The sequence below is a fragment of the Mobiluncus mulieris ATCC 35243 genome (assembly GCF_000160615.1).
Taxonomy (GTDB): domain Bacteria; phylum Actinomycetota; class Actinomycetes; order Actinomycetales; family Actinomycetaceae; genus Mobiluncus; species Mobiluncus mulieris.
On record NZ_GG668518.1, the window covers coordinates 931,681 to 989,351 of the forward strand.

A 57,671-nucleotide genomic window follows, 5' to 3' on the forward strand; every position below is an offset into this window, starting at 1 on the left:
TCGGGGCTTCACTTCGGTGCTCAAATCGTAGCTCGAATAGTGGTAGGGCGTGTTGGCTGCGAATTCCCCGGCGCAGGTATCAACTTCCTTATACACCGGGTGCAACCCGAAAGCGTGGCGTACCTCACGCACGGTAGACTCGCTGATTTCCCGAATGCCAGCAATCTGGGCATCAGAAAAGCCGTGCTTCTTGGCGGCCTGTAGAATTTCGGGGCGCAAAGCCTCGGCGCTGCGTATTCTCTCGGCCATCTCGGCCAATAGATACAGCTGGTCGATAAACCATGGATCTATCTTGGTGGCTCGGTGGATTTCTTCGCGATTAGCTCCCCCGCGAATCGCCTGCATTGTCTCTGCCAGGCGATATTCAGTGGGAGTCTTGATGCGTTCCAAAAGTTCCCGGGTTTGTGCCGCGTTGGGGTCTGGAAGGGAAAAATCGAATGTGGTTCCTTTTTTATCAAGTGATCGCAAGGCTTTTTGCAGGGCTTCGGTAAAATTGCGACCAATTGCCATGGCCTCGCCCACAGATTTCATGGTGGTGGTTAAAGTGGGATCAGCGGCGGGGAATTTCTCGAAGGCGAAGCGCGGAGCCTTCACCACCACGTAATCCAAGGTGGGCTCAAAAGAAGCCGGGGTGGAACCGGTAATATCATTGGGAATTTCATCCAAAGTGTAGCCCACCGCCAGACGCGCCGCGATTTTTGCAATCGGGAAGCCTGTGGCTTTCGAGGCCAAGGCCGAAGAACGAGATACTCGGGGGTTCATCTCGATAACGATAACCCGCCCGGTTTCGGGGTGTACCGCGAACTGGATGTTACATCCTCCCGTGTCCACGCCGACTTCACGAATTACCGCGATGCCAATATCGCGCAGGTTTTGCAGCTCACGGTCAGTCAGGGTTAATGCAGGTGCCACCGTCACGGAATCACCGGTGTGTACCCCTACGGGGTCAATATTTTCTATCGAGCACACCACCACCACGTTGTCCGCCTGGTCGCGCATCAGCTCGAGTTCGTATTCCTTCCACCCAATAATTGCTTCTTCCAGCAAGACTTCGGTGTTGAGCGAATCGGACAAGCCCGCCCCGGCAATACGTTCTAAATCAACTGCATTATATGCAATCCCAGAGCCTAAACCACCCATAGTAAAAGATGGCCGTACCACCAGGGGGTATCCCAGCTGATTGGCCGCTTCAAAGCAATCATCTAATGAATGCGCAATCCAAGAGCGCGCGACTTCGGCACCACAGCGTTCCACCACCCGTTTGAATTCTTCACGGTCTTCTCCCGCGTTAATGGCCGCCGCATTCGCTCCAATCAGCTCTACTCCGTAGCGTTCTAGAATTCCAGCTTCGTGCAACTGAATCGCCGCGTTCAGCGCGGTTTGCCCCCCTAAGGTGGGCAGCAATGCGTCGGGACGTTCCGCCGCGATGATAGCTTCCAAAACTTCCGTGGTAATCGGCTCGATATAAGTTCGGTCGGCGACCTCCGGGTCAGTCATGATGGTGGCAGGATTAGAGTTCACCAAAACTACTTTGATACCCTCGGCACGCAGCACCCGACAAGCCTGGGTGCCAGAATAATCAAATTCGGCCGCCTGACCAATCACTATTGGCCCCGAGCCGATGACTAAAACTGTGTTGATATCTTGTCGTTTCCCCATTACTTGTTATCCCCCTGACACGCGGCACGGTGTGCCAACATCAAATTCAAAAAATCCGTGAATAAATGCCCCGCATCATGCGGCCCGGCAGCCGCTTCAGGGTGATATTGCACTGAAAAAGCCGGAATGTCCAGGCATCGCAGTCCTTCGACCACTGAATCGTTCAAAGCGAGGTGGGTGACCTCCGCCCGGCCGTATTGCCCTTCGTGATAGGGCGTGACTGACGCCCCGTCCAGGGGCATGTCCACCGCGAAACCGTGATTGTGAGCGGTTATCTCAACTTTTCCAGTCGCCCGGTCAAGCACCGGCTGGTTCACACCGCGATGCCCATAGGTCAGTTTATAGGTGCCGTATCCCAGCGCACGTCCCAGCAGTTGGTTGCCGAAGCAAATCCCGAAATAAGGTATTCCTGTGTCCAATACGGCTCGTAAAAGGTCGATTTCATGAGTTGCCACTCCGGGATCACCCGGTCCGTTCGAAAAGAACACCCCGTCTGGGTGTATCGATTGCAGGTCTTCAAGGCTAGAACTGGCGGGGAATATATGCACCTGCACCCCCAGACTCGCGAGAATCTCTGGGGTGCGGGATTTCACACCCAAGTCGACCGCTGCCAGCACAGCCACGGGTGGCTTATCGGCGTGTTCCCCGCTGGGTTCTAGTACATATTGGGTTTTGGTAGTGACTTCGTTGGTTAGCGCCGCTCCGGTCATGAGTGGCGAGTCTAAAACTATGCCTTGCAGAGTTGCGATGGCATGGGGCTCTAAGGTGACAGCCCCCACGGGCAAGGCGTTGCCAGAGAAAATCCCCCCGCGTAAAGATCCGCGTTCCCGCAAGTGCAAGGTAAGCGCGCGGGTGTCCAAATCACAGATTCCCACAATACCTTGCTCGGCCAGTTCGTCTTCCAGTTCACCTTCCGCCCGCCAATTGGAGGCTTGGCGGGCGGGGTCGCGTACTACGAAACCCGCCACCCAGATTCGCGAGGATTCTGGATCGGTAGTGTTCATGCCGGTATTGCCGATATGCGGAGCGGTCATTACCAGGATTTGCTTGTGATAGCTCGGGTCGGTCAGGGATTCTTGGTATCCGGTCATCCCGGTGGTAAAGACTACCTCTCCCAAAGTGCGTCCCACGGCGCCAAAGGCTTTACCGGTCAAGACGAAGCCATCTTCGAGTACTAGCACCGCCTCGGGGCGGTCGAGGCTCAAACTCCGTTTCGCCGGGGCTCCGCTTGTGACATCCTGCCCTAACATTTCTTTTTCAATCATCAGTTTTCCTCCCTGGTGCCCCTATTTTCACTATTGCAAGCAGTGTCGCCCTCGGGTCTTTGTTCTAAGGGCACAGCGACAGAGTCACGGATAGTAAGGCTCCCCCTCCACATGGTGTAACGCACCTGTCCGGGCAGTTCCATACCCAAGAAAGGTGTATTGGTGGCTGCGGAATGTTGCGTGTCCAAGGTGATGGTACGGCGTACTGTGGGGTCGTAAAGCGTCAGGTTCGCAGGTTTACCCTCTACGATGCCCTGTCCTTGGCTGGGCACACGGCCAATCACGGCCGGAGTGGTAGACATAATGCGCGCCACGTCCTGCCAGCTCATCCGATTCGTGTCCACCAGAACTTTTTGTACCACCGGCAGGGCGGTTTCCAGGCCAATCATTCCAAAGGCTCCGGCTTGCCACTCACAGTCCTTGGCTTCCAAGGGATGCGGAGCGTGGTCAGTTCCGATGCAGTCGATAGTGCCATCCACCAGGCCTTCCACCACAGCGGCGACATCCTCGCTGGTGCGCAGCGGTGGATTCACCTTATAGCGGGGGTCATAGCTGCGTGCCAATTCTTCAGTGAGCGCAATGTGGTGTGGGGTGGCTTCCGCTGTGACTTGAATCCCTCGAGTTTTCGCCCAACGCACTATATCCACTGACCCCGCCGTGGATAGGTGACACACATGGAGACGGGAACCCAGGTGCGCGGCCAGTTGAATGTCACGCAAAATAATGGCTTCTTCGGCTACATGCGGCCAACCCGTCAGTCCAATTTCGGCCGAGAGTGGAGATTCATTCATCTGGGATTCTTCGGTTAGGCGTGGATCTTGCGCGTGTTGGGCAACGACCCCGTCAAAAGTTTTGACGTATTCCAAGGCACGACGCATCAGCACTGGGTCGGATACGCACTTACCGTCGTCCGAGAATACGCTGACTCGCGCAGCCGAACGGTTCATTGCCCCCAAATCCGCCAGGTGTTCTCCAGCCAACCCCGCTGATACCGCGCCTACGGGGCGAACTTCGACCCAACCAGCTAAAGCACCTAGGTGTTGCACCTGTTCGACGATGCCAGCATTGTCTTGCACCGGGGTGGTGTTGGGCATGGCGTGGACACAGGTGTATCCCCCATAGGCAGCAGCAAGGGTTCCACTGGCTACGGTTTCCGCGTCTTCCCCTCCAGGTTGCCGCAAATGCGTATGCATATCAACCAGCCCAGGCAGAGCTTGCAGTCCAGCAGCATCAATAGTTTCGTATCCGGCATCGAGCGCAGCCGCAGCGCGGGTGCCAACCCCCACGAAACGGCGATTTTTCACGGCAATATCGGCGATTTTCCCGTCAGGTAAAGTTGCACCGGTAATTAAATACTGTTTCACAGCAGGCCTCCTTCCGGGGCAAGTAAAAGATATAAGACTGACATCCTGATATTCACACCGTTGCCAACCTGTTCCACCACGACGGATTGAGGAGAGTCAGCAGCTTCCGCACAGATTTCCATGCCCCGATTCATGGGGCCGGGGTGCATAATCACGGTTTTTTCGGGCAAACGCTCAAATCGGCTGCGATCTAGGCCATAGGCGCGGTGGTACTCGCCCACCGAGGGGAAGAATCCACCCCCGGCCGCACTCATTCTTTCGTTTTGTACCCGCAGCATCATCACTGCATCGGGTTCGGTATTCAGTGCCGTATCGAAGTCGTAAGTAAAATCGCAGTTCCAGTCCTCCACTCCTACGGGCATCAAGGTCGGTGGCCCTACCAAGGTCACCTGCGCCCCCAAAGTACCCATCAAATCCACATTTGACCTCGCTACCCGGGAGTGCAGAATATCACCGACAATCACAACCTTGGCACCCTTCAAATCTTTACCAGCCAGTTCCCCACCTCTGGCTCCCCAATAGTGGCGCCGCAAAGTCATGGCATCTAACAAAGCCTGCGTGGGGTGTTGGTGATTGCCGTCACCGGCATTGATAACCGGCACATCCGACCATCCAGCATGTGCCAGTCGGTAGGCTGCCCCCGAGAATCTATGTCGGATTACGATTCCGTCAACCCGCATGGCTTGCAAGGTTAGGGCGGTATCTTTCAGGGATTCCCCTTTGGAAACCGAGGAGCCCTTGGCCGAAAAGTTGATTACATCAGCCGAGAGCCGCTTAGCGGCAGTTTCAAAGGAAATCCGGGTACGAGTGGAGTCTTCAAAAAATAGGTTTACTACAGTTTTTCCGCGCAAGGTCGGCAGTTTTTTGACTTGTCTTGATTGGGTCATTGCCATGGCTTCGGCGGTGTCTAGAATTTTCAGGGCTTGCTCGTGGCTCAAATCAGCCGCGCTCAACAGGTGTTTCATCTTATTTCACCTCTCCTTGGATAACTACTGCGTCTTGGCCATCATTACCCACCAGCCGCACGGAAACCTGTTCCCGCCGTGAAGTTGGCAAATTTTTGCCCACATAATCGGCGCGAATCGGCAATTCACGGTGTCCCCGATCCACCAGCACCGCCAGTTGCACGGCGGCAGGCCGACCGTGGTCGTTCAAGGCATCTAAGGCCGCACGAATGGTTCGCCCGGAAAACAAAACATCATCGACTAGCACTACGATTTTTCCGTCTATCCCTCCAGGTGGTATCACGGTGGGCTGGGGTACTCGTGCGGGTTGTCGCGCTAAATCATCACGGTACAAGGTGATGTCCAGGGCTCCTACTGGCACGGTGATTCCCCCGACTTCCGCCAGCAGCTTTCCCAGTCTTTCGGCCAACTCCACACCTCGAGTGGGAATGCCCAATAAAACTAAATCGCCTGACCCCGAGTTCTTTTCGACTATCTCGAAAGCCAGACGTTTCAAGGAACGTGCGATATCTTCGCCGCGCAGCACAGTTTTCTCCATGATTTTCCTTTCCGCCTCTCTGGGCAAAATTAAAGGCCATGTGCGCCTCTATCCTACACACTTTGCTGGGGATTTTGTACCGTGGAGTTCGCTGCGAGTTGGCTTTTCTGGTTTTCGGTTTTGTTTTCACGAGGTGCCATCCGGTTTTCCCGCTTTTCTTCCCCGATATCCCCTGTTTTGGGTCATAATGTGGTTATGGATGAAAAACGCGAAATGCTGATGAAGCTGCTCTTCGGATCCGATGACGGCGACCCCGGACAGACCAGTGCCCCCACCGTAAGTCCGAGACAGCTACAACGCTGGCAGAAGGCCACGCAGAAAGCCCAAAGGATAAACGAAACCCTGGATAATTCCCAGAAATCCGCCAATATCTTGCGCGAAATGATGCACAAAGATTAACCTGTAAAGGCGGCTATTCCAGATTCTCTAAGTCGATTTGGGACAACACCCCGCCCTCCTGATGGGCATAATCCCGCACCGCTTTGGCAACCGCATCGAAATCAACCGGAGTTCCCGCCGGCTCCGGAATTTCTGCGTCTGCATCCGAATCAGTCTTGGGCGTATCCTGTGCAACCAAAGCCTCACGCATATCATTAATGGTTCCCAACAAACCGTTAATAAACTTCGGGGATTCATCGGTAGAACGCTCCGCCGCTAGCTGCATGGCGGCGGTAATCGCCACGGGTCCATCCACATCAGGGTTGAACAAAATCTCCCAAGTGGCCACCCGCATAATCGCCAAATCCACTTCGGGCATCCGGTGCAACGACCAGGCGCGGGAATACGTAGCTAAAGCCGCGTCGATGCGATCCAGATGCTCCGCGACGCCCTCCAGAATCTCACGCGCATAGGGCGGCATGGGGGTCTGGGCAGTGGTCTCGGTTTCCCGCAACTTGGCCAAAGAATAAATCCCCGCCGAATCATCTAAATCTTTCAAATGCGCCTCGTAGAGCACATCCACTGCTCGCGAACGTGCCCGAGTACGACTGGGAAGTTTGTGTCCCATCAGTCGGTCACGCGAGAAATGTAATCCCCAGAACGGGTATCTACTTTAACTTTGTCTCCAATATTCAAGAACAGAGGCACCTGGATTTCATAGCCAGTTTCTACCGTAGCGGGTTTGGTGCCCGCATTGGAACGGTCGCCTTGCAACCCGGGCTCAGTGTGAGTAATTTCTAGCACCACGGAAGCCGGCAACTCCACAAACAGTACCTTGTCTTCATGAAAAGCCAGAATCACTTTCTGGTTTTCGAGCAAGAAGTGCGCTGCATCACCCACGATATCGGGGGATACCGGCACCATCTCAAAGGTTTTTTCGTCCATGAACACATAGTCAGTGCCATCATTGTAGGAATACGTCATATCCCTACGATCCACCGTAGCGGTTTCAATTTTCAGGCCAGCATTGAATGTCCGATCCACAATCTTGCCCGACAGCACATTCTTAATCTTGGTGCGGACGAATGCCGGTCCTTTCCCAGGTTTTACGTGTTGAAATTCGATAACCTGCCAAAGTTGATTATCAATCTTCATAACCAGGCCGTTTTTTAAATCATTCGTCGTTGCCAATTTTCAGTCCTTCTTTACAAATTCTCTTGGGCGCACCCAGTCTACTAGAAAAACACGTTACCTTGGAAATCGACAAGCGCCGAGCCCCAATCCGACCGGGTTTATACCGGTTTGCCGCCAAATTCAGACTCAATTCTGTCAGCTACTTCCGCTAGAGTTCCGTTGCCGGACACTTCACTGTCGGCTAGTTTTCGCAAGCACCTCATGCGTTCGCGCGCTAACTGTCGGTAGGTGGCGCGCCACGGCAGGCCGGATTCATGAGGTGCCATTCCGGCAGTGGCCGCTTTCCACGAATCTTCCCAGGTCATAGACACGAAAATCAGTCGCCCTCCCTCAACCTGGAATTCTTCCACGCGATTGGCGACTGGGGTCTCTAAAATATTGGAAGGCAAAACCCAAATCCCTGGCTGGGTCAAATCAGCTTCCAGCAAATCGGCGGCCTCGTGAACCTCGATTACCGGCCAGCCGCTACGCTCGCCCAAGAGCCGCGCCAAATCAACCAAATGTGCTCCCGGCAATGACACTAAAGCAAGGCGCGAAGCCATCATCACTGTGTCGCAATCCCCGTCAAACAGGCGGCTTGCTCTAAAATCGAGGTGTCTTGCACTGAAACCACTGTAGGCTGACCGACACCTTGCAAAAGCACGAAACGTAGCACGCCTCCACGCACCTTTTTATCAGCCAACATCTTGGGCAATAACTCCTCGAACCTGTGGGCGCTATAGCTAACCGGCAGCCCTACAGCTTCTAAGCGACGCACAATTTGGCCGGGAAGTTCGGGGGGTGTTACCCGCATCAACACCCCTAAATGTGCTGCATACACCATACCGATTGCCACCGCCTCGCCGTGGGCAAAACGGTAATCTTGAGCCAGCTCGATAGCATGAGCCAAGGTATGGCCAAAATTCAAGTATTCACGTGCTCCTGCTTCGTATAAATCCGCAGAAACCACCTCGGCTTTCACTTTGATGGCACGGCGGATGACCTCGTGCAGCTGGGGACTTTTCACGTCAACCAAGGTTGTTCCAGCCGCGTCGGCCAGTCGCAAAATCTCGGAATCACGGATAAACCCGCATTTCAAGGCTTCTGCCAATCCCGCACGAACCTGGGTGGGCGGCAGGGTTGCCAATAGTCGAAAATCCACCGCCACCCCCACCGGCGGGTAAAATGCCCCCACCAGGTTTTTACCGGTGTTCCAGTCTATCCCGGTTTTACCCCCCACCGCCGCGTCCACCATGCCCAGCAGGGTTGTGGGCACCGGCAACACTTTCACGCCTCGCAACCAAGTGGCGGCCGCGAATCCACCCAAATCCGTGGTAGCACCGCCCCCGACGGGAATAATTGCGTCCCGGCGTTCTAGGCCAAACTCGGCCGCTTCCTGCCACACGGAGCTTAAAACTGCCAGTTGTTTACAGGCTTCACCATCCGGCAAAGTCATTATTCGGGTTTCCACGCCGGAATTTCGGCGTAAACCACTCCCCAGTTCTTCGGCTATTCCAACCACCGGAGGAGCTGCCAAAATCAAGATTTTGCCCACATCCTCGGGAAGCAAACTCATGACCCCAGCCGTCAAATCCGTACCTAACATCACCCGGTAGGGTCTGGAGCCTTCCACCGAAATCTCGCTGGCGGCGCGTTGCTCGGCGGCAACAATATCAGCCGCCATCTCGCTGCGCTTCTTTTCGGCGTCGATAACAACCGTTGCCAGCCGGTCATAAATCTCGCGGCGTTCCGCGTAAAGTTCTTGCAGGCGTTGTGCCGCGTCTCCCGCCAACAGAGGTCTCTCCGGTGTCCCCTGTCGTCCATGTTGTGGATGTCCGAGTTGATGGTGCCGTAAACGCCTGGACAAAAACTCCGGGCTGGCTTTTAGGTAATACACCGTATGTCCTTGCAGCAACGCGGCGGTAGGCGGATAGGTCACGGCTCCTCCGCCCAGAGAAATGATTTCTGCCGGTCCGGCAATAGCCTCGGACATGACCTGGTGTTCCAAGGCGCGAAACCCTGGCTCCCCCAGATTTTTGAAAATCCAAGGAATGGAATGCCCGAATTTCTCTTCTATCATTAAATCCGTATCCACCCAGCCCAGTTTCAAGGCTTGGGATAAAATCCCAGCGGTTTTTGTCTTTCCACTGGTTGGCAAGCCCATCAAAATAATTTTTCGCACCATCAAAAACTCGTCCTTTCCCGCAGCTTCCCCAGGTATGCTTCTAGGTTACGTTTCGCCTCTGCCACTGAATCTCCCCCGGTTTTTTCTAGTAAAGCCGAGGCTAAAACCACTGCGACCTCGGCTTGAGTGATGACGGCAGCGGGAACCACGGCGGTGGTGTCAGAACGCTGGTGCAGTCCCACTGCGGGTTGCCCAGTCGCTAAGTCCACGGTTGGCAAGGCTTGAGGCACGGTAGAAATTGGTTTTACGGGCGCGCGCACCACGATGGGACTGCCATTGGACATGCCGCCTTCGATTCCTCCCGCTAGGTTGGTGGGTCGCCACACACCGCAGCTGACGTTAGTTTTTTCGGATTCATGAGGTGCTTGCTCGGATTTAAGATATATCGGGTCATGAGCTTGACTTCCAGGTAGGGCGGCCTGGCGGAAGGCTCTCCCGATTTCTACACCTTTGATGGCTTGGATGGAAACCACGGCGGCGGCCAGGCGCGCATCGAGTCGCCGGTCGGCACTGACATAGGAACCCAGACCTACGGGCACGCCGTAGGCCAGCACTTCCACTAGTCCCCCCAGCGTATCCCCGGATTGTTTGGCTGCCTCGAGGCGCGCCACCATCTTGTCGCTGGTGGCGGCATCGAAACAGCGCATCGGGTTCTCGTCCAGAGCCTCCGTATCCGCATAGCTTGGCACGGCAGCGTCGTCAGGAACCGAAATATCACCTAATGAAACCACATGAGACACCAAATGTATCCCCGCCACCTGGGCAAGCAGAGCCTCGGCCACCGCCCCCAAAGCGACCCGGGCAGCGGTTTCCCGTGCCGAAGAACGCTCCAATACATTACGGGCGTCCGTGAAACCGTATTTCAGCATTCCCGCGAAATCCGCGTGACCCGGGCGGGGTTTCGTGAGGATTTTATTACGTGCCACCTCGCGGGAATCCCCCTTTCCCGCATCCACCAGCAGCGCCTCGGGGGGAACCCGATCGGGGCTCATCACCGCTGTCCATTTGCACCATTCGCTGTTTTGAATCTCGATGGCGAGGGGGGATCCCAGGGTTTTACCGTGGCGTAACCCCGAAAGAATCCGGGTGCAATCCTGCTCGAACTTTTGTCGAGCGCCCCGACCATAGCCCAGACGGCGACGTGCCAAGGCATGTTCTAAATCAGCCGTGCCAAACTCGATACCGGCTGGCAGGCCACTGCACACCGCAATCAGCGCCGAACCGTGCGATTCCCCGGCGGTAACACATTGCAACATAGCGCCCATCTTTTCACATTTTGCTACTTTCAGGAATTTTGCGCTTCAAAGACGCATGACTATAGGCAGATACATAAACCAAGTCAAATATGCCCCCGCTATCATCCACGGACCGAAAGCCAGATGCGATTGTAACGTAGCTTTACGTGCCAAGAGACGAGTCAACGCAAAAAGTCCCCCTAAGAGGCTAGCCAAAAACAGCATGATTACGGGAGCCACCCAACTGTAAAGTCCCAGCCATGCCGCGAGCGGAATCCCCAGCTTCACATCTCCCATCCCCAGGCCGAAACAAGAGACCAAAAACAACAGTATCCCCATGCCCAGACCCCACACCCACACTCGTAGCAAGGCTTCCCAGTCGCCACGATCAATGGCTATAGCCGAAAGCAGCGGCAACAACACACCCGTCGCGGGCAACACCACCCGGTTGGGTAACAGATGCCACCGCGCATCAATCACTATCAGCACTAACGCCACCGGAGTCAAAAAGTATCCCGGCAAAGACGAAAACCACTGGAGCCTAAAATCCCCCTCGGGATTCAAACGTATCACGAAGGCTGATTGGCAAGCTACCAAACCCGCGCTGGCCAAAGCCATGCGAGTAGGGAAACCTAACAGTCCCCGGTCGGAATATGGCAAGTTTCTTGTCAACACAGATTTACGTGCCGCAGCAGCATTCCATGCCCCAAGCAGGGCGCAGGCAAACCAAATCAAAAAATACTCCAACACCAGTCGGGATACTCCTTTATAAAAAACAACGGTGAAAATTAACCGTTAATACAGTTTATCCAAGGCAGCGTTTTCACGAAATCCTGGATTAAATCCCGGAATTAGGAATCGAGTCCAGGAGTGCTGGGCGAATCGCAGCGGGATTCACTTCCCGGCCAGTAAACAGCTTCACTTGGGCAACCCCCTGGTATATAAGCATTTCCCAACCAGGAACAATACTGGCACCACAGCCTCTAGCCCAAGTCACTACTGGGGACGGCCACGGGTCGTAAACCGCGTCTAGCACTATCGCCCGACTAGTCACCTGGGGCAACGGCAGTTTTTCTTGAGCCCCGGCTGGCACAGTGGACAAGATTAGGGTGGCCTGTTCCAAAACAGAGGCGAGGCCAGCAGTATCTTGCCAAGTCACGGCGGTAACCGGCAGGCGCATCCGCTGGGCAGCCGCGAAGGCTCTGCCAGTGGCTTGAGGCTGACGACTGACGATTACTAAACGGGTGGCTCCCAGTTCCCGCAGCGCCGCCAGGCCGGATGCGGCTGTTGCCCCCGAACCAAGAATTACAGCGGTAAAGCTCTTGGTTTGGGCATCATCAAAACCAGCGTGGCGAAACGCTCCCACAATACCGGCCACATCGGTATTAAACCCAGCCCACTCGCCGATTGCCGGCACCAGGGTATTTACCGCCCCGGTGACTTTCGCTAGGCCGTCCACATAGGTTGCCGCCGTGAGCGCTTCCGGTTTTAAGGGCATGGTAACTGCCAAACCCCGACAAGCCGTTCCGTCTTCGAAACCCGGCTGTGTACGCAATTTATCCAGGAAGTGCCCCAGTTGACCAGCGGATAATTGATGCTTGACGAAATCCCATTTCAAGCCTAATTCCTGATATGCCGTGCCATGAATCACCGGAGAGCGGGAATGCTCCACTGGGTCACCCACTACAAGAGCAAAGGGGCAGGCAGCGGGGATTGCTAGATTTTTGGGCAAGCCACTCATGAACCCGAACCCTAGCCCTGACACAAATCCGAGTGAGCATTACAGAACTGTTTCAACAGTTCTACATTAGCATCCTGTTCGGCATGGGTAGACGAAAAACGGGTCTCACCGGTATTTAAATCCACTGTGGTGAAATACAGCCAGTTGCCAGCGGCGGGTTTAAGGGTACCTTTGAAAGCGTACTCGCCAACCACTCCGATAGGGCTGGGGGGTAGTCCCTTGTGTTTATAGGTGTTATACGGATTCGAGGCATCCGCTACCTCCGTTTTGCTGGGGAGCTTACGTTCTTTGGCTTTTTCGCCCAAACCATAGAGCACCGTGGAATCCATATTCATAAACCCCATGGTTTCCTTACTGACATCCAGACGATTTTCAATCACCCGTGCAATCTTGGCATAGTCCTGTTTCTGCAGGTCAGAGCCTTCACGTTGCACGATTGAAGCTTTAGTTAGGAATTCTTGCCACTTGTCGGGAGCAAGCCCGGAAGCTTTAAGACGCTGGATATTATTGGCCACCATTTTGCCAACAATCTCTGTCGCACTCTGACCTGGCATCGCTAGGTAGGATCCCGGAGCTAGCCAGCCCTCCACATTGCCACCTGCGGCTTCCGGCAGCCCCGGGGCAGCGGCGAAAGCGGCATCAACGTCTTCGGGGCTGAAGCCGCCCTTCTTGACCAACTGATCTTTAATCTGCCATTTCGTGAGGCCTGGTCCCAGGGTGATTTGAGAATCAAGCCGGTTAGCGTCATCCACCAACCGTGCCAAGGCAGAAACCGCCGACATGTGTTTGGCCATTAGGTAGGTACCGGGTTGGATACCCTTACAAGCGTCCTCTTGGTCAGTACAGGCATTTATGAACGCCCGTGTCGAGGCAACCACCCCGGATTCTTCCAGAATCTGAGCGATATTGGTACCATTAGCTCCTTCTGGGATCGAAACCTCGATTTGTCCGCTACCTTGCCCTTCGTAGTCCTTTCCCTTAGCGTCGAGGCTACGTTTAATGTACCAGGTAGCGCCCCCGGCACCGACGATTATAAGCACTAAAACCACTGTGATAATAATGATTCCTCTACGGCGCTGCGAACTTTTACGGCGCATTCGGGAACGCTGGGCGCGACGGCGGTGGTGAATCGGTTCAACTTCGGGCAAGACAGCCGGGCCAGGCATTTCAGGACTAGCTGGAGCAGCTGCCGTTGTTGGCGGCGTAGCCTTGGCAGCGGCAGTAACAAGCGGCTCACTGGGATACGACGCGGAGCTCGCACCAACAGCTGGAAGAGAACCAGCAGCGGAGCTTACCCGTGGAAAACCGGACGTATAGTCGAAATCCGATACTGGCTCCGGGACTGGAACTGGGGGCTGAGCGAAGGGGATGCCAGCAGGCGAAACACCCACCTCATTTTGGGCTTGCGCCAAAAACCCATTTGTCACGTCAGCAGCCAACTCGTTAGATTGCTGAACAGCAGCCGCAGCAGAGGCTCGTGTCTGGGCTTCAGCCAAAGCGCGGGCTTCCCGCCGAGTCATATGAGTGCGCAACGGTGCATGTTGTCCGGTTTGCCCGTTCTCGTCTGTCGCCGCGTCTCGCATAAGCCCCCTTTGTCTCGCTCATTAGTCAATAATAACTAACTCGCCGGTCAAATCCGTTCCGATGTTAGACATTTCTATAGCTTGTTCCAGGATTTGCTGCGCCGCAACTTGGTCCACCATTTTCTTGTGCTCCCGAGTGCTTACTCCAGCGGCACGTAACTTTTCATGAGCCGTCACGGAGCTCAAACGTTCATCTATGAGCCGTACCGGAATCGGACTAATTTTCCGAGCCAAACGCCGAGCGTAGCTGCGCGCCATACGCGCCGCCTCACCTTCTTTACCATTGAGTAAACGCGGTAACCCCACAAATACTGCGGTTGTGGTTTCTTCACGGATAAAAGACGCAAGTTCCTCCAGCTCTGACCCATCCGCCTGTACCTTCAGAGTCTTTACTGGTAATGCCAAGATGGTGTCCAAGTACGCCTGTGCTATCCCTACTCGGACTTTACCCACGTCCACGCCTATTAATCTGCCCGAAACCAAAGCTGTTTCCTCGGTGATGGCTTAGCGTAACGCCTGCTGGAGTTCGATAGTGGCTGCTTTGAGGCCGTTTTCGAGCGAGCCACCGGGAGCACCCCCACCTTGCGCTAGGTCATCCTTGCCGCCTCCGCCACCTTGCATCGCTGCGGCTCCAGCTTTCACTAAGGCTCCAGCCTTCACTCCCTTTTCACGCGCGGCTTCATTAGTTGCCACCACCATCATGGGCTTTTCTTTGATTTTCGCTCCCAATGCCACGACTACGGATTCGGTCTTCGAGAAACGCCCTCGCAACTGGGTGGCGGCCTGGCGTAAATCATCAACCGAACCAGCAGAAACCGACTGGCAAATAAACTTGGTGCCACAAATATTTTGAGCCAAAGCCACGTAGTTATCCAGATTCGAGAGTAAAGCCGCTAAACGGGTCTTTTCCAATTCCTTTTCCGCTGCTTTCAGTCGTTCCATCATCGAGGTGATGCGCTCGACTAAATCCTCTGGTCGCGCCCCCACAAGCTGTGTCACTTGTGAGACCAAAGCGTGTTCCTTGGCTTGATAGCCAGCAGCGCCATCTCCCACCAAGGCCTCGATGCGACGCACTCCGGAACCTACCGATCCCTCACCCAAAACCATCAATGAACCAATCGCTCCGGTCAAAGGTACGTGGGTACCGCCACAAAATTCTTTGGACCAACCGTCGCCGATGTCCACGATACGCACGATTTTCCCGTATTTTTCACCGAAAATGGCTTGCGCACCCGTCTTGCGGGCTTCTTCTATTGGCATTTCATAGTCGATAACTTCCAGATTGGCACGCAAACGTTCATTGGCCTCTGCCTCTACATCTTGGAGCATTTCATTCGACAGTGGTTTAGAATTACGGAAATCGAAGCGCACATGCCACGGAGCATCTTCGGAGCCAGCCTGAGTGGCTCCATCGCCGAGGCGGTCAAGGAGCAACTGGTGTATAACGTGGGTCGAGGTGTGCGCCCGAGCTATAGCACCGCGGCGCTCTATATCAATAGTGGCCTGGGCATCTTCTCCGAGGGTAATCCCGCCCTCGTGCAAAGTACCCCGATGCATCGGCAGCCCTTTGACAGGGGCTTGCACATCAGCTACGTCAAAAACTCCACCACCGGCGAGGGTAATCCGGCCTTGATCAGCCAATTGACCACCAGCTTCGGCATAGAACGGGGTGCGATCCAGCAGTACTTCAATGGTGGCGGGGGCGCTGGCCGCTGGTACCGGTTTACCGTCTTGAAGAATCCCGATTACCTTGGCTGGAGCCGAGGTTTCAGTGTATCCCAAGAATTCCACAGTTTTAGTCTTGCCCAGTTTTTCGGCCAGTTCCTTGTATACATGGGCATCGACATGGCCGGTTTTTTTCGCCACTGCATCAGCACGTGCACGTTGCTTTTGCTCATTCATCAGTTCGGTGAAGCGTTTCTCGTCCACTTTCACTTTGGCTTCCGCTGCAATCTCTAGGGTCAAAGACAGAGGAAAACCATAGGTGTCATGCAGCTGGAAAGCGTCCTCACCGGACAGAGCGACTCCAGCAGCCTTGGCTTTAGCCACAGCAGTGTCGAGAATAACGGTGCCCGCATCCAGAGTACGACGGAAAGCATCCTCCTCAGCATAGGCCACATCGGAAATCGTGTCCCAGTTGCTTTGCAGTTCGGGGTAGGAATCCTTCATTACTTGCATACTAGCTGGCAGCAGTTGGGGCATCACCGCTTCTTGTACCCCCAACAGACGCATAGAACGAACCGCTCGACGCATTAGACGACGCAGCACATATCCGCGTCCTTCATTGGAAGGTCGTACTCCATCTCCTATCAGCATCAAAGCAGAACGCACGTGGTCTGCCACTACTCGGAAATGCACGTCCATGGCTTCAGCAGAAGAAGTGTATTTGCGCCCTGAAAGCTCCTGGGCTACCTGAATAACTGGAAAAACCTCGTCGATTTCATACATATTGTCCTTGTCTTGCAGCAAGAAGGCCAGACGTTCCAAACCAAGCCCAGTATCAATGGCAGTTTGGTCAAGTTTACCCAAAAGTGGATAGTTTTTCCCTTTACCTTCACCACGCAGAAATTCGTCGAAAACCAGGTTCCATAGTTCCAGGAAACGGTCACCTTGAGCGTCCACCTCCGGACCGCCATCAGGTCCGTAGTCCGAACCGCGATCATAGTGAATCTCAGCGCAGGCTCCAGCTGGTCCAGGCTGCCCAGTATCCCAGAAAATCTCTTCACGGGGTAGTTTTTGGATATGAGTGGGGTCAAGCCCGATTTCTTTGGTCCAAATCCGCCAAGCTTCCTGGTCTTCTTCCCAGATGGTGACCCATATCTTGTCCCCATCTAGACCGTATTTACCTTCCGCTATCGAACCGGTCAACAAGTCCCAGGCATACTTCGAGGCTCCTTCTTTGAAGTAATCCCCGAAAGAGAAATTCCCGCACATTTGAAAGAAGGTACCGTGACGGGTGGTCTTACCGACCTCGTCAATGTCATTGGTGCGGATGCATTTCTGTACCGAAGTGGCGCGCGGCCAGGGTGCCGTTTCAGTTCCCACGATATAAGGAATAAACGGCACCATCCCGGCGATAGTAAACAAAATCGAGGGATCGGGGGAAATCAGCGATACTGATGGGCGCACCTCGTGCCCATTTGCAGCAAAATAATCCAGCCAACGCTGACGAATCTCAGCAGTACGCATATTAAATGTTCTTTCTCTAACTAGTCGAAAATCAAATCATCATCGTCATCTTCGGTGTCTTCGGCCGAGTGTTTCCCCCGGCGTGCCTGGTGTTTGTCCCAGGTATCCCGAGCCGAAGCCACTTCCTCTTCCGTAGAACTCAAAGCTTGTATCAAAGCATTTTCACGTTCAGCCATATCGGCTCGAAACTTAGAGGTGAATTCATCTACAGTTTCCTTGAAAGCAGGGAGCGTGTAATAAGCCAAAACGGCGGCTCCCGCCGCAAGCAGCAAGGTGGCTCCGGTGGCTTTAACAATACGGTTCATGCTTCTTCCTGCCCTTCCTGGTTTAATCCCATAGCCTTGCGCACCGCATAGCTAAAAGCGGCCACCTTAATGAGTGGCTTGCCAAGGGTGGCGGTGACAAGGGTAGTCAGAGCCGAGACATCCTCAACCGAACGGTTCGCGGCCGAGGTAATGGAATCAACCCGTTCCAGCTGGTTATTAACCTGGTCGAGAGAATCCTGCCCCTGTTTGACCGCTACCACCGCTTCGTCCGACAGCTCTTTGATGGAGCGCTCCAACTGGGCGAACACCGCTCCCAACTTCCATAAAGGAACCGCTAGGAAAATCACCAGCACCGCAAAAGCCACTGCTGCCGTAATCGCCGCAATGTCGCCAATCATTTAGCACTCCCCTCTGTCATTATCAAGCAAGACGTTTCGTATTCCTGCAAAACCCTACCCCATATTGTATCTACAAGGGTGCCCCAGGAATAATAGAGACATTCCTGGGGCACCATAAACACTTGATTTAGCGCGAGTAGTACTCGACCACGAGCTGTACGTCACACTGCACCGGAACCTCATCGCGTTTCGGGACACGGTTCAAGGTGAAGCGCAATTTCTCGAGGTCTACACTCAAGTAATCCGGCACCGCGGGAAGCACATCGCGATGTGACCCCCGAGCGGCCACTACAAAGGGATCCTTTACCTGTGAACTGGGCTTTACCTGCACAGTCTGTCCGGGACGCACCCGGTAAGAAGGACGATCCACAATCTTGCCATCCACCAAAATATGACGGTGGGTCACAATTTGGCGAGCTTGAAACATGGTACGACCAAAGCCGGCACGCAACACCAGAGCATCGAGACGCTGCTCCAACAAAGTAATCAAGTTATCACCGGTACGACCTTCCATGCGCAATGCTTCCTGGAAAGACTTAACCAGTTGTGCCTCGCGAATCGCGTACTGAGCACGCAAACGCTGCTTTTCTTTCAAACGCACCGCGTAGTCGGATTCGGAACGACGCCGCGCCCGCCCATGCTCGCCCGGGCCGTAGGGACGACGCTCAAAGTATCGCTTTGCTTTTGGTGTAAGGGGCATTCCCAAGGATCGGGACAGCCGCACCATTTTACGTGAACGATTAGCCATTTATATCCTCACTTCTGTAGAGTCACCCGAGAAAGACCATCTTTCCACGGGCGGGGTCAACACTCCGGCTAAGACCCCAGGAGCCGAGTCTTACTCTCGGCTGTTACCCAGCGCTTGGCAAATCCCAAACATGGCAACCCGGATATTCTACCTCATTTTCTGGATAAGACGTAACTTGGCCAATTGCTCACCAATAGCAGCTTCGTATCCATGCGAGGAAGGCTGGTAGTAAATCTTGTCCCGCAATTCATCTGGTAAATACTGCTGGGACAGTACCCCACGCGGATCATCATGAGGATACCGGTAGCTTCCCTCAATCTTGCGCGCTTCTTTCGCCCCCGGAAAATGCTGGTCACGTAAAGGCGTGGGCACACGGCCAATATTGCCGCAATCCACATCGTTTAAAGCCGCGTTTATCCCTAGATATGCACGGTTTGATTTCGGGGCAGTGGCCACCGCCACTACCGCTTCAGCCAAGGGAATTCGTCCTTCTGGCATTCCGATAAGCTGCACAGCCTGAGCAGCCGCTACGGCCAGGGGCAACACGGTGGGGTCGGCGAGCCCTACGTCCTCAGCCGCCGCGATAACAACACGCCGCGCAATAAAACGCGGGTCTTCTCCCCCTCGAATCATGCGCGCTAAGTAGTGTAAAGCCGCATCAGGATCACTACCGCGCATCGATTTGATAAATGCCGAAGCCACGTCATAATGTTCGTCAATGTTATAGCGCACAATCGCTGTATCCGCTGCCGCCGCTACATCTTCCGCTGTAATCTCGCTGGCACCTCGTGAATCCGCCCCACCCGCAGCAGCCTCCAGCAATGTCAAGGACTTTCGCCCATCAGAACCAGCCAAACGCACAATCGCCTCGCGGGCAGCCTCAGTGAGTTGAAATTTACCCCCCAGACCCCGTGAATCAGTCAAGGCACGTTCGACAATCGTGCTAATGGCCTCGGTATCCAAAGGCCGCAAATTTAAAAGCAAAGACCGTGACAGCAGCGGAGAAATCACCGAGAACGTTGGATTCTCCGTAGTGGCAGCCACCAGGACAATCCAACGGTTTTCTACGGCCGACAACAAAGAGTCCTGCTGTGACTTTGAAAAACGATGCACCTCGTCAAGAAACAAAATCGTTTCTTTACCTTCCAAATTAAGGCGTCGTTTCGCGCTGTCAATAACCTCACGCACCTCTTTGACCCCCGCGCTAATCGCCGAGAGTTGGACATATTCCCGTCCTCCAGCTTGAGCAACTAAAAAAGCCAAAGTGGTTTTCCCAGTTCCCGGCGGACCAAAGAGAATCACCGAAGAAGCCATATCCGTTTGCCCACTCAACAGGCGACGCAAAGGAGAATTTTGGGCTAAAAGATGCTCTTGACCCACCAGTTCATCCAGGCTTCGCGGGCGCATCCGCACTGCCAAGGGTGCCGCAGCTCGGAACTCTGGTACCCCACCCGGCCCCGTATGAAGGGAATCAAATAAATCCATAACCCCACCCTAATGGAAAACCGAGCCGAAGGTTATGAGAGAATAGTAAACGTGTTTGCCAACCTTTATCGTAACTTGAGCCGAGGGCCACTACCCGCAGTGCTATTGTGGGCTTTAATAGTTGTGGTGCTAGCAACCTTCGCTCTTACCGGTTTTGGTTTCGGCAATGTTTGGAATCGCACCGAAAACCGGCTCGTATCCATTCCCGGTTCTGAGTCCTACCGCGCCTCCGAGCTCTTGGCACCTAATGAATCCACCAACTACGCCGTATACCTGCTGGTAGACGGCGTAGATATGGAAAAACAACACCATGAAGTTCTGAATGTCTTACAAACCGCCACCAAGAATCTGCAAGAAATTCCCGGTGTGATTCCCGCCGGGGTGTTGCACCCCTTCGCCGCTGGAGACCAAGCCACCAACCCGCAAGCCGCCGCACAAATGCGGGGGTTCATAGCTAAAAACAAACGCGGTTTCATGGTGGTGACCTTCCTCGATTTGACTCAATTTCCCGAAAAAGCTAAAGAAATCCGGAAAATGACGGAAACTGAAATGCGCCAGATTGCTGTAGATATGCGATCCTTTGCACCCCAGGCGCGCGGTTTGGTTAATGACAAGGATTTAAATAACGAAGCCATCGCGCTCACCGCCAAGACAGATACCCACCTGGCTACCGTGGCAGCGGTGATAGCGATAGCCCTAGTAATGTTCCTCACTTCAGGCTCAATGTTGATGACCCTATTAATTTTGACGGCTTGCGTCACCGCCTGGGCCATTTCGAGAGCGTTTACGAACTTGGTTTCTACTTTTACTCCCCCCACCCCCGAAGACCCGGCCTTGGTAACGGTAATATCGCTAGTGACGATTTCGGGATACACGATTTTGTTGTTGGCACGTTCTCGTGCCCAACTGGCTGTAATTCGTTACACGGCAGAAATCCCAGATTTACGCAAGATTGTTCTGGGACGAAACCAGAAGCGACGCAGCCGACGTGCCGCCACAGGCTCCCCTTTGGACGAAGTTTTTGCCCACGCCTTGCCCCTGGTCGTCACTTCCACGGCCTTAATCACTTTGGGCTTGGTAACAGTGGCGTTTTTCCCGGCTTCACACTTAAAGTGGGTGGCTTTAGTATCAATAGCCAGCGTCTGGGGTTGCTCCTTGGCAACTTTATCTCTAATTCCAGCCTTGCTATATCTAACCGCCCGGTGGCTAGAGATGCCGCGCCCCTCGTGGCACCGTAACTTGTTCAATCGGCTCTCAGGGCTAGTGCACACAGCCAAGACCCAAATTTTTCCCTCGTTTCGACGCAAAACGCCCCCAACTTTCCGATTGAAAATAACAATTGTTACCGTCATTACGGTGTTGATGATTATTCCGATTTTTGGCATTACCTGGAGAACAGCAGGTGAGGTTGGACTGCACCCGCATTCCCCCACTGCCAAATTCCACGCCCTGCGGCAAAACCAATATGGAAACACCGGAGCCACTCCTGATGCTATCGTCTTAGGGAAAACTACCTCGGCAGAAATGGCAACATGGGCAGGACAAGTGCTAAAGATTCCCGGTGTAGCCAACGCCATAGTCAGCCCCGAAAACATTGGCTCCTTCGCTATGCTAGATGTAACCTTCAAAGAGAATCATACGCAGCGAGAAGCTGTGCAAATCGTCACAAAAATTCGCACCTTGCCCGCGAACTTTGCCAAACTCGTAACCGGGCAAACCGCTAATGAAATTGACTTTGCCAAGCAACTGCTGCGCTACCTTCCCCCCGCAGTGCTAGTGATGGCGATGGCGGCTTTCCTTGTTATCGCCACCGCGACCCGACGTCTATGGCTAGCAGCTACTGCCACTGCAACGAACCTGGCAATCTCACTGGCTTCCTTAGGGATAACTACCGGAGTATTCCAAGACGGTGCCGGATTTTTTATCCCCTTTCTAAATCAATCCGAGGGGGTGGAACCAAGTGTGGCGGTACTGTTGGCAGGGTACGGTTTCGCTACTGCCTTGGACTATCAAATTTACGTCATCAGTAAATCCAGCCCGGTTGACTACTCCACCCAAGAGATTCCCGTATTGTTACGTGAACTCACCCCAAGTCGGGGGATCCTGTGGACCAAGTCGGCAGTGAACTTGGCAATTTTATTCTCTTTCCTACCGGTTACATCTCAGGGCGTGAAACAACCCGTATTTGCTTTAGCGCTAATGCTGCTGGGACATGCTACTTTGAATCAATTGGTGTTAGCCCCGCTACTGGCACCTTACCCAGATCAGCTTCCCGCCGAGAATACTTTGATTTGGAAAAACTAAAAAAAGCCTCGGTGGCTGGGGTGTATCCACCCCAGCCACCAGTTTAAAATTGAACCTAGCCCAGGAAATCGATTGATCCTGCTCCCTCGCGGGTAACCACCGGTTGGCCATCTTCCATGTTAATCACGGTGGTAGCCTGAGGGTTACCGATAGGCGCATCCACAATCACGTCCAGGACATGCCCGAGTTTCTCGACAACATCAGTTGCATTATTCAACGGTTCCGATTCACCGGGCAGAATCAAAGTACATGACAAAATTGCCTCGCCTAAGGCTTCCACCAGAGACCGTGCGACTTTGTGATTGGGAATTCGCACCCCCACAGAATGTTTTTTCTTGTTTAAAGTCGCGCGGGGCACTTCCTTGGTGCCCTTCAAAATAAAGGTATATGAACCCGGAGTGAGGGATTTTATCAACCGAAAGTTAGCATTTGAAATCATCACCAGCTGTCCTAGCTGAGAGAAATCATGACACACCAAGGTGAAGTGATGCTTATCATCAAGTCGGCGTATCTTGCGAATCCTTTCCAAGCCTTCGGCATTAGCCAAGGCGCACCCCAAAGCATATCCTGAGTCAGTGGGATACGCCATGATTCCCCCCTCACGGATAATCTCTACGATTTGGTTTAACAAGCGAGCCTGGGGATTTTCAGGATGTAGCTCAAATACTTTCGCTTCCATTGGTGCTATTCCTCTTCCGCGTCTTCCGAATCTGGCTTCCAGTCCACTCCCGTTTCCTTGCGTTGCTCGTCGGTAATTGGTGCCGGTGCCCCGGTAAGGGGATCGAAACCATCGCCGGCCTTCGGAAAGGCAATCACATCTCGAATAGAAGGTGAAGCAGTGAGCATCCCCGCAATGCGATCCCAACCTAGAGCGAGTCCGCCGTGCGGCGGTGCCCCATACTTGAAAGCATCGAGCAGGAAACCAAATCTGGCCTGAGCCTCTTCTGGAGAGAACCCCATAACCTTAAATATTCTTTCTTGCACATCACGCCGATGCACACGAATCGAACCGCCCCCAAGCTCCACCCCATTACACACAATGTCATAGGCATAGGCCAGTGCCGAACCGGGGTCGGTATCGAAAGTATCCATGCACTCCGGCTTGGGCGAAGTAAAAGCGTGATGAACTGCAGTCCAAGCAGAATGCCCCAAAGCCACATCCCCTTCGGCTTCGGCTTGTCCGCTGGGCTTGAACAGAGGTGCATCCACCACCCAGGTAAAAGCCCAAGCTTTCGGGTCAATCAGCCCACAGCGTTTACCAATCTCGAGGCGCGCGGCACCGAGCAGTTCCTGGGAGGCAGTGCGTTCGCCGGCAGCAAAGAAGATGCAATCCCCCGGTTTCGCTCCGGTAACTTCAGCTAGACCCTCGCGTTCAGTATCAGAAATATTCTTGGCTACCGGCCCGGCCGTAGTACCGTCCTCCGCTATAGTCACGTATGCCAAGCCTTTCGCGCCCCGAGCTTTAGCCCATTCCTGCCACTTGTCAAAGGTTCGACGTGGCTGCGCGGCACCACCCGGCATAACAACCGCGCCTACATAGGGAGCCTGGAATATTTTAAAAGGAGTATCCGAGAAGTACTCGGTGAGTTCCACCAGCTCGTAGCCGAAACGCAAATCGGGTTTATCCGAGCCGTATTTGTCCATGGCTTCTTTAAAAGGCATCCGCGGAATCGGAGTTTTCAGGTCATATCCGATAACCGCCCAGACCTCCTTTAATAGGTCTTCGGTAACTGCCATCACGTCGTCTTGGTCAACGAAACTCATTTCCAAGTCAAGCTGGGTGAACTCAGGCTGTCGATCCGCACGGGAATCTTCGTCGCGATAGCAGCGTGCCAGCTGGTAGTAGCGTTCCATGCCCCCAACCATGAGGAGCTGCTTGAAGAGCTGCGGAGACTGGGGTAGCGCATACCAAGATCCCGGTTTGATTCGAGCCGGTACCACAAAGTCACGCGCTCCCTCCGGAGTAGAGCGGGTCAAAGTTGGGGTTTCAATCTCGAGAAATTCGTGTTTCTCCATCACTCGACGCGCAACGGAAGAAATCTTGGCGCGCAACACCAAGTTGTCGTGAAGTTGGCGGCGCCGCAAATCTACAAAGCGGTAACGCAACCGCACGTCCTCTCCCACTTTACCGGCTTCCTCAGCGTGCTCGGAAACCTGGAAAGGCAGGGGCGCACAAGGGTTCAAAACCTCCACGTCCTCGGCTACCACCTCGATTTCGCCAGTAGAAATCTCGGGATTGTCATTACCATCGGGACGCTTGCGAACCTTGCCTGTCACCTTAAGCACATATTCATTACGCACCTCACGAACTACATCCTCACTGACAACCAGCTGGACGATACCTGAGGCGTCACGTAAATCCATGAAAGCCACCCCACCATGGTCGCGGCGCCGATCCACCCACCCGGTAAGGGTTACGGTTTCCATGTCATTTTTGAGGGTCAGTTCCCCACATTTGTGTGTTCTTAGCATCGGGTTCCTTCTTTCTAAAAGTTGCTGCGCCTACGACTGCTATCAAAAACAATTTTTCAGTTCCAAGCAAATGATTATATCCCACCCACTTGCTGGCCAAATTCTTTGAGCTGGGTATAGAGGGATAAATTTTGACGCATTGGTTCCAAAAATGCCTTCCGAGAGACTTCATCTGTGAGTTGGCGAAACTTGGCCGCCCCGGTTTCCCCAAACCTACGGGCTCGCGCCGCTGAAATCTTGATTCCGCCTAACGCACACAGGATAGTAACCAGCGCTCCGCCTAGGAAAGCAAGCGGCCCCATGGGAATCGTACCGATAGTACCTGGTAGGGTCACCCCACCCAGCAGACACACGAACCAAATCAAGAACCACACAAAGCCAATGACTGCCAAAATATTACAAATCCACTGCAGCGTCCACCACATCCGCCACCAAATCTGGTGTTTCACCTGGGGAGGATCCCACGATGCGGTAGCCAGGTTCAAGGCTGAAACAGTAGCCTCAGCAAGACGCGTCCCGCGACGACCCAGAAAATCACGCCATATTCCAGGCAGATACTTCCCTGCAACCGAGGCATAAGCAGCAGCGGCTTGCTGAACCTCCTGAGCCCCAGCCAAATGCGGTTTGAACAGCATTTTTTTGGCGGCTGTTTTCACCCCTGCGAACCAGGCTTGGGGAGCAAATAAAACTACCGGGCGGGAATCCCGCAAGTAATCGCTTTCAAATTGCGTCTCTATCGTATCGAGGCCGCAAGCCTGTGAGATATCAGCACAAAACTTGATATCCTCTCGTTTTTCGGGAAAATGCATATCCACATCCAGCTGAGCCTCTTCGCTGACAACCCTGGCAACGCGGCGAATCCGGCTTTGCATCCCCCGATATACGGCCTCCGGAGGGGCGCCAGCCTCCCTTACGGTCTGACGGAACTGCGCCAGGCTGGCATCTTGATAGCAGGAAGTGGCCAACAGCGGCAAATCCAGCCCTTGCGCTTTGAAAATCCGGCCCAAATCCGCTTGCACTTCCTCTAGTTCGGACTCGCTAAGGGTATCGGTGTGGGTCAACACCATCAACGAGCTGCCCGAGTCACCCCAACGGCGTAAATCGTGGAGAAAATCAGCATCAGCGTACTTTTGTGGATCTGTTACCCAAATTGTTAAATCTGCCGCATCTAGAAGCCCTTCAACGGCAGAAACCAATCGCTCGTCCTCGGCTAGTAAACGACGGTCGGGCAGTTCTACCACCACCAAGTTCTGAGGAAGACCCCGCTCACCGGGCACAGTGGGAACGGTGGTAATCTCGGCTAAACCGAGGTAATCACAGAATTCCGGGGTCGGACAACCGCTGGAAAATCCACGAATTTTGGTAGTGGTGGGACGAATATTCCCTACCGGAGCCGAATTCTCGCCAGTCATGAAATTCAGCAGGCTTGATTTTCCCGCGCCACACGAGCCGGCCAAAACCACCAGTGTCCAATCCAAATAATCTTCGCGAGAATCCAAATCAGCTAGCATCCGAGTCAAGGTCTCATACCAGGTAGCGGCAGAGGGAAAATCCGCCCTTATGTCCTCGGGTTCCAATACAGCAGCGATATCAGCGGCCGCCTGGCGCATCCGCGCAAGTCGAGTTTCGGTGTTGTTTCTCACGAAAACCATTGCTCCTGTAGCTCAGCGATATAATTCTTGATTTCTTTGCCAGTCTCGATGTTCCCACTGGTATTCGGCAAACGCTTGGTCACATCCGTCACCACTGTCGAGATTCTTGAATCAAGGGTCTCATCCATAATGCTGCGCAGCCCTTCTACCAGAGGAGCCACGTCGGGGGCACGGAAGAAATGGAGCAAAAACTCCTGCGAGGCCGTTTCCCACGGGTGGAAACATCGGATTAACACGGCTTGAAAAATCACGCAAGCCTTGCGTTCATCCCAAGGGCGCAGGGCTTGGGATTGGGCTTGCTCCAACACCGAGGCGAAACGCTGGAGCCAGTCCTGATAGATTTCCGGTTTCGGAGCCGAGACGGGGGTATGGAAATCCGTGCTGCCCTCACCGGTTGTTCCCGTATCTTGAACTGAAACCAGGCTTGCCACTTTGAGTTCTTGGACGCAATGCGATAGCGCCTCATGAAGCCGCGTCTCAAACTGAGCAAAGGCGATATCGAGTACGCGCGACAAAACCTCGCGAGTCGATTCTGGCGCGGGACGTGTCCCCAGTAAACCCCGACTCCAGGCCAAACGTTTGCGCTCCCAAGCGTTTTCGGCCAAATTTTCCTCGATAATAGACCAGGAATATTCGGCAAAGCGATTAATCGGGTCACCGGCAAAAATCTTGCTGCGATACCACTCAGCTTTCGCGCGTTGCTGCTGCGTTTCACTAAACTCAGCCAATTGATTTTGAACGGCAGTAAAAGCATCAGACTCCGACTCGAAATCAGAGACTACCTGCAATGACAAGTCAAAGACTTCTCGCAAAGAACCAAAGAATGTCTGTCGCGCCAAGGCAGAACGCATCAAAGCATCACTGGCGATGGCATCCAACCAGTTGCGCAGGGATTCCACCTTGGATTCCGGGATGGCTCCCTGCTCCAAGTCCCCCTCGAGAATAGTAAAAATCGGGGTATCGCCCAGCCCCACTTCTGCAAGTTTCTCGGCCAAACCTTGTTTGGAATCAATCAAACCGCCGCGCCCCACCCGGTTTAGCACCACCCCTAACGCAGCGTGACGTTTAGCGGCTGCTCGCAACAACGCTAACCCCTGTGGCTCAGCGTAACGTTGGGCGGTAGTTACGAAAATCCACAAATCCCCTACCTCCGCCAAATGCGAGGTGATATGCTGGTTTGCCTCTTGATACGAATCCGTGTCCGGCGTATCTATCAAGACAATTCCAGGTTGCAGCTTAGTGGATGTTGTCATTTTCATGAGGGGCTTATCCGGGTGACGCCCCACCGGGGAATCGTCCCCTTCTTCTATCCGTAGTTTCTCGAACCCACCTAGAATCCGGTCACCAGCCAGCCACAGTTCATCATCAGGGTGATGCACTAAAACTGGGGTCAAAGTCGTGGGGCGTTGTGCTGAAGTCTCGGTTACCGATCCGACCAGTGAATTGAGTATCGTGGATTTCCCCACTCCCGTAGAACCTACCAGCACCGCCACCAGCGGGGCATCTAAATCCTCTCCCCGAGCAATAAGATGTTCGCGCAAACGACGCAGCAACCGGTCTCGTTGCAGGGGTACCTCGGTTGGGGAAAACCGAAACTCCAGGTCTTCCAGATGTTGCGCCAGTTGCTGCAGTGATTTTGCTAAGGTCTCAGGCATCTTGCATTCTCACTTGTGGTTTCAACAGTTGGGTTTCGAATTCAAAAGTCTGGGGGTCGGCCACGGCTTGTTCTCCGGTCAAAATATTCTTGACCTCTCTTTGCGAAACAAACCACACGTAGGGAATTCCCCGGTTGGCTGCGTATTTAATCTGTTTGCCGTACTTGGCAGCTGTGGGGCTGACTTCAGTGCAAACGCCACGTTGACGCAAGGTCGCAGCCACCTGGTCGGACTCGCCGCGCGTTTCCTCAGAGTCAACCAAGACTAAAACAGCCGTGGGAACACTGCGACTTACTTCCACCCAGTTATTGGCCAAAATTATGGAAATCAGCCGGGTCAAGCCGATTGACATTCCCACCCCGGGGAAACACCGTTTGCCTTCACTGACCAGGTTGTCATAACGCCCACCGGAGCAAATCGAGCCGTACGTTTCCGCTCCGGTGATAAAGGTTTCATAGACCATCCCGGTATAGTAATCCAGGCCACGGGCTATCTTGAAGTCGGCCACTACGTTTTCCCGTCCTCGGGCTCGCGCCGCAACCAGCATCCGCGCGACATCATCAAGGCCCTCTTCCAGCAGGTCATCTTTGAGACCCAAGTCGCGCACACGACTGGCGACTTCAGGCTCATTGCCAGATATTACAGCCAAGTCCCAAATTGTTTTGACTTGGGCATCGTCCAGTTGAAGTTCCAGCAGCATCTGAGAAAACACTTCGGGGGTAACCTTGTCGTGTTTATCAATAACTTGCAGCACCGCATCCACTTCGCTTATTCCCAGGGCATTGCAGGCTCCCTGCAAAATTTTACGCGAGTTAACGTGCACCACCGGTTGAGGAATCGGTAAGGCTTCCAGGGCTTCGGCCATAATCAGAGGGGCTTCTATCTCAAAGTGCACCGGAAGAGTGTCTCGGGCAATCATGTCAATGTCGGCTTGCACGAATTCGCGGAAGCGTCCTTCCTGAGGGCGTTCCCCGCGCCACACTTTTTGGATTTGGTAGCGCATAAAGGGGAACTGCAGCAGGTGTGCATTTTCCAACACATAACGCGACAGCGGCACTGTCAAATCAAAATGCAGGCCGTTCTTGACCGGTTCGTGAGAGTCCTTGTCTTGCAACCGCGACAAGGTGTATACCTCTTGGGAGGTTTCGCCCTTTTTCTCCAGAACGCTCAGGGGTTCAACGGCTCGGGTTTCCAGGTGCGAAAACCCGTGGAGCTCGAAAACCCGCTGCAACGTGGCTAGCAGCGAGTCCTCCAAAATTTTTTCTTCCGGGGTGAATTCCGGGAACCCCGACAGTGATGTCATCATGGGTTTATTCTTTCATTTTCGGACTCGGGGTAGAAACGGATTAGCGGACAATTCCTGTTTCCAGGTTGTAAAACCGCCATGACCCGGCAGAATCAAGGTATCTGGATCAATGCTTAAACACAGGGTTCTCAAGGTTTCTTCCATCAGTTGTGGGTCGGAATGCGGCAAGTCACTACGTCCGACAGTGCCTCTGAAAATAACGTCTCCCGACAGACAGAACATTTGGTTTTCCCGCCCGTCGAATCCCAGTCCTTGCCCGTAATCATTAGCCTTGGTGGCGGTGCCGAAGTACAGGGTGGCTCCGGGGCTGTGTCCCGGTGCAGGCAGGGCACGCAGTGTCAACCCGGGCAGAATTTCCGTGCCGCCATCTTGCAACATTTCGGGTGGTGGTGCTTGGGGAGTAAAAGATTCCCAGGCTTCGCCGCAGGCATCAAAGTCGGCGGCGGCGCCGAGTTGGACGTGCGGCCCGGGGTCGCTAATCCAAAAGTGGTCGGGTTGGGCTAGATATACGGGTGCATGAGGTGCCATCCGAGATACCGAGGCGGTGTTCCACAAATGGTCAGCATGTCCATGGGTTATTAAGATGGCGCCCAGTTTGGCATCGAGTGCTTCGAGCACCTCGGCTACTCTAGATGCCGTTTTCGCACCAGGATCCACCACCAGCGCTTGGGAATCAGTGATAATCACGTAACAATTTTCACCATAGACCGGTGAAACAATCCGCAAAAAATCCATAACTCAAGGTTAACGGATTTTCTGAGACGTTTTAAGAAACTTCAAACTTTTTTCAACTTTAAACAAATTCCCCTAAACTAGGCTCTATCTGGTACATTTTTATCAGTAATCACCAAAGAGAACGGCACGCGTCACGCGCTTACCCCGTCACGAGAGGAAATAATTACATGACTACTGCGGAAGAGGAAACTCCCAAGGCTGTAACTGCCGCTTCCCCGGCCACTGTCGCCGTCACCAATGAATCCAGAACCGACACCAGTGAAGCCAATCCTGTATCTACTCCACCCACCGCAGCTAGCAGCGCAGCTCCGGCGGAAGCCACTGCAGATACATCTCAGCCCATCAGTGTCGATACGAATGCGGAAATCGGCGCAGATGCTGCTAAGTTGACCAGCGACACGACAGCAACAAGTCAAAAAAAAGAAAAATCGGCTCATTTCCCCTTAGTTAATCTGGATGGGATGCAGACCGCCCCTACGCCGGTAGCGCCCACCGAAAAACTGGCGATGCAGGAAGCTTCGAGGTATGGTCGAGTAGATTCCGAGGGGCGAGTTTTTGTCAAGGACGGGGATACAGAACGTGAGGTCGGCCAGTATCCCGATGCGGTTCCCCCTAATCCCCTGGCGCTTTATGTTCGCCGATTCCTGGATTTGCAGGCACAAGTTGACCTGGCGGGAGCTCGGATGCCTTCCTTGAAGGCTACGGATATAGATGCCACCCTAAAATCTTTGGATCAAGCCTTGCAGTCCCCCATGGTGGTGGGTGATTTGCCAACTTTGCGCGCTCGAGTAGCCAAACTGCACGAGCAGGGTGAATCTCGTAAGGAGGAACTGACGAAAGAACGCGAAGCTGCCAAGGTGCAGGCCTTGACAGAGCGCACCAAGATTGTGGAAAGTGCGGAAAAAATCGCGAATCAGAATCCCGAACGTACCCAGTGGAAGCAATCCGGGGAAAGGCTGCATAGTCTGCTGGAATCTTGGAAAGAAGCTCAACGCCAAGGGCCGCGTCTTGATCGCAACACCGAGGATGCTTTGTGGAAGCGTTTCTCGAGTGCCCGCACCACTTTCGATCGCCACCGTAAGGCATTTTTCTCACAACTCGACACCCGACGCGCCGAGGTAAAAGCCAAGAAGGAAGCCTTAATTCAGCGTGCCCAGGAACTGTCCACTTCTACAGATTGGAGTGGAACTTCAGCGGCATACCGAGACCTAATGAACGAGTGGAAGGCTGTGGGGCGTGCCTCGCGTAAAGAAGACGATGCCTTATGGGAGCGTTTCCGTGCCGCCCAGCAAGGATTCTTTGATGCCCGTACCGAAGCCAACGCTAAGACTGACTCCGAGGAACATGAAAGCTTGGCCATTAAGGAAAAACTCTTGACCCAAGCCAAGGCGCTGCTGCCAATAAAGGATTTGGATTCCGCCAAGGCTGCGTTCCGTAACTTGTTGGACAAATGGGACGAGGCTGGACGAGTACCGCGTGGGGATATGCAGCGCCTCGAGAATGGATTACGCAGTGTCGAAGAAGCCATAGCTAGAGCCGAAAAAGACTTGTGGAACAAGACCAATCCCGAAACTAAAGCTCGTGCCGAGGGCTTGGTAGGGCAGCTGGAGGAAAAAATCGCTGAATTGGAAGCCAAGCTGACTCAGGCCAAGGCTGCTGGCAAGGACACCAAGAAGTTAGAAGAGGATTTGAGCGCCCGCAATGCGTGGCTGGCACAGGCACGCAAAACTGCGGCTGAATAGTAACCGCGACTCATGAATCCGAAGCATACCCCGGGCAATACTTACTTGCCCGGGGTAACTCGTGTCGCCGAGTATACCCCCGAGATAGCGGACAAATCATTGAGAATACTCTGTAGATGGCTGGGTTCGGCCAGTTCGAAGCTGAAACGAGCATGAGCTACCCGGTCGCGAGTAGTGGACATATTGCCCGAAATAATGCTGACGTGGTTATCTGTCAAAGCCCGGGTGACATCTGAAAGTAATCCACCACGATCCAGGCCTTCCACCTGGACTTGCACCATAAAGGCCGCTCTGCTGTGTTCAGCCCATCTGACATCGATAATTCGCTCCGATTGTTCCTCCGAAAGCCGCTTGGCGTTGACACAATCCTGACGATGCACCGACACACCGTGTCCCCGCGTCACAAATCCCATGATTTCATCGCCGGGAACAGGAGTACAACACTTCGCTAGTTTCACCCACATATCGTCAATATCTGATCCACCCACCAGCACCCCGGAACTAGAGGAGGCTGCCCTGGATTGGTGGGTGGCAATCTGGGAAATCTCTTCTTCCTCTTCGAGGTCTTCGGTGACGAAATCCTCGGAGTTATGCATCAGGTGTTCCACCACACTTTGCACGCCGACATGTCCGTCACCGACGGTGGCATAAAGTTGGTCGACGGTTTGCAGTCCCAAGCTTTCCGCTACTTCTTCGAGGGATTCATGAGTTGCTAGTTTATGTATGGGTAAACTCTGCTTTCGCAGCTGACGGATAATCGCATCACGCCCCTTCTCGATGGATTCCTCGCGACGTTCCTTCGAGAACCAGGCTTTAATCTTGGATTTTGCCCGAGGGGAGGCTACAAAAGATAACCAGTCGCGGCTTGGTCCGGCATCGGGGGATTTAGAGGTGAAAATCTCGACTGTATCGCCGTTTTCCAGTTTGGAATCCAGAGGAACCAATTTACCGTTTACTTTAGCGCCCACGGTATGATTACCTACCTCAGTGTGGACTGAATACGCGAAATCCACGGGTGTGGCTCCCATCGCCAAGACTTGAACCTGGCCTTTAGGCGTGAATACATATACTTGAGCCGAGTTGATTTCGTAGCGCAAAGAATCTAGGAACTCGCCAGAATCTTGGGTCTCTTTTTGCCAATCCACAAGTTGGCGCAGCCACCCCATCTCGTTTTCTAAATCTAAAACATTGGTGGAACCATTTTTGCGCAGGGTTTTGGAATTAGGATTCTCCTTGTACTTCCAGTGTGCGGCAATGCCGAACTCGGCGCGACGATGCATCTCGTAGGTTCGAATCTGGATTTCTACCGGTTTACCTTTCGGCCCAATCACCGTGGTGTGCAGGGATTGGTACAGGTTGTACTTAGGCATCGCAATATAATCTTTGAAGCGTCCTAACATGGGGGACCATCGAGAATGCATCAGGCCTAAAACCGCATAGCAGTCTCGCACCGTGTCCACCAAGACGCGCACCGCCACCAGGTCGTATATATCGTTGAAATCCCGGCCGCGCACAATCATTTTCTGGTAAATCGAATAGTTATGCTTCGGTCGCCCCGTCACAACTCCCTTGATTTTCGACTCGCGGAGGTCTTTTTCAATTGTCGAGATGATTTCTTTGAGCTGTTCATCACGACTCGGAGCAGTTTCCGCAATCAATCTGTCGATTTCTTCGTAAATTTGGGGATAGAGCGTCTTGAAAGAGAGGTCTTCGAGTTCCCACTTGATTGCATTGAGCCCCATCCGGTGTGCTAGTGGCGCATAGATTTCCAGGGTTTCTTTGGCCTTTCGCTGGGCTTTTTCCTTAGAAACATAGCGCCAGGTGCGGGCGTTGTGCAGGCGGTCAGAAAGCTTAATCAGCAATACCCGAATATCTTTGGCCATAGCCACAATCATTTTGCGGATGGTTTCGGCTGGGGCGGAATCACCGTATTTCACCTTGTCAAGTTTGGTAACCCCATCGACCAAATTCGCGATGTCTTCCCCGAAATCTTTACGACACTCGTCCAGAGAATAGTCAGTATCTTCCACCGTGTCGTGCAACAGCCCAGCCGCGACTGTGGTTTCACTCATTCCCAATTCTGCCAGAATCGTGGCCACTGCTACCGGATGCGTGATATACGGTTCACCGGACTTGCGAAATTGCCCCCGGTGAAAATGTTCGGCAGTGGTATAAGCCCGTTCCAGCAGGTTAAAGTCAGCCTTTGGGTGGTTGTCTTTAACCGCTCTTATCACTGGCTCCAGTTCCCGATGCACCCCTTTAGGACTACGGGTCAGCCAGGACAGTGGGGATTTGGCAATGCTCCCACCGAGGTCGGTGATAGTGGCGTCAACTGGCTGTGTCATAAACTGATTGTATTAGTTTTCAGCGCTAAACAGTATTTCGACACGGTTCTACAGTTGTACCAAAGCCCGGTAGGGGGTGTCCCCTAGCACCTCGGCACCATGCAAACCCCGCAGTTCCATCAATACCAGAATCTCGGACACGTGCCCCCCGGCTTTTTCGAGTAATTTCACCGATGCCCGAGCGGTTCCGCCTGTGGCTAGTAAATCGTCTATCACCAAAATTCGGTCGCAACCTGCAACTGTCTCTGGTTGGACTTCCAGGGCGGCACTGCCGTATTCCAAATCATATGACTCCCGGATAATGTTTCCCGGCAGTTTCCCGGCCTTACGAACCATAATCATCGGCACCTGCAAAGCAACCGCCAGAGGCGCCGCCAGGATAAAACCACGGGACTCCAAACCGGCCACGGCGTTTATCTTTCCCCGGTAGTGTTCAGCTATCCCTGAGATGAGCTGAGCGAAAGGTTCGCCCGATGCCAACAGCGGGGAAAAGTCCCGGAACAAAATCCCTACCTGCGGGAAATCTGCATAGTTTTTCAGGTGGCTGGTGATTATACGACCAAGCTCCGGGTCTATGTCCTTTGTCAATTCTTTTTCTTCTTTCTCTTGGGTTGCGCGGCCTGACCAAGATGGTGACCTGGCTGCACTGGAGCTGCATTCACTACGGGTTTGGTGGACACGGTGCCATCTGGATTCAAGGTGGCGCTGCCTTGTTCCAGCGCCTTCTGGCGTGCCGTTTCTACCTTGACGTTGTGATTTTTAATCGACTGAGAGTGATTACGAATAATCGTCAACAGCGGAGTAGCTATGAATATGGAAGAGAAAGTCCCCACAATCATGCCGATAAACAGAGGCATGGATATATCACGTAGGGTAGAAGCACCCAACAGTACCGAACCGAGGAACAGAATCGCACTCACCGGCAGAATAGCGGTAATCGAGGTATTGATGGAACGCACCATAGTTTGGTTGATAGACAGATTTGCCAGTTCGTCATAGGTAGAGCGTGACTGATTCATCATGTCTTTGGTGTTTTCCCTAATCTTGTCAAAAACCACCACCGTGTCGTACAAGGAGTAGCCCAAAATTGTCAACAACCCGATAATCGTAGCCGGAGTAACTTCTACTTGGGTAAAAGCAAAGGCTCCTATGGTAATCATCAAATCGTGCATCAAAGCGAATAACGCTGAAACAGCCATCGTCCAGGTGCGGAAATACGCCATCAGCAGCAGTGAAACCATCGCCAGGAATACCACCAGACCGATTGCGGCCTGACGGGACACGGAAGCCCCCCAAGAAGGTCCCACGGAGCCCTTGGAAACATTCTTGACATTAACTTTGTATGCCTTAGCCAGCTCAGATTGAATCTGGGTTTCCTTTTCCGTCGCGAGCTGGCTGGTTTGCACCCGCAACCCGTTGGTTCCCATCTGGAATACCTTCGGGTTTTCTGTAATTCCCGCTGCTTTTAAAGCATCATAGGCAGGTTGCTGCGGCGGGTTATTTTGTGTATTAGTAACGGTGAAATCGGTGCCACCTTTGAAGTCAATCGAAGGGTTGACCCCAAAAATAGCAATCCCAATGATGGCAATAAGTACCAAAACCAACCCGGTGGTGAGGAAAATCCGACGGTTCTTAATGATTTGATAGGACTTTTTGCCCGAGTACAGGGCATTACCCCATTCAGCGTAGCTCATCATTTCGTGGCCTCCTCTCCCTCAGTGGCTTCGTCTTTTGTGGCGCTGCCCTCCGAGTTAGTAGCTGTCGTTTTATCTGGCAGTTCAGCTTCTGTTTCCGAAAGAGTATCCACTGCGGTGTCGCTTGACTCTGCTACCAAGTCGCCCTCCTGAGACAACCCAGCTTTTTGCCGCGCCAGCGAAACAGCAGGTGCGGCCATAGCCACACGATTTTTCTTGCTCTTGGCGTTAGTAATCACAGCATTGGTATGCAGATAGATGCGCTCATTGGAAGCCCCCAAGTGTACCCGATCCAAACCGGAGAACTTGTGTCCTTCACCAAAGTAACTAGTCTTAACCAGCAAGGTCATCATCGGATGGGTAAACAGGAAGATAATCGCGAGGTCTACCACCGTGGTCAAACCCAGGGTAAAGGCAAAGCCCTGCACGCCACCCACAGCCAAGACGTAAAGCACAACTGCCGCCACCAGGTTCACAATATCGGAGACCACGATGGTACGCTTAGCACGATTCCACCCGGTTTCCACGGCCGTAGCCAGAGCTTTACCGTCACGAACCTCGTCGCGGATACGTTCAAAGTAGATAATGAAGGAGTCCATAGTAACACCCACGGCCACAATCAAACCGACTACACCCGCCAGCGAGAGACGATATCCCATTGACCAGGAAAGAATCGTCACCACCAGATACGTGGCTACACCAGCCAAGATCAGCGAGGCAGTCGCCAAACCAGCCAGGGCGTGGTACTGCCACAACAGGTAGAGACACACCAGCAGCAGGCCGATAATCGCGGCATATAAACCAACCTTTAAGTGCTCCCCGCCTAAAGTAGCCGAGATACGCTGTTCAGACTGCAAATCGAAGTTCAAGGGCAAGGATCCGAACTGCAGCTGATTGGCCAAAGTTGCGGCAGTCTCGCGGGTCAAAGATCCGGAAATCGAAGCCGACCCGTTAAACACCCCGGCATTCACGCCCGGAGCGCTCACCACCAGGGTATCGAGTACAATCGCGAAACGGTTATTGTCAGGATTACGCATCCCGCCCTTACTCTGGTTCGGGTAAAGCACCTTGGCGACATCATCAAATTTCCGGGCACCTTCCGCGTCGAGCTTCAAATCTACTTCCCACTGGCCGTTGGCATTACCCTGCTGGGTACGCCCCATTGCGGAAGCTGCCGAGGTCACATTAGTCCCGGATAGTACCTCTGGCCCGAGAATGTACTTTTCCTGTCCATTTTTGTCACAGGTAACAAGATTCTTTTTCGGGTCGTCATCTGAACCGCCCCGCAAAGAAGCCTGGTCTGAACAGTCCAGATGGCTGAAAATAAACATGTCGCGCAAGGTAATTTGTTTCGGATCATTGACCACCGAGGGTTTACCCGCCGGAGTCTCCGGGTACTTTTGGGCTTCCTTCATCAGCTTGTCATAGGGAATTGCATGCGCATTCGGAGCCACCGCCGGTTTCGGGGCGGCTGTGGTCTGGCTAGGAGAAGGCGCCGGTGTTGCCCCCGATTTGTCACCCTGTTTGCCAGCCTCGGCCGGAGCAGAGGATTTATCGCTCGCAGGCTTATCGGCTGGTTTTTCGCCAGCACTAGGTGGCGTCGAAGGAGTTGCTGTAAGCTGCAAGGCTTGAGTGGAACCCGTTTCAGTGGGCACCGGAGAGACCGGACTTGGTGAAACCGTCATCGTTTTATTGGTTTCACTAGGCACTGGCTTAGCCGGTAAAGCAGGGGTGGCACCAGATGCTGCCGGAGCACCCCCAATCTTGGCGAGAGCCTCGGCTGGATCCGCATCGGTGGTGACGACACCCGGTGCAGAGAGCAGCACGGTACGGAAACGCATCACTGCCGAAGTCTTGACCAGGTTCAAGGTCTCCTCCGAAGGCGTACCAGGCAAGCCTACCGCAATGTTCTCGTTACCATTACGCGTAATCTCTGCTTCGGCCACACCGGAGGCATCCACGCGCTGGCGGATAACCTCGATAGCCTGGTTGATGTCTTCGGCTGAAATCGCCCCACCTTTGTCAGTGGTTTTCTTTGGGGTCAAAATCAGCTGTGTACCACCCTCGAGGTCAATAGCCAGTTTCGGTACCCAGGTCGCGTTTGACCAGATAGTCGCACCCCCCAGAGTTCCCCCCAAGGCCAGCAAAATGACCAAAAAAAATATCAACGTGCGCAAGGGTTTATTCTTCGGTTTTGTCCCAGCCACTACTTATCCTTACTTTCGTGCTTGCTATTCCAAGATTAGCCTTGTTTAGAGTCTTCGTTGTCGGCTTTTTCCTCGTCGCTTCCGGGAACGGCTTCATGAGGTGTCATTCCGGTAGCGTCCGATTCTTCCGATTCGCGTTCTTCACCAGCATCCGCCGAATCAGACTTAGGACTAGAATCCACCGCCGGGGAGGATTCCTCGGCGATTACCCCAAAGTTGGGTTCCTTCACCTCTGCTACCACTCGAATGTCCCACAGGGTTTCCTCGCCCGTAAGATTGGACAGGGTTACGACTTCTCCGGTGACCTCCACTATTTTACCGAAAAACCCCGAGGTGGTTCGCACCCAGGTTCCGGGGCGCAGGGAACTTCGCAGTTCCTCTTGCTGTTGGCGAATCCGTTCCACCTGTTTGCTCCCCGAACGACGGATGAAAACTATGGCGACGACTGCTAATGCAATCAACATACCCCAGGTAATCAGGGAACCCGAACCGGTAGAATGGACTTCTGCGGGAAGCACCAATAACCCTTTCTCTTAAAAAATAATGACTAACAAAGTCTAAGGCCTAACGTAAAAAAACGAAAACTAAGGCGACGGAAACAGGGTGTTTTCTGCACAGATTCCGCCGGGTACCGGCAAACCAAGGTGAGTGTAGCCTTTGGCGGTAATCACTCGCCCCCGCTGCGTTCGAGCTAAAAGACCTACCCGCACCAAGAATGGCTCCACTACCTCCTCTACAGTTTCCTTTTCTTCTCCCACCGAAACCGCAAGGGTGCCAGCTCCCACTGGACCGCCTTGGAAACGCTCCACAATCGCGTGCAACACATCCCGATCCAGACGATCGAGCCCCATCTCGTCAACTTCGAACAGCTTCAACGTGGCTTGTGCGGCTTCCAAATCACATTCTTCGTTGCCATGTACCAGGGCAAAGTCTATGACCCGCCGCAGCAGCCGGTTCGCCACCCGAGGTGTTCCCCGGGAGCGTTTCGCGATTTCATGAGCCGCCTCTCCGGTTATACAAGCTCCCAGCAAGGCAGCGGATCGTTTCACAATCAGGGATAAGTCCTCGGCTTCATAAGGCTCCATATGGGCGGTGAAACCAAACCGATCACGCAGCGGCGCCGGCAACAATCCTGCTCGGGTGGTGGCTCCCACCAGGGTAAACTGTGGTAGTGACAAAGGAATCGAGGTCGCCCCCGGCCCCTTGCCCACCACTACATCAACCCGAAAGTCCTCCATCGCTAAATACAACATTTCCTCAGCCGGGCGGGCTAGGCGGTGAATTTCATCTATAAATAAGACATCGCCTTCCTGCAGCGAGGAGAGTATGGCGGCTAAATCCCCGGCGTGGCTAATAGCCGGCCCGGAAGTCAAACGCAAGGAACTGTTCATTTCCGCAGCAATAATCATGGCCAGCGTGGTTTTACCCAAACCGGGTGGGCCGGCCAAGAGCACGTGATCCACCGCGTCCCCACGTTCTTTGGCGGCGCGCAAAACCAAATTCAGCTGGGTCTTTACAGTATTTTGTCCTACAAAATCCATCAGAGTTTTCGGACGCAGCGCCGCTTCAGCGACACGCTCGGCATCCTCCGCTCCCTCGTCGACCAACCGTGGTTCCGAGTAAAAATCATCGTTATCCGGAACCATCAGCGGTTACTCCCCAAATATTGTAAAGCCTCACGCAGGGCGGTAGCAGCATCGTTGGCCTCGATGGCATTGACTGCCTCGGTGGCCTGAGCCTGGTTCCAACCCAGATTCGTCAGAGCTTCCACCACGGTTGTCGCGTTGAACCCACCACCCGTCGCTGCCGTAGTGACTGAGGTGGGCACTATACCCAGTTTGTCGCCAATCTCAAGACTCATGCGTTCCGCAGATTTCTTACCCACTCCAGGAATTCGTTGCAAGGTAGTCAAATCTCGATTCGCCACGGCATTAGCCAAGTCGCTTGGACTGAGGACTGCGAGAGTGGCCAAAGCGAGTTTAGGACCGATTCCCTTGACTTGGATTAGAATCTGGAAGGTTTCGCGTTGTTGGAAATCATCGAAGCCGTAGAGAGTCAGGGCATCTTCGCGTACCACCAAACACGTATAAATTTCAGCATCCTGTCCCTGATTCAGAGTGCTCAAAGTGTTAGGGGTGGCGAAGAATTCCAGCCCCAACCCGCCACAAAGGATAGTGGCGCGGTCAATACGTTTATCAACCACCTGTCCTTTCAACAGCGCAATCACGAGTATTCCTTCCAGGTTACAATTCGAACACTTGTACTATACCAGGTGGCGCCTCATGAACTGGCCACCACGCCGAGAAACCGCATCAGCAGCAAAAACCAAAGTAGAAACCACTACAAGCCCAGAAAACTTTGCTAGCGGGAGTGGCGACGCACCGCCCCGGAGCGCCGTGACTGTGCCTCGGCCTGCGCCCAAATCTGCTGAGCGGCTGTGAGTTTCGTACCTACCCGGGTCTTTACGCCACCTGACAAGGACACACTCACATCCCCATCAATCCCAGATCCCAAAATCCCTGTACCCCTCCAGGCGTGAGTAATGGCCACAGCCAGCGCATCGGCAGCATCCGCCGGTTTCGGAGGCTTATCGAGCCTCAAAATTCGCGCTATCATGGCTTCCACCTGCGCTTTCGTGGCGGCACCGTTACCGGAGACCGCTGCTTTCACCTCGGAGGGAGTATGTAGCGCCACCGGTAAACCCGCTCTACCCGCCTCTGCCATCGCCACCCCCATCGCCTGCATAGTGGTGGTGACAGACTGGCGATTTTCCTTTGCAAACGGTCGCTCCAGCGCAACAATCTCGGGCGAAAAACGAGTTATTGTCGCAGCGATGCCCTCGGAAATCTTTAGCAAGCGAAACTGGGTAGCCAAATTTGGTTCGCTGCGGATAACGGCAACATAGACCAGAGAGGCCACTCGCGACACGTCAATGTCAACGACCCCGACACCACACCTGGTGATGCCGGGGTCGATACCAAGAACGCGCACGATTTAGGCTTCGGCCTCGTAAGCTGAGATAACCTCGTCACTGGCATCACCATTCATGTACACATTTTGCACGTCATCGGCATCATCCAGCGCATCAAACAGGCGCATTACCTTACGGTAGCCTTCCAAATCCAAATCCACCTTTACTGAAGGCACGAACTGAGATTCAGCAGAATCATAATCAATCCCGGCCTCCTGCAAGGCGGTACGCACGCCAACCAAGTCGGAAGGATCGGTTTCAATGACGAAAATCTCGCCCGCGTCCTCGACATCATCCGCCCCAGCTTCCATCACGGCCTCAAAAATCTTGTCTTCGTCCAAATCTGCCGCCTTGGTGACCTCGATAACACCGCGACGCGCAAACTGATAGGACACCGAACCCGTATCAGCCATATTGCCGCCATTGCGCGAAAAAATAGTACGAACTTCAGATACGGCACGGTTTTTGTTGTCCGTCAGACATTCCACAATGAAACCTACCCCATTGGGCCCGTAGCCTTCATAGGTGATGGACTGCCAGTCGGCACCCCCGCTTTCCGCTCCGGAACCACGCTTGACGGCGCGCTCAATATTATCTGCGGGAACCGAGGACTTCTTGGCTTTTTGAATGGCATCGAAAAGCGTCGGATTACCTGCCGGGTCTCCCCCACCAGTACGCGCTGCGACTTCGATGTTTTTAATCAGGCGCGCAAAGAGTTTGCCGCGTTTGGCATCAATCGCTGCCTTCTTGTGCTTGGTAGTGGCCCATTTTGAGTGACCCGACATGGATTCTCCTTTAACGGTTAAACGAAAATATACGTGATAACTACACCATATTAAGGTTTTTAACCCGAATTCGCCTAACCGTCACGTCCGGGCGAGTCGAGGCGAGGCCTGTAGACATGAATCTGTTCAGCATTCCACCACATTCACCGCCAGTCCTCCCAAAGCGGTTTCTTTGTACTTTGAGTTCATGTCCAAACCGGTTTCCAACATGGTTTGTACCACTTCATCAAAACTGACGCGGTGTTTACCGTCACCCCACAGGCTGATACGAGCTGCATTGATGGCCTGCATCGCTGCCACCGCATTGCGTTCGATACAAGGCACCTGTACCAGACCACCAATGGGATCGCAGGTTAACCCCAGATGATGTTCCATGGCTATCTCGGCGGCATTTTCAATCTGAGGCGGAGTACCGCCCAAAGCGGCGGCAAGTCCTCCTGCCGCCATAGAAGCTGCCGAACCGACTTCTCCCTGACAACCAACCTCGGCTCCCGCCACTGAGGCGTTGGTTTTAATAATCCCCCCGATTGCGCCCGCCACCGTCAAATACTCCCGCAAAGCCTCCACTTGGTGGTTCTCTACGCGAGGACAAAACCAAGTCAAATATCTGCCCACCGCAGGCACAATCCCGGCTGAGCCATTGGTAGGGGCACGTACTACTTGCCCACCGGCGGCATTTTCCTCGTTAACCGCCAAAGCCCACAAATTCACCCAGTCCATGACGCGCATCGGGTCTTGGGCAAAAGAACGCCATATCGCGGGGGTTCCCGGAGCGCCATCACGCTGTGAAAGCTTCAAATACAGGGCGTGCGCCCGACGCGGCACCCCCAATCCTCCCGGCAAAATTGCTGCCATAGACTGGCAGCCCCGGTCGATACACGCCCCCATTTTATGGCTCAGATTATCCAGTCCCCCCTCAATCTGCTCGATGGTACGTGTGGCCAGTTCGTTTTCGACAATAATCCGATACAGGCTTTTTCCACTGTCCTGCGCATAATCCACCAGTTCGCTCATAGCGGAATACGGGTGCGGGATAACACCGCCACTGCGGGTCTCGTCCAAGGAAGTGAGCTGACCTGGCTGTCCCTCCAAGCGGTCGTCACGAGTGACGAATCCCCCTCCGGTGGAATAATACCGCCCCGAAAACACCGGAGCTTGTCCCAAAAAAGCCTGTAGCAGTAAAGAATTGTTATGATACGGGGCAATAGTCTTCGGGGCATAGACCATATCGCGGGAAAACCCGAAATCCACGGTTTTACGCCCCGGCAGAATCAGGTTCCCACCGGGGTTAACGGCCGTGAGCAGGCTAGGAATTACCTCAGAGTCCATATTGTCCGGGACATACCCCGATAATCCGGCCAAGACCGCCCCGTCAGAGAGATGTCCTTTCCCGGTGGCACCTAATGAACCCTGCAATTCCACCCGCAAGCGGTCGAAAGCCACTCCCGCCGCCAATAGTCGCGTCACGAAATCTCGTGCCGCGCGCATCGGACCGACCGTATGCGAAGCGGAAGGCCCTACCCCAACTTGAATCACTTCGAAAATAGACACCACACTAGGCATAAGTGGATTCTAGCCCGGCACCAAGGCCTTTAGAAAACGCTTACCTCTTTGGAAGGACGGTGCCTTCGGAAATCTCGATGGTTTCCCCGTTCCACCCACGCAGCCATCCGCGTACCAGAGGTACAAAATTCAGCGGGTACACCACTGTACCGCAGGCAATGGCCCCTTCGAGTTCCGTCAAATCCCACCATTTCAATTCATCTATCACCTGCTTTTCAACTTCGGTCTCAAAAGCGCGCGAAAATTGCAACGCGCTAGAAATCCGCACGAAAAAGAAGTCTTCATCTTGTTTACAAGTTAGCTGGTGGAAATCGAAAGTCGCGTGACGGCGCAACACCGGCCCGGTGAGCACTTTTGCCTCTAGCCGATGTCCGGTTTCCTCAAAGAATTCTCGTACGGCCGCTTCATGAGGTGCTTCCCCGGGTTCCACGCCACCCCCCACGGTAAACCACCACCAATGCGTGGAATCCGAGAAGTCATGTCCGCGCACCAACAAAGCCTCTTGGCGTTCGTTAACCGCTACTATCCGTGCGGCCTGACGGTGAAAGTAACCTTCGGCATCGCGCGGCCACTCTAAGGCAAAGTAATCCGCCACAAAATTGTTTTCGTCCGATGCATTGGACTGTTGAGGAGGCTTGTGTTCAGGCATTTGAGGTGTTTCGGTCGGATGAAAGGATTTACCTCCATATTATCCCCTGCTCTAGCGCTAACAACTTTTAAGGTGTATGTTATTATATATATAATATAAAATCTAGTTGCTCACAGGAGAGTAAAGTGGCACCAGGTAATATGCTCGAAGATGCCAAAGCCCAGGTGCGACGGGCTCAAGAGATTATTGGTTTCGACCAGACATACTTCCGATATCTCACCACCCCACGAAGAGAAATGACCGTAGCGATTCCGCTGCATCGTGACGATGAATCCACCTAGTTACTGACTGGATATCGAGTACAGCACTCGCTGACTCGCGACCCAGCCAAAGGAGGAATCCGATTCGCCCCGAGCGTTGACATTGACGAGGTTCGTGCTCTGACGATGTTGATGACCTGGAAGGTAGCCCTGTTCAATCTGCCTTATGGTGGAGCCAAAGGTGGGGTCGAAATTGACCCGCGTAACTATTCTGAAGCCGAGTTGGAACGTGTCACCTAGCGTTATACCTCCGAGATTTTGCCAATCATCGGTTCGGAAACCGATATTCCCGCCTTGATAAAACATGTCGCCAATACCGGCAAGGTCGTGGATTTCCCAGGCTCCGAAGCAATTGACCCCACTCAGGTACTGCTGCTAGACGTAGACGTGGTGGTTTGCTAAGTCCGCCCCCACCACTTTGGGTATTTAGCCAGCTACCGGGATGGCACCTCATGAATCCACAAAAAATTACTGGACGTAGTCGGCAACCATATCCAAAAAATACCGATGTACCCGCCGGTCACTGGTAACCTCGGGATGAAAAGACGTAGCCAGCAGCGAACCCTGACGCACTGCTACTGCGCGAGGCGACGACTCTGGAGTCTGTTGCCAAGTGGCGAGCACCTGAACCTTGGAACCAACCGACTCCACCCACGGGGCGCGGATAAACACAGCGGGCAACGGGGTGTCACCCCCGAATTCCCCAGGATTTACATGACTAGCGGCAGAGTCCACTTGGCGGCCGAATGCATTGCGTCGCACTGTCACGTCCAAACCGCCCAGAGTCTCCTGACCCTCAATCCCGTCAAGAATATGGTCAGCGAGCATAATCATCCCGGCGCATGACCCATACACGGCTCGCCCGGAATGCACAAAGGTCTTCAGCGCCTCAAACACATCAAAAGCGTGAGCTAGCTTGTACATCGTAGTGGATTCTCCACCCGGAATAATCAATCCATCCAGGTCTTCAAGATGTTTCGACAGTTTCACCTCTACGGGTGTGGCACCCAGTTCATGTAATGCCTGAATATGCTCGATTACTGAACCTTGCAGCCCCAGCACTCCCACCCGAAACTTCTGATTAGCCATTAGCATCCTTCTTTATGAATCGTGTTAACTGGATGCGAGCGCCACGTTCTTGAAAACGCAGCGCCCGTATCCTTAAGATTTATTTGAGCCTACCAACCCCGGTTTTCAAGGTGCTGGGCGGCGGGCAAGTCATGAACATTAATACCCACCATAGCCTCACCCAACGACCGGGAGACCTCGGCAACCAGCTCAGGCTCGTTGAAACGCGCGGTGGCTTTGACAATCGCTGCCGCCCGTTTCGCCGGATCACCGGATTTGAAAATCCCGGATCCCACAAACACGCCTTCCGCTCCCAGCTGCATCATTAGAGCCGCATCAGCCGGAGTGGCGATTCCGCCAGCAGTGAACAACACCACCGGCAGCTTCCCGGTTTCCGCAACTTCCTTCACCAGCGGATAGGGCGCTTGCAGTTCCTTAGCTGCGTGGAAAACCTCGTCAGGTCGCATCGAAGCCAGGCGATTGATTTCCGAAGTCATGGTACGCATATGCGTCACCGCATTAGACACATCACCAGTGCCTGCCTCGCCTTTGGAACGAATCATAGCCGCACCTTCACTGATGCGACGTAGCGCCTCGCCTAGGTTGGTGGCACCGCACACGAAAGGCACCGTGAAATCCCACTTGTTGATGTGGTTTTCGTAATCCGCCGGGGTCAAAACCTCGGATTCATCAATATAGTCCACTCCCAGGCTTTGCAACACCTGTGCCTCTGCAAAGTGACCAATACGAGCCTTGGCCATAACCGGAATAGACACCGCATTAATAATGCTGTCAATCAAATCCGGGTCGCTCATGCGAGCCACCCCGCCTTCGGCGCGAATATCGGCCGGAACCCGCTCCAGCGCCATTACCGCTACCGCACCGGCATCCTCGGCGATTTTGGCTTGTTCGGCGGTAACCACATCCATAATCACCCCGCCCTTGAGCATTTGCGCCATACCGCGTTTCACCAGGTCAGTACCAACACCCTCTGCTTTTGTTTCAGTCATTTGTTCTCTTTCTCTACGAGTCACTTCCAGGTTCCATAGTGCCCCTTTTTTGGGCTTGCGGGCAAATTTTCTCCGATTTGACTTGGTGAATTTGGCTGGGCGGCGCGATGCGAAGCCACTGGGCAGTAAATATCATCTCATGAAGCCGTGGCAAAAAGCGCAAACGGCGGAATCACTGTTGCACCACGGCGGCAAAGTCCGCACCCACCACCCGTGCTAAATCCGAAGGCGACACCACAATCTGGGTGCCGCGCACCCCGGCGGACACGTAAATTCGTTCCTGCAGAACCGCGTTTTCGTCAATCACCGTAGGGAAAAGCTTTTTCATCGCTAAGGGCGAACACCCCCCGCGAATGTATCCCGTCACCTCACGCAGGGTTTTCCAATTAATCAGGCCGACATGCTTCACCCCGAAATGCGCCGCAGTTTTCTTTAAATCCAGCTCGGCCTGAGCCGCGATAACCGCTACGAAATGCCCGCCGTTGCCGTCCTCTAGCACCAGAGTTTTATAAATCACTTCCGGGCTGACGCCCAGCAACTGAGCGGTGTGAACAGCGCCAATCTCGCCGTCAGTGGGATACGAGGACATTTCGTAGGACACCCCGGCTTCATCCAGTTCTCGCATCGCGTTGGTTTTGTGGATTTTCGTTTTTGACATTTTAGTTTCTTTTCATGAGGCGCCAGCCAAACTAGCGACTCTTTGCCTGGTATCCGGAGAATCCCTGGGCTAAGAGTTCCCGGGTTTGCCCCAGTAACTCCGGCACAGCTTTAGTTTTAGCCACGATAGGAAAGAAATTCGCGTCCCCTCTCCACCGCGGCACTACGTGTTGGTGCAGGTGGCCGGCAATACCAGCACCGGCCACCGCGCCCTGGTTCATTCCCAGATTGAAACCGTGGGGATTTTTCGTCTCCCGGATAACCTGCATGGCATGGGCGGTAATTTCCCCAAACTCGATGCGCTCCTCGAAGGTCAAATCCGTGTAATCGGGAATGTGACGGTATGGCAATACCAAGACGTGTCCGGCATTGTAGGGAAACAGGTTCATAATCACGAAGCAGGTCTGGCCGCGATAAACAATCAGGGCTTCCTCATCCGTTTTTTTCGGCGCCTCGCAAAAAGGACAGGCTTCCTGGTCGCGTCGCGACCCGTTATCGATGTACACCATACGGTGTGGGGTCCACAGTCGGTCAAACCCGTCGGGCTCATCACCAAAACCGCGGCTGCTTTCCGGTTCGACATGCATTTCAGTGATTCTTTCGGCTGCGAATGGTTTCCGTGATTTCTTGGATGGCTGCAGAGATTTTCACGCCATTTTTCTGTTCACCACCACGGTAACGGAAAGAAACCGCGCCGTGTTCTGCATCTTCGCCACCTACAATCAGGGTGAATGGAATCTTGTCTTTGGCAGCGTTACGGATTTTCTTACCAAAACGGTCGTCGCTCTCGTCGATTTCGACCCGGACGTTTTCGGCACGCAGCTGTTTGGCTACGTCCTCGCAATACGCGTTGAAAGTATCCGCCACTGGCACCAGACGCACCTGGACGGGTGCAAGCCACGCTGGAAACGCCCCAGCGTAGTGCTCGGTTAATACCCCAAAGAAACGCTCGATAGAGCCGAACAAAGCGCGGTGAATCATCACCGGGCGTTGGCGCGAGCCATCGGCGGCCGTGTATTCCAACTCGAAGCGTTCCGGCAGGTTAAAGTCGAGCTGAATGGTGGACATCTGCCAGGTGCGGCCAATCGCGTCGCGTGCCTGCACCGAAATTTTTGGCCCATAAAAGGCCGCGCCTTCCGGGTCGGGGCGCAGTTCCAGTCCGGAAGCCTCGGCAACTTCCTGCAGGGTGCGGGTGGCTTCTTCCCAAACCTCGTCGCTGCCGACGAATTTTTGGGGATTTTTGGTGGATAGCTCCAGATAAAAATCGTCCAATCCATAGTCCTTCAACAAATCCAACACGAAAGTTAACAGTTTTGTCAGTTCGTCCTTCATCTGGTCGCGGGTGCAGTAAATGTGCGAGTCGTCTTGGGTGAAACCGCGCGCCCGAGTTAGCCCGTGCACCACCCCGGATTTCTCGTAGCGATACACCGTACCGAACTCGAACAAACGCAGTGGCAGCTCACGATAGGATCGCGTGCGGGATTTGAAAATCAAGTTATGCATCGGGCAATTCATCGGCTTCAGATAGTAATCCGCGCCTTCCTTGGTGACATTGCCCTGGGCATCGCGTTCCTCGTCAAGATGCATGGCGGGGAACATACCTTCCTTGTACCATGACAGGTGTCCTGAAGTTTCAAACAATTGTCCCTTGGTTACATGAGGCGTAGAAACGAAGGAATAACCTTCTTCCAGATGGCGCTGGCGGGAATAATTTTCCATCTCCATGCGCACCAATGCCCCTTTAGGGTGAAATACTGGCAGTCCAGAACCGATTTCTTCGGGGAAGCTGAACAAATCAAGCTCCGTACCCAAGCGGCGGTGGTCACGTTTTTCGGCTTCCTCTAGGCGAGTGACATAGGCCTTGAGCTCTTCTTTTGTAGGCCAGGCGGTACCATAAATCCGCTGGAGCGAGTCGTTCTTCTGGTCGCCACGCCAATAAGCTGCCGAGACTTTCAGCAGTTTGAACGCACCGCTAAGTAACCGGGTGGAGGGAATATGCGGACCGCGACACAGGTCTTTCCACGCGGTTTCCCCATTTTTACGCACATTGTCATAGATTGTCAGTTCGGCTCCCCCGACTTCCACTGAAGCGCCAGCGGCAGCTTGGTCGTTGTCTTCATCAGAGCCTCCCTTCAAGCCAATCAGTTCCAGTTTGTAAGGCTGGTCGGCTAGTTCCTGGCGAGCCTCGTCCTCGGTCACGGCACGGCGCACAAAACGCTGGTCTTCCTTACAGATACGCGCCATGTATTTTTCAATTTCCTTGAGATCTTCGGGTGTGAAGGGTTGCGCAACCCCGAAATCGTAGTAGAACCCGTTTTCAATGAAGGGACCAATGCCGTATTTCACATCGGGACGTACCTGTTTCACAGCTTGCGCCATGACGTGGGTGGCAGAGTGTCTTAGGATATTCAGTCCCATTTCCGAGTCTATGGTGATGGCTTCTAGGGCGTCTCCTTCGTGGAGATTACGATACAAATCCCGAGGTTCACCGTTGATGAAGCAGGCAATCACTTCCTTGCGGTCACGGTAAATATCTTGCCCGGTTTGGTCTTCTGCAATGGTTGTTGCCTTGCCGTCAATCACAACGCTGATGCTCACTGTGCGCCTTTCACTAAGAGTTTTTATCTTTACATATCTTACCCGTTTGCGCCCAAAGTGTTCCGACATGCCACAAAGCGCTAAATTTTGCGGAAATTGCTGTTTATTTGCGTCCAGAGCGTTTTTATGTGTAATATGTTCAAGCCGGTTTCGATACGGCAGGCATCGCGGATGTGGCTCAGTTGGTAGAGCGTCACCTTGCCAAGGTGAATGTCGCGGGTTCGAGTCCCGTCATCCGCTCCGGAAAAGCGTCGCAGCTGCTGGTTCGGCGCGTTTCTTTTCTGGTGGGTTGGCCGAGTGGCTAGGCAGCGGCCTGCAAAGCCGTATACACCGGTTCGAATCCGGTACCCACTTCGACGGGCGGTTGGCGCAGCTGGTTAGCGCGTTTCCTTGACACGGAAGAGGTCGCAGGTTCGAGTCCTGTATCGCCCACCAACGGTTTTATCCGCTATACCAACGAAAACGCCCCTTTCATCGCACACGAAACACTCCCCGCAGACACCCCGAAGCACCCCTCGAACCCTCATGATTGCTGTACAAAAACTGGCATCCCACAAAAGCAAACAGCCTCAGACCACTTCGACAGCTTTCATCTGGCACCTGCCTATGAGTTGAATTCACTGGTACCGCACTCACAATACACCCAGGACTCGACGATGCGCATCGGAGGCATGCTGCGGGATTCGCGAATTGCTCCTCATTCGAAAGTTATCCCCTCGGTGCCTGAAGAAGAGTTACACAAGTGCTGCGAAATTTTCAAATCATGGATAACTAAATTTTGATATTCTTCCAAAAATGTGTAACATGCTGTAAAACCAAAAAGCAGTTGGCCGTTTGGTTAGTAACCGCATACTGTCTTGCTGCTTTTTGCCATATCCATAATCGCTTTGACGTAATTCGCGTAAATACGAGTATCGCCTGAGTGCAGTTTTTATTCAAAAGGAGGTGTCACTATGAGTGGCATGAAATATGCAATGATTGGTTCGGGAGCTATGGGATATCGCTATGGCGTTTTGTTGCAGGAAACGGCTGGCATTCATGTTGATTTCATTGACGCTTGGGATGAAAACGTGAACAAGGTGCGTGAACAGGGTGGCGTGATGGTGAGCCGAGACCATGAAAACCGCCATTTGGTGCCGATTCGCATGTATACTCCTGAGGATTACGATGGCAATCCAGATGTCTGGATTGTGTTTATGAAACAGATGCAGCTTGCAGATATGTTGCAGCGGTGCAAGCACTTGTTTAAAAACCACCAGATTGTGTTTTCCGCCATGAACGGATGGGGTCACTTTGAAAAGTTGCAGCAGTATTTTTCAGATGATCGTATTTACGGCGGAACTGCCCTGATTGCAACGGTTTTGAATGGGCCTGGTGATGTTGATTTTATTGGAAAAGCTGGCGTAGGCACTATGAATATGTGCGCATTGAACGAGCAAGTTAGTGAGGTTGAACTTGCTATGCGAGATGATTTTAAAGCCGCCGGTTTGAATCCTACTATTACAGAAGATTTTAAGGGTACATGCATGGCAAAAGTGGTTTTTAATTCTGTGATTAATACTTTGTGCACAATGTACCAGATTCAAATGGGTCAGTTTATTTCTTACCCTGGTGCGATGGATATGGCTCGTCAGCTTATTAACGAAGCTTACGACGTGTGCGATCGCGCTGGAATTAGGATGGTTAATACTCGCCAACAGGAACTGGAAGCTATCGACTACGTGAGTCGTGTGGCATGTCCTTTGCACTATCCTTCCATGTACCAGGACATGAGCCGTGGTCGTGAAACGGAAGTTGATTACATCAACGGTTATATCGCAAAACTTGGTCGCGACAATGATTACGTGTGTCGTACGCATGAGTTCCTAACTCATGGCGTGCATTTGGCTGAGCTTGCGTTCAAACTGCACCATCAGCAGTGACTTAGGGTCGACGTAATACGACAGCTAAGAACAGTGGCTAAATATCACTGTTACAGCTCTTGGCAGAAATGAAAAGGAAATGCGGCTCGTGGCTTTTGCTGCGAGCCGCATTGTTTCCTTCCACACGGGAGAGGTCGCAGGTTCGAGCCCTGTATCGCCCACCAACGCCATGCCCGCCTTCATTTATGTTTTCGTCGCTTAGGAATACAAATCGTCGGCAGTGTCTTGCCACAGGTCGCGTTCTTTGAGCAGTGTCTCGGAGGCGCGTGCGAATTCCAAGGCCGCCCCGCGATAACCATCCACATTGGGATGGAACCCATCTTCGGCACGAATCGACAAAATCCGCCACAACGGAACTTCCCCGAGTTTACGGATGGGAACCACGATGTGCGGCGAGCCCTCTACGGCCGCTTTCAAGGCCTCATTTAATTCCACGGCGCGTCTGTCTCGCGGCAGTGGTGTAACGGCAGGAACTTCGGCGATAAGGGTGGGAACCGGCAAGTAGCGGCAAATAATTTCTAGATTTTTTTCGAAAAGTTCTGCGGGAATTTCAGCATCATCAGCAAAGGTATCGTTTCCCCCAATATCAAGGGTAATCAAATCAGGTTTAACCCCCAGCGTCAATAGTCTAGGCAGCTCCGTGCCAGTTACAGTAGAAGAAATGGCACCGGAAATGGAAAGATTCAGCACTATCACCCGTCGTCTGGTGGCACGGCGCAAATACGAGGCCAGCAATGCCACGTAGGAATCTCGCACATCCTCGCATCCCACTCCCTGAGCTGCCGAATCACCCAGGGCTACATAGATAAATGGCGGTGCTCCTTCTATTTTTGCGGGTCGTGCCAGGGTAAGGTTTGGGTTCATGAGGGGCTTGTTGGAATACCATCCGCTGCGCTTTTGGTGTCGCAGCGCCCCAACACTCAACATATCAAAGGCAGGATTCATCCCTGCTGGGTTTTCCCACATCCCGAGTTCGCGGAGTTTTGCCAGCCCAGTGATAACGTGGTCTTCCCAAAACCAGCGATGTGCCGAGACCTCCTGGTAAACCTTCCACATGCCAGCAGCGGTATGTCCCGCTGCTATCAAAGTTCCCGAGGTTCCCAACGCCGCCAGAGCGCTTACTTTCGAGGAAGTCGGCAGTTCTTTAATGAGTTCCAGCACTTTTTCTAGAGTATTCTTGTTCAGTTCCACACCTTCAGTCTAAGACTGTTGTTGAGTTAACTCTAGAGTGCTGAATACTATCATCAGCTTCAAAGCTGATTTAGTAGCCAGTGCTACCTACCATGCTGGTTATGATGGCTCCATTTAATCTGGAATTTTGAAGAATCAAGGGAAAACTGGGTGGGCCATACTGGGATCGAACCAGTGACCTCTTCCGTGTGAAGGAAGCGCGCTACCGCTGCGCTAATGGCCCAAGGCTCCATAAGATTACCTCATCAACCCGGTCAAAGCAAAATTTTCCGGAAACTTGAAATTTTGGCATCAAGTTGACATATAATGTTGATTGTTCTGACAAACTGTACAGGATTTTCATATAAGATATTCAGGAAACTGTAAGGATTGCGTGTGAATAACGAAACCCTAGAAAAACCGCCAGCCAAACGAGTAACCATGAAGGATGTCGCCAAAGCGGCTCATGTGGCCACCTCAACCGTGTCCCGGGCACTGAACCGTCCCGGAAGAACCAATCCTCTCACTGCCGAACATGTCTTTCGAGTGGCTCGCGAAATGGGATACATCAGCGAAGATGACGCGAGATGTCACCGCAGCGCCCCTCTGACCAAACGCTTCGGAGTCGTAATCGACATGGGCAACACAGCCCTGATTTCAGCACTCAAAGCCAGCGCGACCGAATCTGGATATCAACTGATTTTCTTGGATGCGAACTCTCCGTTGGGAGAACTGGGCACATCCTGCCAAACCTTCCTCAAGCATGTGGATGGATTCTTGATAGACAGCGAAAAAACGAAAGTCGAACTCAATGCCTTTGTAGAACATCATCCGCTTGTGTGGTTAAACCGCGAGACTTCCAAATACGACGTGGTGATTCCCGATGTCAAACAGAGCATCAGCGAAATCATCACGTTTCTGCGGTCACAACCCGACTCCCGCTTCACTGTCATGCACGCCGAAGGGCAAAGCTGGGTGACTGATGAATGTATGGATACGGTGTCGAAGCTGAGCAAAAAATACAAACTCGACATGCAGGTAATTAACGGGGTGACCAATAGCGTTAATTCGGGGTACAAGGTGTTGCGACACTGGGAACGGCGTGCGTTGAGTAACGTATTGGTCTTCGGAAACCTTGCCGCCGTGGGCTTCATCCGAGCGCTTCGTGAAAAGGATCCTAGTGCATTGCAAAGCGTGGCCATCTTAGGGGTGGGTGAACCGCAAAACGGCCTATTGGCTCTTCCTACCCTCTCAACTCTTGAAATCCCGCAAGAAACTATCGCCCGCGTGGCCGTAAAACGCCTCCTAGAAAAAATCCATGACCCTAATCCGGGGGCGAAACACGCTATTCAAAAAATACCTATGCGGTTGATTCGACGCGAATCCACCAGAATCTGGCGTCAACACTGAAGCCAGATTCTGGTGGATTCAAAGGCTTTCGATGGGGTGATAGAACCTGGATTTTGGCAAGCCCCTCATGAACCCGAGAATACCGCCACACCCGCAACCACCCGCAACGACGGAAAGTGTGAGAAGCTAGACGTATGGAAATCTGGCCTGGAAAACCCTATCCCCTCGGTGCCACTTATGACGGATCTGGCACCAATTTCGCGCTCTACTCGGCGAATGCCAAAAAGGTAGAGCTGTGTCTCGTTGACGACGACGGACTGGAGATGAATCGCCTGGAGCTAACCGAAATCGACGGGCACGTATGGCACGGCTACGTGCCGAATCTGCGGCCCGGACAACACTACGGTTACCGGGTTTACGGATCTTATGACCCCGCCAATGGCAAACGTTTCAACCCCAGCAAACTGCTTTTGGATCCCTATGCCAAGGCCATCGCGGGCGACCTAGACGGAGACATGTCGATTTTCGCTTATCCACCCGGAAATCCCGACGGCTACAACAACGACGATTCCGCCACGCACACCATGCACTCGGTGGTAATTAATCCTTTCTTCGACTGGGGAAACGACCGTCATCCCGGCCTGGAATACCCCGAGTTGGTGATTTATGAAACCCATGTCAAGGGCATGACCATGCTAAACCCCGCCATACCCGAGCGACTGCGCGGCACTTACGCCGGAATTGGACACCCCAAAAACATCGAATATCTGCAACACCTGGGAATCAACGCTCTGGAGCTGATGCCGATACACCAGTTCGTCACCGATCCCTCACTGCAAGAAAAAGGACTGACTAACTATTGGGGATACAACACTATCGGATATTTTGCCCCGCACAACGCGTATTGCTCGGAACCACAAACCGACAATCAAGTCGAAGAATTTAAACAAATGGTAAAAAACCTACATTCGGCGGGGATAGAAGTAATTCTGGATGTTGTTTACAACCACACCGCCGAAGGTAACCACCTCGGCCCCACTCTGTCCTTTAGAGGCATCGACAACGAGGAATACTATCGCCTGGTCGAGGGCGACAAGGCGCATTACTTTGACACCACCGGAACTGGAAACTCCCTGTTCATGCGCTCACCGCAAGTGCTGCAGCTAATTATGGATTCGCTACGTTACTGGATTACCGAGATGCACGTCGATGGTTTCCGTTTCGATTTAGCCTCGACCTTGGCACGTGAACTCAGCTCGGTGGACAAGCTTTCGGCATTTTTCGACATCATCCACCAAGACCCGATAATTTCACGCGTCAAGTTGATTGCCGAACCCTGGGACGTGGGCGAAGGGGGCTATAACGTCGGCGGTTTCCCGATTCTGTGGTCGGAATGGAACGGGAAATACCGCGACACGATTCGCGATTATTGGCGCGGAGAACCGGCGAAACTCGGGGAATTTGCCTCACGTTTTTCGGGTTCGGCAGATCTCTACGCTCACACCGGGCGCCTGCCGGTGGCTTCCATCAACTTCGTCACCGCCCACGACGGGTTCACGCTGCTAGACCTGGTCAGCTACAACGGAAAACACAATGAAGCGAACGGGGAAGGCGGCGCGGACGGCGACAATAACAACCGTTCCTGGAACCACGGTGCCGAGGGATCGACCGAGGACGAAAATATCAATGAGCTGCGCCGCCGCCAACGCTACAATTTCTTGACGACTTTGTTGCTGTCCCAGGGAGTGCCGATGATTTCTCACGGAGATGAGCTGGGACGCACCCAGAGCGGGAATAACAACGGGTATTGCCAAGACAATGAAATCACCTGGATTGATTGGAGCCGCGAGGCACGCGACGAGAAAATGTTCGATTTCACCCGCAAACTGATTCGACTACGTCGCGAACACCCGGTGTTCCGACGCCGCCGTTTCCTGGCTGGGGACGCGGCTCGCGGGGGTGAATCTGACCGTGGGGATATCGAATGGTTCAGTGTTACCGGCGAACACATGACCGACGAAGAATGGACCACAGCTTTTGCGAAAGCATTGACAATCTGTCTGAACGGGAATTCTATTGATGAACCGGATATTCGCGGGGAACGTGTGATGGACGATGATTTCATTCTGATGTTCAATGCCTCCGAGACTGACATTGATTTCACTATGCCCCAGTGGGCACACGCTTTTGAGTGGTACCAGCTAATTGACACAGCGGACAATGAACAACCAATTTGCACCCGTTTCGATAACCGACTGCATATTGGTTCCCCGAAATCCATCACGGTAAAGTCGCGTTCCATGGTGGTTTTGGGTTCTCCCGTCGAAGCCGACGACTTGTGAGTTTACGCCTGTGTCCCGCCGCGCCTCATGAACCCGACTCTGCACGGCGCCGCCACGCCCGCACCACGCAATTCCGCCAAGTTTGCGGCGTGGGAAAGGGAATTAGCTCAAAGCGCTCAATAGAGTGAACTCATGACCAATGCTAAGCTACCCCCCGCCTGGGAGCTAGCTTTGCTGTCTTTGCGCGAGGCTCACGCCCAAATCCCAGCGCATGTCTCGGTTCACGAGGTTCCCGCGCCCAAGGAAATCGCTCCTTTCGCGGCCGCTATCAGTGGGGAAACAGCGCTGCATGTCGCGGCAGAGACTCCAGCTGTCGGTCGGCTGGTATTGCTCTTTGACCCCCAGGAACAGCCCGGTTGGGGCGGCCAGTTTCGGGTGGTTGCCCTGGTGGCATCCGAAACCGAGTTGAATTTGGGGGAAGATCCGCTGGCTGGTGAGGTGGCTTGGTCTTGGTTGCGCGATGCTTTGGCGGGGCGCGAGGCGCATTATTCTCACCTGGTAGGCACGGCTACCGCTACGATTAATCGTTCTTTCTCGGGTGATTCTTTGCGTGGCACTTCCGCTAGTCTCGAGATTCGCGCCTCGTGGACACCGACTTCCTATGATTTATCGGCGCATTTTCTGGCGTGGGTGGACACTTTACTGCAGTCCACAGGTTTTTCTCCAGAGGAAAACGTGGTCGGCTTGCGTAGTCTCTAAGGGATTTCCGTTTCATGAGGTGCCATCCGTTTTCCCGGATTCAACTCGGATTCCCCGACTTCTTTAATTCAGTATCCCTTCCCAGCCGCTTCCAGAGCGGCAAATACCGCTGAACAGCCAGGCAAGATACGATTAACTGGTTATGACCAAAGACTTAGTATCGAAATCCGAACATTCATCCTCGACTCGCGAGTCAGCTTCCAACCGTTCCTATCGTTTGGTGAAGCACCCCCAAGAGCCCTTGGAGGGCGTGGTAAACACTCCCCCGGCTTTGGCGCGGGTTTGCGAACTGGTGGCGGCGGGCAGCGGGTCGGTGGCTTTGGACACCGAACGAGCCGGGGCT

General features: G+C 53.5%; 53 protein-coding genes and 4 tRNA genes (2 of these 57 only partly in view). 14 read left to right on the forward strand and 43 right to left on the reverse strand.

All coding sequences use genetic code 11. From position 1 onward, the window contains the following. The 5 genes in view from carB to pyrR are tightly spaced (at most 1 nt apart) and all read right to left on the reverse strand, a layout consistent with a single transcriptional unit that may run on beyond the window. Positions 1 to 1,659, reverse strand: partial view of a carbamoyl-phosphate synthase large subunit gene (gene carB, locus HMPREF0577_RS03895; protein WP_004012382.1) — the 5' portion only. Its footprint begins 1,659 nt before the window's first position; only the first 1,659 of its 3,318 coding nucleotides appear in the window; the start codon lies at positions 1,657 to 1,659; its stop codon lies off the left edge, out of view. Further along, positions 1,659 to 2,924 carry a glutamine-hydrolyzing carbamoyl-phosphate synthase small subunit gene (gene carA, locus HMPREF0577_RS03900; protein ID WP_004012383.1) on the reverse strand — a complete coding sequence of 422 codons (1,266 nt, stop codon included), beginning with the start codon at positions 2,922 to 2,924 and terminating at the stop codon, positions 1,659 to 1,661. Before carA ends, carB begins: the two co-directional genes overlap by 1 nt. Then, the gene (locus HMPREF0577_RS03905; protein ID WP_004012384.1) at positions 2,924 to 4,288 is read right to left on the reverse strand and encodes a dihydroorotase; all 1,365 of its coding nucleotides are present in this window, start codon (positions 4,286 to 4,288) and stop codon (positions 2,924 to 2,926) included. The genes carA and HMPREF0577_RS03905 overlap by 1 nt, the downstream gene beginning before the upstream one ends. Then, positions 4,285 to 5,253 carry an aspartate carbamoyltransferase catalytic subunit gene (locus HMPREF0577_RS03910; protein WP_004012385.1) on the reverse strand — a complete coding sequence of 323 codons (969 nt, stop codon included), beginning with the start codon at positions 5,251 to 5,253 and terminating at the stop codon, positions 4,285 to 4,287. Before HMPREF0577_RS03910 ends, HMPREF0577_RS03905 begins: the two co-directional genes overlap by 4 nt. Before the next feature lies 1 nt (position 5,254). Continuing rightward, a complete protein-coding gene (gene pyrR / locus HMPREF0577_RS03915; protein ID WP_428829127.1) occupies positions 5,255 to 5,821 on the reverse strand; it encodes a bifunctional pyr operon transcriptional regulator/uracil phosphoribosyltransferase PyrR in 567 nt (188 codons plus the stop codon). Positions 5,822 to 5,986: 165 nt separating this feature from the next. Between pyrR and HMPREF0577_RS03920 the strand changes: the two genes are divergently transcribed. After that, a complete protein-coding gene (locus HMPREF0577_RS03920; protein ID WP_004012388.1) occupies positions 5,987 to 6,190 on the forward strand; it encodes a hypothetical protein in 204 nt (67 codons plus the stop codon). Positions 6,191 to 6,203: 13 nt separating this feature from the next. Here the strand turns inward: HMPREF0577_RS03920 and nusB are convergent, their stop codons facing one another. From nusB to HMPREF0577_RS03990, 14 genes are all read right to left on the reverse strand, one after another. After that, positions 6,204 to 6,797 (reverse strand): transcription antitermination factor NusB, encoded by a 594-nt coding sequence (nusB, locus tag HMPREF0577_RS03925; RefSeq protein ID WP_004015004.1) that lies wholly within the window; start codon positions 6,795 to 6,797, stop codon positions 6,204 to 6,206. Further along, the gene (gene efp, locus HMPREF0577_RS03930) at positions 6,797 to 7,360 is read right to left on the reverse strand and encodes an elongation factor P (RefSeq protein WP_004015003.1); all 564 of its coding nucleotides are present in this window, start codon (positions 7,358 to 7,360) and stop codon (positions 6,797 to 6,799) included. Before efp ends, nusB begins: the two co-directional genes overlap by 1 nt. A gap of 101 nt (positions 7,361 to 7,461) precedes the next feature. Next, on the reverse strand, positions 7,462 to 7,908 hold the full coding sequence (locus HMPREF0577_RS03935; protein WP_004012392.1) for a hypothetical protein: 447 nt from the start codon (positions 7,906 to 7,908) through the stop codon (positions 7,462 to 7,464). After that, positions 7,908 to 9,527 carry a 3-dehydroquinate synthase gene (gene aroB, locus HMPREF0577_RS03940; protein ID WP_036342273.1) on the reverse strand — a complete coding sequence of 540 codons (1,620 nt, stop codon included), beginning with the start codon at positions 9,525 to 9,527 and terminating at the stop codon, positions 7,908 to 7,910. Before aroB ends, HMPREF0577_RS03935 begins: the two co-directional genes overlap by 1 nt. Beyond that, the gene (gene aroC / locus HMPREF0577_RS03945) at positions 9,527 to 10,783 is read right to left on the reverse strand and encodes a chorismate synthase (RefSeq protein WP_036342442.1); all 1,257 of its coding nucleotides are present in this window, start codon (positions 10,781 to 10,783) and stop codon (positions 9,527 to 9,529) included. Before aroC ends, aroB begins: the two co-directional genes overlap by 1 nt. Positions 10,784 to 10,828: 45 nt before the next feature. Next, positions 10,829 to 11,512: a prepilin peptidase gene (locus HMPREF0577_RS03950; protein WP_004012395.1), complete on the reverse strand. Its 684-nt coding sequence runs from the start codon at positions 11,510 to 11,512 to the stop codon at positions 10,829 to 10,831. An 88-nt stretch (positions 11,513 to 11,600) separates the two neighbouring features. Further along, entirely contained in the window at positions 11,601 to 12,527 is a 927-nt protein-coding gene (locus HMPREF0577_RS03955) for a shikimate dehydrogenase family protein (protein ID WP_004012396.1), read from the reverse strand. Next, positions 12,515 to 14,086: an endolytic transglycosylase MltG gene (mltG, locus tag HMPREF0577_RS03960; RefSeq protein WP_004012397.1), complete on the reverse strand. Its 1,572-nt coding sequence runs from the start codon at positions 14,084 to 14,086 to the stop codon at positions 12,515 to 12,517. The genes HMPREF0577_RS03955 and mltG overlap by 13 nt, the downstream gene beginning before the upstream one ends. A gap of 21 nt (positions 14,087 to 14,107) precedes the next feature. After that, positions 14,108 to 14,569, reverse strand: coding sequence for a Holliday junction resolvase RuvX (gene ruvX, locus HMPREF0577_RS03965; RefSeq protein ID WP_036342277.1), 462 nt, complete (start codon positions 14,567 to 14,569; stop codon positions 14,108 to 14,110). 21 nt (positions 14,570 to 14,590) lie between these two features. Further along, positions 14,591 to 17,275, reverse strand: a complete 2,685-nt coding sequence (gene alaS, locus HMPREF0577_RS03970) for an alanine--tRNA ligase (RefSeq protein WP_004012399.1) — start codon at positions 17,273 to 17,275, stop codon at positions 14,591 to 14,593. A 20-nt stretch (positions 17,276 to 17,295) separates the two neighbouring features. After that, positions 17,296 to 17,580 carry a hypothetical protein gene (locus HMPREF0577_RS03975; RefSeq protein ID WP_004012400.1) on the reverse strand — a complete coding sequence of 95 codons (285 nt, stop codon included), beginning with the start codon at positions 17,578 to 17,580 and terminating at the stop codon, positions 17,296 to 17,298. Next, a complete protein-coding gene (locus HMPREF0577_RS03980) occupies positions 17,577 to 17,939 on the reverse strand; it encodes a DUF948 domain-containing protein (protein WP_004012401.1) in 363 nt (120 codons plus the stop codon). The genes HMPREF0577_RS03975 and HMPREF0577_RS03980 overlap by 4 nt, the downstream gene beginning before the upstream one ends. Before the next feature lie 127 nt (positions 17,940 to 18,066). Then, positions 18,067 to 18,687, reverse strand: coding sequence for a 30S ribosomal protein S4 (gene rpsD / locus HMPREF0577_RS03985; protein WP_004012403.1), 621 nt, complete (start codon positions 18,685 to 18,687; stop codon positions 18,067 to 18,069). Positions 18,688 to 18,834: 147 nt separating this feature from the next. Next, positions 18,835 to 20,172: a replication-associated recombination protein A gene (locus HMPREF0577_RS03990; protein ID WP_004012404.1), complete on the reverse strand. Its 1,338-nt coding sequence runs from the start codon at positions 20,170 to 20,172 to the stop codon at positions 18,835 to 18,837. 126 nt (positions 20,173 to 20,298) lie between these two features. Here HMPREF0577_RS03990 and HMPREF0577_RS03995 point away from each other — a divergent pair, with 126 nt between their 5' ends. Next, positions 20,299 to 22,476, forward strand: a complete 2,178-nt coding sequence (locus tag HMPREF0577_RS03995) for an MMPL family transporter (protein WP_248613681.1) — start codon at positions 20,299 to 20,301, stop codon at positions 22,474 to 22,476. Between the two features lie 55 nt (positions 22,477 to 22,531). Here HMPREF0577_RS03995 and HMPREF0577_RS04000 read toward each other — a convergent pair whose 3' ends face one another. The 6 genes from HMPREF0577_RS04000 to HMPREF0577_RS04025 form a co-directional block, all read right to left on the reverse strand. Further along, positions 22,532 to 23,155, reverse strand: a complete 624-nt coding sequence (locus HMPREF0577_RS04000) for an L-threonylcarbamoyladenylate synthase (protein ID WP_004012406.1) — start codon at positions 23,153 to 23,155, stop codon at positions 22,532 to 22,534. A 5-nt stretch (positions 23,156 to 23,160) separates the two neighbouring features. Then, positions 23,161 to 24,948, reverse strand: a complete 1,788-nt coding sequence (gene aspS, locus HMPREF0577_RS04005; RefSeq protein ID WP_004012407.1) for an aspartate--tRNA ligase — start codon at positions 24,946 to 24,948, stop codon at positions 23,161 to 23,163. Between the two features lie 74 nt (positions 24,949 to 25,022). Then, complete coding sequence (locus HMPREF0577_RS04010; RefSeq protein WP_004012408.1) at positions 25,023 to 26,600, reverse strand: GTPase; 1,578 nt, start codon at positions 26,598 to 26,600, stop codon at positions 25,023 to 25,025. Beyond that, positions 26,588 to 28,255 carry a dynamin family protein gene (locus HMPREF0577_RS04015; protein ID WP_004012409.1) on the reverse strand — a complete coding sequence of 556 codons (1,668 nt, stop codon included), beginning with the start codon at positions 28,253 to 28,255 and terminating at the stop codon, positions 26,588 to 26,590. Before HMPREF0577_RS04015 ends, HMPREF0577_RS04010 begins: the two co-directional genes overlap by 13 nt. Continuing rightward, positions 28,248 to 29,561, reverse strand: a complete 1,314-nt coding sequence (hisS, locus tag HMPREF0577_RS04020; RefSeq protein WP_004012410.1) for a histidine--tRNA ligase — start codon at positions 29,559 to 29,561, stop codon at positions 28,248 to 28,250. Before hisS ends, HMPREF0577_RS04015 begins: the two co-directional genes overlap by 8 nt. Before the next feature lie 12 nt (positions 29,562 to 29,573). Then, entirely contained in the window at positions 29,574 to 30,296 is a 723-nt protein-coding gene (locus HMPREF0577_RS04025; protein WP_004012411.1) for an MBL fold metallo-hydrolase, read from the reverse strand. Between the two features lie 167 nt (positions 30,297 to 30,463). Between HMPREF0577_RS04025 and HMPREF0577_RS04030 the strand changes: the two genes are divergently transcribed. Further along, positions 30,464 to 32,038, forward strand: coding sequence for a DUF349 domain-containing protein (locus tag HMPREF0577_RS04030; RefSeq protein WP_004012412.1), 1,575 nt, complete (start codon positions 30,464 to 30,466; stop codon positions 32,036 to 32,038). A 41-nt stretch (positions 32,039 to 32,079) separates the two neighbouring features. Here the strand turns inward: HMPREF0577_RS04030 and HMPREF0577_RS04035 are convergent, their stop codons facing one another. The 11 genes from HMPREF0577_RS04035 to HMPREF0577_RS04085 all read right to left on the reverse strand — a co-directional run bounded on the left by HMPREF0577_RS04035 (position 32,080) and on the right by HMPREF0577_RS04085 (position 44,252). Further along, positions 32,080 to 34,383 carry a RelA/SpoT family protein gene (locus tag HMPREF0577_RS04035; protein WP_004012413.1) on the reverse strand — a complete coding sequence of 768 codons (2,304 nt, stop codon included), beginning with the start codon at positions 34,381 to 34,383 and terminating at the stop codon, positions 32,080 to 32,082. A gap of 48 nt (positions 34,384 to 34,431) precedes the next feature. After that, positions 34,432 to 34,971 carry an adenine phosphoribosyltransferase gene (locus HMPREF0577_RS04040; RefSeq protein WP_004012414.1) on the reverse strand — a complete coding sequence of 180 codons (540 nt, stop codon included), beginning with the start codon at positions 34,969 to 34,971 and terminating at the stop codon, positions 34,432 to 34,434. After that, positions 34,968 to 36,080: a protein translocase subunit SecF gene (secF, locus tag HMPREF0577_RS04045; protein WP_004012415.1), complete on the reverse strand. Its 1,113-nt coding sequence runs from the start codon at positions 36,078 to 36,080 to the stop codon at positions 34,968 to 34,970. The genes HMPREF0577_RS04040 and secF overlap by 4 nt, the downstream gene beginning before the upstream one ends. Further along, on the reverse strand, positions 36,077 to 38,284 hold the full coding sequence (gene secD, locus HMPREF0577_RS04050; protein ID WP_004012416.1) for a protein translocase subunit SecD: 2,208 nt from the start codon (positions 38,282 to 38,284) through the stop codon (positions 36,077 to 36,079). Before secD ends, secF begins: the two co-directional genes overlap by 4 nt. Before the next feature lie 35 nt (positions 38,285 to 38,319). Beyond that, positions 38,320 to 38,802, reverse strand: a complete 483-nt coding sequence (locus tag HMPREF0577_RS04055) for a preprotein translocase subunit YajC (protein WP_004014982.1) — start codon at positions 38,800 to 38,802, stop codon at positions 38,320 to 38,322. A 66-nt stretch (positions 38,803 to 38,868) separates the two neighbouring features. Next, entirely contained in the window at positions 38,869 to 39,930 is a 1,062-nt protein-coding gene (gene ruvB / locus HMPREF0577_RS04060; RefSeq protein ID WP_004012418.1) for a Holliday junction branch migration DNA helicase RuvB, read from the reverse strand. After that, complete coding sequence (gene ruvA, locus HMPREF0577_RS04065) at positions 39,930 to 40,511, reverse strand: Holliday junction branch migration protein RuvA (protein WP_004012419.1); 582 nt, start codon at positions 40,509 to 40,511, stop codon at positions 39,930 to 39,932. Before ruvA ends, ruvB begins: the two co-directional genes overlap by 1 nt. Before the next feature lie 134 nt (positions 40,512 to 40,645). Further along, a complete protein-coding gene (gene ruvC / locus HMPREF0577_RS04070) occupies positions 40,646 to 41,275 on the reverse strand; it encodes a crossover junction endodeoxyribonuclease RuvC (protein WP_004012420.1) in 630 nt (209 codons plus the stop codon). Between the two features lie 3 nt (positions 41,276 to 41,278). Further along, positions 41,279 to 42,040, reverse strand: a complete 762-nt coding sequence (locus tag HMPREF0577_RS04075) for a YebC/PmpR family DNA-binding transcriptional regulator (protein ID WP_004012421.1) — start codon at positions 42,038 to 42,040, stop codon at positions 41,279 to 41,281. Positions 42,041 to 42,166: 126 nt separating this feature from the next. Continuing rightward, positions 42,167 to 43,603, reverse strand: a complete 1,437-nt coding sequence (locus HMPREF0577_RS04080) for an L-serine ammonia-lyase (protein WP_004012422.1) — start codon at positions 43,601 to 43,603, stop codon at positions 42,167 to 42,169. 40 nt (positions 43,604 to 43,643) lie between these two features. After that, positions 43,644 to 44,252 (reverse strand): NUDIX hydrolase, encoded by a 609-nt coding sequence (locus HMPREF0577_RS04085; protein ID WP_004012423.1) that lies wholly within the window; start codon positions 44,250 to 44,252, stop codon positions 43,644 to 43,646. Positions 44,253 to 44,377: 125 nt separating this feature from the next. Here HMPREF0577_RS04085 and HMPREF0577_RS04090 point away from each other — a divergent pair, with 125 nt between their 5' ends. Genes HMPREF0577_RS04090 through HMPREF0577_RS04100 form a run of 3 tightly spaced genes read left to right on the forward strand, consistent with a single transcriptional unit; the run spans position 44,378 to position 44,914 of the window. Next, positions 44,378 to 44,533: a hypothetical protein gene (locus HMPREF0577_RS04090; protein ID WP_004014979.1), complete on the forward strand. Its 156-nt coding sequence runs from the start codon at positions 44,378 to 44,380 to the stop codon at positions 44,531 to 44,533. Between the two features lie 3 nt (positions 44,534 to 44,536). Continuing rightward, positions 44,537 to 44,752 carry a Glu/Leu/Phe/Val dehydrogenase dimerization domain-containing protein gene (locus HMPREF0577_RS10850; protein WP_081443317.1) on the forward strand — a complete coding sequence of 72 codons (216 nt, stop codon included), beginning with the start codon at positions 44,537 to 44,539 and terminating at the stop codon, positions 44,750 to 44,752. A gap of 18 nt (positions 44,753 to 44,770) precedes the next feature. After that, positions 44,771 to 44,914 (forward strand): hypothetical protein, encoded by a 144-nt coding sequence (locus tag HMPREF0577_RS04100; protein WP_004012425.1) that lies wholly within the window; start codon positions 44,771 to 44,773, stop codon positions 44,912 to 44,914. 66 nt (positions 44,915 to 44,980) lie between these two features. On the opposite strand, the gene pdxT is transcribed toward HMPREF0577_RS04100, so the two are convergent. The 5 genes from pdxT to thrS form a co-directional block, all read right to left on the reverse strand. Next, the gene (gene pdxT, locus HMPREF0577_RS04105; protein WP_004012426.1) at positions 44,981 to 45,607 is read right to left on the reverse strand and encodes a pyridoxal 5'-phosphate synthase glutaminase subunit PdxT; all 627 of its coding nucleotides are present in this window, start codon (positions 45,605 to 45,607) and stop codon (positions 44,981 to 44,983) included. Positions 45,608 to 45,690: 83 nt separating this feature from the next. Further along, a complete protein-coding gene (gene pdxS, locus HMPREF0577_RS04110; protein WP_004012427.1) occupies positions 45,691 to 46,590 on the reverse strand; it encodes a pyridoxal 5'-phosphate synthase lyase subunit PdxS in 900 nt (299 codons plus the stop codon). A 172-nt stretch (positions 46,591 to 46,762) separates the two neighbouring features. After that, positions 46,763 to 47,248 carry a Cys-tRNA(Pro) deacylase gene (gene ybaK / locus HMPREF0577_RS04115; protein ID WP_004012429.1) on the reverse strand — a complete coding sequence of 162 codons (486 nt, stop codon included), beginning with the start codon at positions 47,246 to 47,248 and terminating at the stop codon, positions 46,763 to 46,765. A 31-nt stretch (positions 47,249 to 47,279) separates the two neighbouring features. Beyond that, entirely contained in the window at positions 47,280 to 47,834 is a 555-nt protein-coding gene (locus HMPREF0577_RS04120) for an HIT family protein (RefSeq protein ID WP_004012430.1), read from the reverse strand. 1 nt (position 47,835) lies between these two features. Further along, on the reverse strand, positions 47,836 to 49,845 hold the full coding sequence (gene thrS / locus HMPREF0577_RS04125) for a threonine--tRNA ligase (protein ID WP_004017871.1): 2,010 nt from the start codon (positions 49,843 to 49,845) through the stop codon (positions 47,836 to 47,838). Between the two features lie 167 nt (positions 49,846 to 50,012). Between thrS and HMPREF0577_RS04130 the strand changes: the two genes are divergently transcribed. The 4 genes from HMPREF0577_RS04130 to HMPREF0577_RS04145 all read left to right on the forward strand — a co-directional run bounded on the left by HMPREF0577_RS04130 (position 50,013) and on the right by HMPREF0577_RS04145 (position 51,767). After that, positions 50,013 to 50,085, forward strand: a tRNA-Gly gene (locus HMPREF0577_RS04130). Positions 50,086 to 50,128: 43 nt separating this feature from the next. Next, positions 50,129 to 50,199: transfer RNA gene (locus HMPREF0577_RS04135), tRNA-Cys, on the forward strand. 4 nt (positions 50,200 to 50,203) lie between these two features. Next, positions 50,204 to 50,280, forward strand: a tRNA-Val gene (locus HMPREF0577_RS04140). 518 nt (positions 50,281 to 50,798) lie between these two features. Continuing rightward, the gene (locus HMPREF0577_RS04145) at positions 50,799 to 51,767 is read left to right on the forward strand and encodes a ketopantoate reductase family protein (RefSeq protein WP_004012432.1); all 969 of its coding nucleotides are present in this window, start codon (positions 50,799 to 50,801) and stop codon (positions 51,765 to 51,767) included. Between the two features lie 198 nt (positions 51,768 to 51,965). Here HMPREF0577_RS04145 and HMPREF0577_RS04150 read toward each other — a convergent pair whose 3' ends face one another. Beyond that, positions 51,966 to 52,958 carry an SGNH/GDSL hydrolase family protein gene (locus HMPREF0577_RS04150; protein ID WP_004012433.1) on the reverse strand — a complete coding sequence of 331 codons (993 nt, stop codon included), beginning with the start codon at positions 52,956 to 52,958 and terminating at the stop codon, positions 51,966 to 51,968. 151 nt (positions 52,959 to 53,109) lie between these two features. Continuing rightward, positions 53,110 to 53,181, reverse strand: a tRNA-Val gene (locus HMPREF0577_RS04155). 152 nt (positions 53,182 to 53,333) lie between these two features. Between HMPREF0577_RS04155 and HMPREF0577_RS04160 the strand changes: the two genes are divergently transcribed. From HMPREF0577_RS04160 to HMPREF0577_RS04175, 4 genes are all read left to right on the forward strand, one after another. Then, positions 53,334 to 54,347, forward strand: coding sequence for a LacI family DNA-binding transcriptional regulator (locus tag HMPREF0577_RS04160; protein ID WP_004014972.1), 1,014 nt, complete (start codon positions 53,334 to 53,336; stop codon positions 54,345 to 54,347). A gap of 134 nt (positions 54,348 to 54,481) precedes the next feature. Then, the gene (glgX, locus tag HMPREF0577_RS04165; RefSeq protein ID WP_004012436.1) at positions 54,482 to 56,629 is read left to right on the forward strand and encodes a glycogen debranching protein GlgX; all 2,148 of its coding nucleotides are present in this window, start codon (positions 54,482 to 54,484) and stop codon (positions 56,627 to 56,629) included. 132 nt (positions 56,630 to 56,761) lie between these two features. Continuing rightward, positions 56,762 to 57,328, forward strand: coding sequence for a DUF3000 family protein (locus tag HMPREF0577_RS04170; protein ID WP_004012439.1), 567 nt, complete (start codon positions 56,762 to 56,764; stop codon positions 57,326 to 57,328). A gap of 142 nt (positions 57,329 to 57,470) precedes the next feature. Further along, positions 57,471 to 57,671: the 5' portion of an HRDC domain-containing protein gene (locus HMPREF0577_RS04175; protein WP_004014970.1), read on the forward strand. Its footprint extends 1,068 nt past the window's final position; only the first 201 of its 1,269 coding nucleotides appear in the window; the start codon lies at positions 57,471 to 57,473; the stop codon falls past the right edge of the window.

Coding starts and splice junctions, on each gene's coding strand:
- carA (WP_004012383.1), bottom strand. CDS start 2,924: ATGATTGAAAAAGAAATGTTAGGGCAGGATGTCACAAGCGGAGCCCCG.
- HMPREF0577_RS03910 (WP_004012385.1), bottom strand. CDS start 5,253: ATGAAACACCTGTTGAGCGCGGCTGATTTGAGCCACGAGCAAGCCCTG.
- HMPREF0577_RS03920 (WP_004012388.1), top strand. CDS start 5,987: ATGGATGAAAAACGCGAAATGCTGATGAAGCTGCTCTTCGGATCCGAT.
- nusB (WP_004015004.1), bottom strand. CDS start 6,797: ATGGGACACAAACTTCCCAGTCGTACTCGGGCACGTTCGCGAGCAGTG.
- HMPREF0577_RS03935 (WP_004012392.1), bottom strand. CDS start 7,908: ATGATGGCTTCGCGCCTTGCTTTAGTGTCATTGCCGGGAGCACATTTG.
- aroB (WP_036342273.1), bottom strand. CDS start 9,527: ATGGTGCGAAAAATTATTTTGATGGGCTTGCCAACCAGTGGAAAGACA.
- aroC (WP_036342442.1), bottom strand. CDS start 10,783: ATGTTGCAATGTGTTACCGCCGGGGAATCGCACGGTTCGGCGCTGATT.
- mltG (WP_004012397.1), bottom strand. CDS start 14,086: ATGCGAGACGCGGCGACAGACGAGAACGGGCAAACCGGACAACATGCA.
- alaS (WP_004012399.1), bottom strand. CDS start 17,275: ATGCGTACTGCTGAGATTCGTCAGCGTTGGCTGGATTATTTTGCTGCA.
- HMPREF0577_RS03975 (WP_004012400.1), bottom strand. CDS start 17,580: ATGAACCGTATTGTTAAAGCCACCGGAGCCACCTTGCTGCTTGCGGCG.
- HMPREF0577_RS03980 (WP_004012401.1), bottom strand. CDS start 17,939: ATGATTGGCGACATTGCGGCGATTACGGCAGCAGTGGCTTTTGCGGTG.
- rpsD (WP_004012403.1), bottom strand. CDS start 18,687: ATGGCTAATCGTTCACGTAAAATGGTGCGGCTGTCCCGATCCTTGGGA.
- HMPREF0577_RS03990 (WP_004012404.1), bottom strand. CDS start 20,172: ATGGATTTATTTGATTCCCTTCATACGGGGCCGGGTGGGGTACCAGAG.
- HMPREF0577_RS04000 (WP_004012406.1), bottom strand. CDS start 23,155: ATGGAAGCGAAAGTATTTGAGCTACATCCTGAAAATCCCCAGGCTCGC.
- aspS (WP_004012407.1), bottom strand. CDS start 24,948: ATGCTAAGAACACACAAATGTGGGGAACTGACCCTCAAAAATGACATG.
- HMPREF0577_RS04010 (WP_004012408.1), bottom strand. CDS start 26,600: ATGGTTTTCGTGAGAAACAACACCGAAACTCGACTTGCGCGGATGCGC.
- HMPREF0577_RS04015 (WP_004012409.1), bottom strand. CDS start 28,255: ATGCCTGAGACCTTAGCAAAATCACTGCAGCAACTGGCGCAACATCTG.
- hisS (WP_004012410.1), bottom strand. CDS start 29,561: ATGATGACATCACTGTCGGGGTTCCCGGAATTCACCCCGGAAGAAAAA.
- HMPREF0577_RS04025 (WP_004012411.1), bottom strand. CDS start 30,296: ATGGATTTTTTGCGGATTGTTTCACCGGTCTATGGTGAAAATTGTTAC.
- HMPREF0577_RS04030 (WP_004012412.1), top strand. CDS start 30,464: ATGACTACTGCGGAAGAGGAAACTCCCAAGGCTGTAACTGCCGCTTCC.
- HMPREF0577_RS04035 (WP_004012413.1), bottom strand. CDS start 34,383: ATGACACAGCCAGTTGACGCCACTATCACCGACCTCGGTGGGAGCATT.
- secF (WP_004012415.1), bottom strand. CDS start 36,080: ATGATGAGCTACGCTGAATGGGGTAATGCCCTGTACTCGGGCAAAAAG.
- ruvB (WP_004012418.1), bottom strand. CDS start 39,930: ATGGTTCCGGATAACGATGATTTTTACTCGGAACCACGGTTGGTCGAC.
- HMPREF0577_RS04075 (WP_004012421.1), bottom strand. CDS start 42,040: ATGTCGGGTCACTCAAAATGGGCCACTACCAAGCACAAGAAGGCAGCG.
- HMPREF0577_RS04080 (WP_004012422.1), bottom strand. CDS start 43,603: ATGCCTAGTGTGGTGTCTATTTTCGAAGTGATTCAAGTTGGGGTAGGG.
- HMPREF0577_RS04085 (WP_004012423.1), bottom strand. CDS start 44,252: ATGCCTGAACACAAGCCTCCTCAACAGTCCAATGCATCGGACGAAAAC.
- pdxT (WP_004012426.1), bottom strand. CDS start 45,607: ATGCTAATGGCTAATCAGAAGTTTCGGGTGGGAGTGCTGGGGCTGCAA.
- pdxS (WP_004012427.1), bottom strand. CDS start 46,590: ATGACTGAAACAAAAGCAGAGGGTGTTGGTACTGACCTGGTGAAACGC.
- ybaK (WP_004012429.1), bottom strand. CDS start 47,248: ATGTCAAAAACGAAAATCCACAAAACCAACGCGATGCGAGAACTGGAT.
- HMPREF0577_RS04120 (WP_004012430.1), bottom strand. CDS start 47,834: ATGCATGTCGAACCGGAAAGCAGCCGCGGTTTTGGTGATGAGCCCGAC.
- HMPREF0577_RS04145 (WP_004012432.1), top strand. CDS start 50,799: ATGAGTGGCATGAAATATGCAATGATTGGTTCGGGAGCTATGGGATAT.
- glgX (WP_004012436.1), top strand. CDS start 54,482: ATGGAAATCTGGCCTGGAAAACCCTATCCCCTCGGTGCCACTTATGAC.
- HMPREF0577_RS04170 (WP_004012439.1), top strand. CDS start 56,762: ATGACCAATGCTAAGCTACCCCCCGCCTGGGAGCTAGCTTTGCTGTCT.